Here is a 57,671-nt window from a genome sequence, read left to right on the forward strand (position 1 = left end):
GCCCCGGTCGCCGCTCCGGTCGCCGCTGCCCCGGCCGCCCCGGCGCCGGCTCCGGTCGCCGCCCCGGCCCCGGTCGCCGCCGCGCCGGCCGCCGACGCCACCCCGGTGCTGCTGCCCGCGCTGGGCGAGTCGGTCACCGAGGGCACCGTCACCCGCTGGCTGAAGGCCGAGGGTGACACCGTCGAGATCGACGAGCCGCTGCTCGAGGTCTCCACCGACAAGGTCGACACCGAGATCCCGTCGCCGGTCGCCGGCACCCTGGTGAAGATCCTGGTCGGCGAGGACGAGACCGCCGAGGTCGGCGCCCAGCTCGCGCTGATCGGCGCCGCCGGTGCCGTCGCCGCCGCCCCGGCCCCGGTCGCCGCCCCGGCTCCCGCTGCCCCGGCCGCCCCGGCTCCGGCCCCGGTTGCCGCTCCGGCCGCTCCGGTTGCCGCTCCGGCTCCGGTCGCTGCTCCGGCCCCCGCTGCCCCGGCTCCGGCCCCGGTCGCCGCCCCGGCGCCCGTTGCCGCTCCGGCCGCTCCGGTTGCCGCCCCGGCTCCGGTTGCCGCTCCGGCCGCTCCGGTGGCCGACAGCGGTGACGCCTACGTCACCCCGCTGGTGCGCAAGCTCGCCGCCGAGCACGGCGTCGCGCTGGCCTCCGTCGCCGGCACCGGCGTCGGCGGCCGCATCCGCAAGCAGGACGTCATCGCCGCCGCGGAGGCCGCCAAGGCCGCTCCGGCCCCGGTCGCCGCTGCCGCCCCGGCCGCTGCGCCGAAGGCCGCCGCCTCGCCGTCCGCCCTGCGCGGCCAGACGGTCAAGATGACCCGCATGCGCAAGGTCATCGGCGACAACATGCTGAAGGCTCTGCACGAGCAGGCCCAGCTGACCAGCGTGGTCGAGGTGGACGTCACCAAGATCATGTCGCTGCGCGCCAAGGCCAAGGAGGGCTTCCTGGCCCGCGAGGGCGTCAAGCTCTCCCCGATGCCGTTCTTCGTCAAGGCCGCCGCCCAGGCGCTGAAGGTCCACGCGGTCGTCAACGCCCGGATCAACGACGCCGAGGGCACGGTCACCTACTTCGACACCGAGAACATCGGTATCGCGGTGGACTCCGAGAAGGGTCTGATGACCCCGGTCATCAAGGGTGCGGGCGACCTCAACATCGCCGGCATCTCGAAGAAGACCGCCGAGCTGGCCACCAAGGTCCGCGACAGCAAGATCACCCCGGACGAGCTGTCCGGCGCCACCTTCACCATCAGCAACACCGGCTCCCGCGGTGCGCTGTTCGACACCGTGATCGTGCCGCCGAACCAGGTCGCCATCCTGGGCATCGGTGCCACCGTCAAGCGCCCGGTGGTCATCGAGGCCGACGGCGGCACCGCCATCGGCATCCGCGACATGACCTACCTGTCGCTCTCCTACGACCACCGCCTGGTGGACGGCGCCGACGCCGCCCGCTACCTGGTCGCGGTCAAGGAGATCCTGGAGGCCGGCGAGTTCGAGGTCGAGCTCGGCCTCTGACCCCACCAGGTCCCCGCGGAACCCCGCGTACGGAACCCCGCGTCGTCCCCGGACGGCGCGGGGTTCCGCCGTTCCCGGCCCCCGGACACGCCGAGTTCCGGAGTCGCACCGAGTCGCGGCATGCACGGACGCGGCGGAACGGGGATGCTGGAGCGGTGATGGACGAGACGGACTTCTGGCAGATCATCGACGAGACCCGGGACGACGCCGACGGCGACCCCGACGAGCAGGCAGACCTCCTGGTGGAACGGCTCCTCCAGCTGACCCCGGACGATGTGATCGACTTCGCCCGGCTGTTCCAGGCGCGGTTCCAGCGCGCCTACCGCCACGACCTGTGGGGCGCGGCCTACCTGATGCTCGACGGTGCCTCCGACGACACCTTCGACTACTTCCGGTCCTGGCTGATCGGCCAGGGCCGGGAGGTCTTCGAGGGCGGGCTCACCGATCCGGACGACCTGGCGGACCTGCTGCCCGAGTTCGACGAGGAGGAGGACGGCGAGGCCGAGGACCTCGGCTACGCCGCCGACGAGGCGTACGAGCGGCTGACCGGACTGCCGCTGCCCGAGGTGGGCGTGCGGCAGCCCGAGCGGCCGGCCGGGCCGGTGCTGGACTTCGACGATCCGGACGTCATGGCGAAGCGCTTCCCCAAGCTCTGGGAGCGGTACGGGGACTGAGGGCGGTCAGGTGCTGCTGCCGGAGGAGTTGTCCTGCTTGATGCCCTTGAGGATCTGGTCCAGCACCGCGAAGTCCGGCGCGGCCGGACTGTCGTCCACGCCGCCCTCCATGACCACGTAGCCGCCGCCCTTGGCCGGGAGGGCGGCCAGCAGGACGTAGCCCTGGGTGCCGTCCGTGGTGCGGATGTGCCAGCGGGTGGCGTAGCCGAGCACTCCGGCCACGCTGATGTACCCGGAGCCGGCGTCGGTGTGCGAGCTGACGCCGGAGAAGACCTGCCCGGCGTAGGACGGCATCTGGGCATCGGCGGCGGCCTTGGGCGTGGTGCCCTGGACGATGTCCTTCTCCACCGAGAACTGGCCGCGGATGCAGGAACTGCCGTCCGGGCAGGTGTAGCGGTCGGTGCCGAGGTAGACCGTCGAGTGCGGCGGGTTGTCGGACACCACCCAGCCGTCGAGGACCGGCACGGTGATCGCGTGCTCCGGGTCGGGGACGGTGCTCTTGACCGCCGGCAGGGGCTTGGGCGCCGCGGGGCTGCTGGTGGGCGCGGTGGGGCTGGGGCTCGGCGTGGGGCTGCTGCTCCGGGGCGCGGTGACCGTGGGGTCCGGGGTCGGGTCCGCCCGGTGGTCGCCGCCGCTGTTGAAGACGACCCCGGCGACGATCCCGGCCACCGCCAGCACGGCGACCGCGATGCCGATGATCAGACCGGTCTTCGGTCGGGCCGGGCCGGCCGGCGGCGGGTAGCCGGGGCCCGGGTAGCCGTAACCGGGGCCGTAGCCGGGGCCCTGGGGCGGGTAACCGCCCTGGGCCGGGCCCGGATAGTCGCCCTGGGCCGGGCCGGGGTAGCCGCCCTGCGCCTGGTAACCGCCCTGGGCCTGGGCCTGGTACGCGTCCTGGCCGGGGTAGCCGTAGGCGGGTGCCTGGTGGGCGTCCTGGCCCGGGTAGCCGTAGGTCGGGGCCGCCGGGCCGCCCGGGTACCCGTAGCCGGGCTTCCGGTCGGACGGCGACCCGGTCTGGGTGGGGGCGTCGGCGAGCCCGCCCGCGACGCCGCCCTGGAGCGGTCGGACCTCGGCCGTCCAGGCGTTGCCGTCCCACCAGCGCTCGTGACCGGGGGTGCCGTCCGCACCCGGGACCGGGTACCACCCGGGAGGCGTCGAGTTGCTCACGGGCGTACGGTACCCGGCACGGCGGCGCTCCAGACAGGTCGGGACCGTCACGACTCTGCACCGCCCGGCGAACGGCCAACCTCCCTTGGCGGCAAGCCTGTTCGAACGGCCGGCGCGCGGGCGGGGCGGGAAGGTGCGGGCAGCGCGGGCGCGGGTGCGGGCGGGGCGGGAAGGTGCGGGCAGCGCGGGCGCGGGTGCCCTGCCGCTCAGTCGGCCAGGCCGCGGGCCATCCAGATGTCGTCCACGTACCGGCCGTCGATCAGGAACTCCTCGGCCAGCGAGCCCTCGACGACGAAGCCGCAGCTCTCGTAGAGGCGGCGGGCCGGAGCGTTCCAGCCGAGCACCCGCAGGCTCATCTTGCGGGCGCCCTCGGCCCGGGCCGCGGCACAGGCCGCGTCGACCAGTCGGCGGCCGATGCCCCGGCCGCGGACGGTGCCGTCGACGGCCAGGCCCTGGATCTGCCGCACGTGCCGGTTGCTCGCCAGCCGGGTGGCCGGGACCTGCCGGATGTAACCGACGATCCGGCCGTCCAGCACGGCCAGCAGGTAGTGCTCGGGGGCGTGCCGCTCGTCGAAGAGCGGGTCCTCGACGGGTGGTTGCGGGGAGACGTCGGACAGGACGGACCAGGCCGCGTGGTTGAGGACGGCGAGTTCGCGCTCGTCCTCGCTCCGCGCCGTACGGATGATCAGATCGTCGTCAGGCATGCGCGTCATGCTAACGGCGCATGCGGAGATGACGGCCGGTCGGGAACACCGCGGGAGCGCGCGGGAGCTGCGAGGATGGGCACATGCGCATCGCTGTCACGGGTTCCACGGGTTTGATCGGTTCGGCGCTCGTCCGCTCCCTGCTGGCGGACGGCCACGAGGTGGTCCGGCTGGTCCGGCACCGCTCGAAGACCGGCCCGCGGCCGGACGGCAGCACCGCGATCGGCTGGAACCCGCTGCTCGGCGAGGTCGAACGGGACGGACTGACCGGGGTTCAGGCCGTGGTGCACCTGGCCGGCGCCGGGGTCGGCGACCGCCGCTGGACGGACTCCTACAAGCGGGAGATCCGGGAGAGCCGGGTGTACGGCACCGAGACGCTGGCCGTCGCCCTGGCCGGGCTCAAGGAGCCGCCGCAGGTCCTGGTGAGCGCCTCCGCGGTCGGCTGGTACGGGCAAACCGGCGACCGGGTGATCGACGAGGACTCCCCCGCCGGCGACGACTTCCTGGCCGAGGTCTGCCGGGAGTGGGAGGACGCCGCCCGGCCGGCCGAGCGGGCCGGGATCCGGGTCGTCCACCCGCGCACCGGCATGGTGCTGTCCGCCGCCGGCGGGGCGGGCGGGCGGCTGTTCCCGCTGTTCAAGCTGGGTCTCGGCGGGCGGCTCGGCGACGGGCGGCAGTACTGGAGCTTCATCTCGCTGCACGACGAGGTGGCCGCGCTGCGGTTCCTGATCGACCACGACGACCTCTCCGGCGCCTTCAACCTCACTGCGCCGAACCCGGCGACCAACGCCGAGCTGACCACCGCGCTGGGCCGGGCGCTGCGGCGGCCGACGCCGTTCCCGGTGCCGGAGGCGGTACTCAAGGCGGTGCTGGGCGAGCTGGCGATCGAGGTGGTCGGCAGCCACCGGGTGGTGCCGCGGCGGCTGCTGGACGCGGGCTTCCGCTTCACCCACCCGGACGTGTACTCGGCGGTGCTCGCCGCGATGTGACGGGTGCGCGCGGCGGCGTCAGGGGCACGCGCGGAGCGGGTGCCGGGCGACGGGACGGGTGCGGCCGGCGGGACGGGCGCGGCCGGCGGGACGGGCGCGGCCGGCGGGGCGGGCGCGCGGGTTGGTGCGGCTCCTGGGGCGGGTGCTGGGCGGCGGGCGCGCGGGATGGCTGCGCGCGCCGGGAGGGTAGGCGGGCGCGCGGGTCGCGCGAAGCCCGTACGTACTCCGACGACGGTATCCGCCCTGGCCAGCGGCATATGCCGAGCGGGGCCCGAGGGGGCCCGAGGAGGGGGCGCACGGGAGCACATGGTGGGCGCGTCGCACGCCCCCGGTGACCGTACGCGCCCACCGACCCCCGAACCCGGCCACCACGGCGCACTGTCCGTGACCACTCCCCCGCCCGGTGCCTCAGGACCCTCCCCGGCCTTCGGATCCGGCCCGATGCGCTTGTCTGATGCTCACACTGACTGGGCATCACCCTCCACGGACCGTGTCCCGGCACCCCGCTGCCTGCGTCGGCCGGAGCCCCGGGACCAGGGAGGGAGCACCCCAGTGCCCACGTACGACTTCACCCGCCGCGCCCGCCGGCCGTCCGACCCGGACGTCGTCGTGGTCGGCGCCGGACTCGCGGGCCTGGCCGCCGCCCGCGCGCTCACCGGCCACGGCCTCACCGTTCAGGTCCTGGAGACCACCGACCGGATCGGTGGCCGGATGGCCACCCGCGAACAGGACGGATTCCGGCTCGACGACGGCAGTCACCTGTTGAACACCGCCTTCCCCGAACTGCGCCGCACGCTCGACCTCGACCGCCTCGACCTGCGCCCGCTCGCGCCCGGCGTGCTGGTGCACAGCGCCGGCCGCCGGTACCGCGCCGGGGACCCCCAGCTCACCGTCGCCCGGCAGGCCGCCGCCCGGGCCCCGCTCGGCAGCCCGCTGGACAAGGCCCGGCTGGCGGGCCGGCTCGGCCGGCTCGCCGCCACCCCGGTCGGCCGGCTCCAGGCCCGTCCGGAGACCACCGCCGCCCGCGCACTGGCCGGCCACGGCCTGGCCCAGCGCACTGTGGACGGCTTCCTGCGACCGCTGCTCAGCGCCCTGCTCTCCGATCCGGCGCTCGGGACCAGCAGCCGGATCGCCGACCTGGTGCTGCGCTCGTACGCGCGCGGGCGGCTCTGTCTGCCCGCCGCCGGGATCGCGGCGGTGCCGGCCCAACTGGCCGCCGCCCTCCCCGCCGGCACCGTCCGCACCCGGGTGCGGGTCACCTCGATCGCCGCGGACGGCGTGGAGACCGCCGCGCACGGGCGGATCGGCGCCCAGGCCGTCATCGTCGCCACCGACGCCCGCTCCGCCGCCGAACTGCTGCCCGGACTGCGGCTACCGGACTTCCACCCCGTCACGACCTTCTACCACGCCGCCGACGCCGCCCCGCTGGGCGAGGCCGTCCTGCTGCTCGACGGCGACCGGCCGAACGGGCACCCGCCGCTGGTCTCGCACTCACTGGTGCTCAGCGAGCTGCACCCGTCCTACGCCCCGGCCGGCCAGTCGCTGATCGCCACCACCGTGCTCGGGCGGCGCGCCTTCGACGTCGGCGGCCCGGCCGGGCTGGAACCGGCCGTGCGGGCCCGGCTGGCCGAGCTGTACGGCGGCTCGACGGCGGGCTGGCAGTTCCTCGGCGTGCGGCACGTCCCGGACGCGCTGCCCGCGATGCCGCCGCCGCACAACCCCCGCCGCCCGGTGCGGCTGCTGGCCGGGCTGTACGTCGCCGGGGACCACCGGGACACCAGCACCGTGCAGGGCGCGCTGGTCTCCGGGCGGCGGGCGGCACAGGCGGTGCTGGGCGACCTCGGTGTCCCCGCCGACGCCCGGGAGGCGGAGGCGGCGGCCTGACGACCGGGCCCGCGCCCGGGCACAGGCGCGGGCACGGCGAGCGGCAGCGGCAGGCTCCTCGGCCTCGGCGGGCGTCGCGGCGCCCCGCCGGAACGACGGGCACCGCGTGGCCGGTGCCCGTGTTCCTGCCGCCGTTCCCGGCCGTTCCCGGCCGTCCGCGGGCCGCTCCGCGCCGGTGACGGCCGCCGCGGAACGGCCGGAGGTCCGGGCCGGGGCCGCTGGGCCCGGACCTCCGTGCGCCGGGTGCGTGGGGCGGGCCCCACCCGCCCTTCGGTCAGATCACCCCCGCCTGCCGGGCCGTCTCCTCGAAGGCGCGGGCCACCGGGCTGCCGCGGTAGGGGGTGAGGCGGCGGTGGAAGTCCCGGACGTACTCCAGCGAGCGGGCCGAGCGCATCTCCCCCGCCGCCCGCAGCGCGTCGGTGGCCATGGTGCAGGCCTCGTCGAGGTCCCCCATGCCGAGCCGGGCGGTGGCCAGCACCAGACGGCAGAAGATCCGGCTGCGGGCGTAGGCGGGCGAGCGCAGCCGCAGCGACTTCTCGGCGTGCTGCGCGGCCGTCCGCCACTGCTGGAGGTCGCGGTAGCAGTGGGCGAACTCGTCGGAGAGCTGGGCCTCGTCGAAGTACCGCGCCCAGGAGGGCAGTTCGTCGCCCGTCCGGGCCGCCGCCAGGGAGCGCTCGGCGCGCACCAGGGCAGTGGTGCAGGACCGGACGTCGCCCAGCAGCCCGTGCCCGCGCGCCTCGGCGGCGTGCATCAGCGACTGGACGACCGGCGGCACGGCGGTGCCCACGCCCTGCTGGGCGACCCGGGCGAGCTGGACCGCCTCCCGACCGTGGCCCAGGTGGACGGCCTGCTGGCTCATCGTCACCAGCACGTAGCCGCCGAGCGCGCGGTCCCCGGCGGCCTGGGAGAGGCGCAGCGCCTGGACGAAGTAGCGCTGGGCGAGGCCGTGCGCGGCGATGTCGAAGGACGTCCAGCCGGCCAGCCTGGTGAGGTCGGCGACCGCGCCGAACAGGGCCCGGCCGATCTGTTCCCCGTAGCGGCCGCGCAGCATCGGCTCGGCCTCGCTCTCCAGGTAGCGGACCAGCGCCTGGCGGGCGTGGCCGCCGCCGTAGGCGTGGTCGAGCGCGCGGAAGAGGTCGCCGACGGCGCGGATGGCGGCGATGTCGCCGCGGCCGACCCGCAGGGTGGGGCGGGACTCGCGGGCCGGGTCGGTGTACGGCGGTTCGACGGCGACCGGCGGCCGGCGGCTCTGGATCGGCACCCGGCCGATGGTGGGGGCGGTGCCGGTGGTCCCGGCCGTGCTGCGGGCGGTGGGGGCCCCGGGGACGCCGGGGGCGGGGCCGCGCGCCGGGCTCCCGGGGGACGCGCCCGGCGCCGGGGCGCCGGTGATGGCCGCGGAGGTGGCGCTGCCGGACGGCGGGCCGGCGGTGGCGTCCGAGCGGGTCAGGGTGGAACCGTCCCGGGCGACCCGCTCGTCGGTGCGGCCGATCAGCCAGTCCCGGCTGGGGACGACCAGGCCGGCCGGGGTGAAGGCGATCCGGCGCAGCTCGGACTGCGGGCCGTTGTCCTTGCGCCACATGCTCGCCACGATGTCCACCGCCTCCTGCGGCGTCTCGGCGAACTCCAGGCCGGCGTAGACCGGGGCGCAGGCGTCCAGGCCGAGGTCCTGGGCGGTGAGGCGGCGACCGAGGCGGCGGGTGAAGACCTCGGCGATCAGCGCCGGGGTGGCCCCGCGCGGCTGCTGGCCGCGCAGCCAGCGGGTGACCGAGGTCTTGTCGTAGCGCAGGTCCAGGCCGTGCTCCAGGCCGAGCTGGTCGACCCGGCGGGCGAGGCCCGCGTGCGAGAAGCCGGCCTCCTCGATCAGCGCCGCGAGCTGGCCGTTCTGCGGGGCCGGGCCGGAGTGGCCGGGGCCGCGGGGAGGGCCGGGCACGGGCGCGGCGGGGTTCTCGTGCCGGTCGGGTGTGGCCTGCACCGGCAGCCGCCGGTCCTCGGCGTCCGGGGCGTCGGCGGTCAGCGTGTCGGCGGTCAGGGCGTCGGGGGCGTCCGGAAGGGTCCGGCCGACCGTCCCTCGGTGCTGGCCGAGCGGGTCGAGCGGTCCGTACGCCGGGCTGTCGGTTGCAGGCCGTTGGGGCATGTCTGTCAACACCTCTCGGACGTCGCACCGGGCTTCACCAGCACTTCGGCGGCCCGGGGCGGCGCCCCCTGTCGGGAATCGGCGTGAATGTAGCGAGCATTCGGGCGCTATGGGTGGATCTGACCGAGCAATCCACCGAACGGGTGAAGCAACCGCGCCCATTGTGGGGAAGCGGGGCCATCTCGGGTTTGGTCGTCCGGGGTCGAACCACCGGCCGTTCCGGGGGCTTCCCCGAGGGCCTCTCCGAGGGTCGATCCGAGGGTCGATCCGAGGGTCGATCCGCCGTTCGGACCCCGCTCCGGCGTCATGGCGGACAGCACCACAGCTCAGCGGACTGCTGTGGCGTTCCGCCACATGGGAGCGGGGCCGCCGGATTCCTACCGTTCTCGGCCATGGACACCTCTACTGCCCGCCCGCTCGCCGGCCGCACGGCCATGGTCACCGGGGCCGCCTCGGGCATCGGCCGGGCCTGCGCCGAGGCCTTCGCCGAGGCCGGCGCCCGGGTCTACGTCGTCGACCTCGCGGCCGGCCCGGCCGAGGAACTCGCCGAGCGGATCGGCGGCCGCGCGATCGTCGCCGACCTCGCCGACCCCGGGGCCGTGGACGCCCTGCCGGACGACGCCGACATCGTCGTCAACAACGCCGGCCTCCAACACGTCGCGCCCGTGCACGAGTTCCCGCCCGACCGCTTCACGCTCATCCAGCGCGTCATGGTCGAGGCCCCGTTCCGCATCCTGCGCCGCACCCTGCCCCACATGTACGAGCAGGAGTGGGGCCGGGTCGTCAACGTCTCCTCCGTCCACGGCCTGCGCGCCAGCGCCTTCAAGTCCGCGTACGTCACCGCGAAGCACGCGCTGGAGGGCCTCAGCAAGACCGTCGCCCTGGAGGGCGCGCCGTACGGCGTCACCAGCAACTGCATCAACCCGGGCTACGTCCGGACTCCCCTGGTGGAGAAGCAGATCGCCGCCCAGGCGCTCGCCCACGGCATCCCCGAGGACGAGGTGGTCGAGCGGATCATGCTCGACCGCACCGCCGTGAAGCGCCTCATCGAACCCGACGAGGTCGCCCAACTCGCCCTCTGGCTCTGCTCCCCCACCGCCTCCTACATCACCGGCGCCAGCCTCCCCGTCGACGGCGGCTGGACCGCCCACTGAGCGGGGAGCGCCCGGCGGTCAGGCCTCCCCTCTCATAGGGCAGCAAGGCACATTCGACCCCGGGACTGTGTGGGCCGTCCACATAGTCCCGGGGTCGGGTGCTTCCTACCTTGTGGCGACATCGTCTCCCCCCTGGTTCTGGAAGTGGTGGCCATGAGCACCTCCGCACGAGGTACGGCGGCGAGCAGTTCACTCCCGAGAGTGGTGGCTGCGAGCCTGATCGGCACGACCATCGAGTGGTACGACTACTTCTTGTACGGAACGGCGGCGGCGCTGGTGTTCGGGAAGCTGTTCTTCCCGCACAGCGATCCGCTGACCGGGACGCTGCTGTCCTTCCTGACCTACGCGATCGGGTTCGCGGCACGGCCGCTCGGGGCGCTGGTGTTCGGTCACTTCGGGGACCGGGTGGGACGGAAGAAGCTGCTGGTGGTGAGCCTGCTGCTGATGGGCGGGTCGACCACGGCGATCGGGCTGCTGCCGACGTACGACTCGATCGGGGTCGCGGCGCCGGTGCTGCTGACGGTGCTGCGGCTGGTGCAGGGCTTCGCGCTCGGCGGCGAGTGGGGTGGCGCCGTGCTGCTGGTGTCGGAGCACGGGGACCAGCGGCGGCGGGGGTTCTGGGCGTCCTGGCCGCAGGGCGGGGCGCCGGCCGGGAACCTGCTGGCGGCCGGGGTGCTGTCGCTGATGACGGCGGTGCAGTCGGACGCGGCGTTCCTGGCGTGGGGCTGGCGGGTGCCGTTCCTGCTGTCGGCGGTGCTGGTCGTGGTCGGGATGTGGATCCGGCTCGCGGTGGACGAGTCGCCGCTGTTCAAGGAGGCGCTGGCGGCGCAGCACAAGCGCCAGGAGGAGCGGAGCACGGCCGAACGGCTGCCGCTGGTGGAGGTGTTGCGCGACCACTGGCGGGAGGTGCTGGTGGCCATGGGCGCGCGGATGGCGGAGAACATCTCCTACTACGTGATGACCACGTTCGTGCTCACCTACGCCGTCACCCACGCCCACTTCTCCAAGCAGACCGCGCTGAACGCCGTCCTGATCGCCTCGGCGATCCAGTTCGCGCTGATCCCGCTGTTCGGCGCGCTGTCCGACCGGGTCGGGCGCAGGCCGGTGTACCTGGTGGGCGCGGTCGGGGTGGGCGCCTGGGCCTTCGTGTTCTTCGGGATGGTCGACACGAAGTCCTTCGGCTCGCTGGTCACCGCCGTGACCGTCGGCCTGGTCTTCCACAGCGCCATGTACGCGCCCCAGGCGGCCTTCTTCTCCGAGCTGTTCGCGACCCGGATGCGGTACTCGGGCGCCTCGATCGGCGCCCAGTTCTCCTCGGTGGCGGCCGGCGCCCCGGCTCCGCTGATCGCCACCGCGCTGCTCAAGGACTACGGCAGCTCCACGCCCATCGCGGTGTACGTCGCCATCGCGGCGGCGATCACCGTGCTGGCGGTGCTGTGCGGCCGGGAGACCAGGGGCCAGGACCTCATGGACGTCGAGGGACGGGACAACCGGGACGGCCGGGACGGTCGGGAGCCGGACACCTCCTCGGCCGAAAAGCCCGCCGTCGCCTGAGGAGCGAGCCGATACGATCACGGTTTCTCGGAACCGACGGAACCGACGCCGATTGGCAGCACGCACCATGAACCACCCTCACGAAAGCGCCGCGCCCGCGCTGCGGCGGCTGCTCGACCTGCTCGCCTCCGGAGCCGCCACCGAGGACTTCGCCGACGTGCTGGCCGACGCCCGCCGCCGCGGGGCGCCGGCCGCCGTCCTCGCCGAGATCGACGACGCCACCTGGCAGGCCCTGCGCGTCCACCGCACCCTGCGTCAACACCGGCGGCGCGAAGCCGAGTTGACGGCCCTGTTCGACACCGCCGGGGACCTCGCCGCCTCCCGGGACCTGGACACCGTGCTCCAGGCGATCGTCCGCCGGGCCCGGATGCTGCTCGGCACCGACACCGCGTACCTGACCCTGCCGGACGAGGGCGCCGGCGACACCTACATGCGGGTCACTGACGGCTCGGTCTCCGTCCTGTTCCAGACCCTGCGGCTCAGCCTCGGCGACGGCCTGGGCGGGCTGGTCGCCCAGACCGCCCGCCCGTACGCCACCCCCGACTACCGCACCGACGAACGCTTCCACCACACCGGCACGATCGACGCCGGTGTGCTGGACGAGGGCCTGGTGGCGATCATCGGGGTGCCGCTGCTGCTCGGCGGTCAGGTCATCGGCGTCCTGTTCGCCGCCGACCGCACGCCGCGCGCCTTCTCCCCCGACGAGGTCGCGCTGCTCTGCTCGCTGGCCGCGCACGCCGCGATCGCCCTGGACACCGCCAAGTCACTGGCCGACACCCGGGCCGCGCTCGCCGAGCTGAACGCCGCCAACGAGCTGGTCCGGGCCCACTCCTCCGCCGTGCAGCGCGCCGAGCAGGCGCACGACCGGCTCACCGACCTGGTGCTGCGCGGCGCCGAGGTGCCGGACGTCGCCGCCGCCGTGGCCGCCCTGCTGGGCGGGGAGATAGCGGTCCTGGACGCCGAGGGCGAACCGCTGGCCGGACGCTCCGCACCCGCCGCCGAACTGGCCGAGGCGGTCGCCGCCTCCCGCGCCGAGGGCCGGTCCGTACGGCACGGCGAGCAGTGGGTCTGCGCGGTGCTGGCCGGACACGACGCGCTCGGCACCATGGTGCTGCGCGGCCGGCCCGACCTCGACGACGCCGACCGGCGGCTGTTCGAGCGGGCCAGCGTGGTCACCGCACTGCTCCTGCTGCTGCGCCGCTCGGTCGCCGAGACCGAGAACCGGGTCCGCGGCGAACTGCTCACCGACCTGCTGACCGCCCCCGAGCGGGACCCGGGCGGGCTCACCGCGCGCGGCCGCCGGCTCGGCGTCGACCTCGCCCGGCCGCACCTGGTGCTGGTCGCGGAGCCCGCCGACGGGAAGGCCGACGACCGGGCACGGCTGGCCGGTGCGGCCCGGCGCTACCTGTTCGGCTCCCGGGGCGTCAGCGCCGAGCACGCCGAGACGGTGGTGCTGCTGGCGCCCGTCGAGAGCGGCAGCACCGACGACCCCGAGGAGACCGCCCGGCAGGCCGCCGAACGACTGGCCCGGCTGGCCGGGTTCCCGGTCACCGTCGGCGCCGGCCGGCCGGCCGCCGGGCCGTCCGCGCTGGCCGCGTCCTACGGCGAGGGCGTGCGCTGCCTCCGGGCGCTGCGGGTGCTCGGCCGCGCCGGGGAGGGCGCCTCGGCCCGGGCGCTCGGCTTCCTCGGCGTACTGCTCGGCGACGGCCACGACGTGGACGGCTTCGTCGGCGCGACGCTCGGCCCGCTCCTGGCGTACGACGCCCGGCGCGGCACCGAGCTGGTCCGCACCCTGCGCGCCTACTTCGACTGCGGCGGCAGCCTGACCCGGGCCAAGGACGAGCTGCACGTCCACGTGAACACCGTGGTCCAGCGGCTGGACCGGGTCGAGGCGCTGCTCGGGCGGGACTGGAACCAGCCGGAGCGGTCGCTGGAGCTCCAGCTCGCGCTGCGGCTGCAGCTGCTCGCGGGCGGCTGAGCCCGAACAGGCCGACGGCTCGCCCGGGGAGGCTGCCGCTCCCGGGCCGGGCTGCCGCCCCCCGGGCCGGACCGCTGCCGACCGCTGCCCCGGGGCCGGGCGACCGACCCCGGCAGGACGGCCGGACCCGGCAGGTCCGCTGCTCATGGGCGGCCGAGGGGGTTCGACCGGGCTGGGCGTACAGTGGCGAGGTTGGTCTCGAACGCCCGGCAAGGAGCGGCAACGGTGAGCGAGAACGTGCGTTTTGTTCGCATGGGCATAGGTGAGCGCACCGTGCCCTACCAGGAGGCCTGGGAGGAGCAGCAGCGGCTGCACGCGCTGCGGGTCGCGGACGAGATCCCCGACACCGTGCTGCTCCTGGAGCACCAGTCGGTGTACACCATGGGCAAGCGCACCAACCCCGCCGACCTGCCGTTGGACGGCACCCCGGTGGTCGAGGTCAACCGGGGCGGCGAGATCACCTGGCACGGCCCCGGCCAGCTGGTCGGCTACCCGATCGTCAAGCTGCCCGACCCGATCGACGTCATCGCCTACGTCCGCCGGCTGGAGGAGGCGCTGATCCGCACCGCCGGCGAGTTCGGCATCGGGTCCACCCGGGTCGAGGGCCGCAGCGGCGTCTGGGTGCTGGGCGAGTCCATCCCGGACGCCGTGGTGGATCCGGCGCAGGTGGTGGACATCGGCAGGCTGACCCTGCGGATGGGCCTGCCGCTGGGCATCGACCCGCGCCTGGCCGGCCCCGAGTACGCACCCTCCAACGCCGGCCAGCGCGGTGACGACCGCAAGCTCGCCGCGATCGGCGTGCGGGTCGCCCGCGGGGTGACCATGCACGGTTTCGCGCTCAACTGCGACCCGGACATGACCTGGTTCGACAAGATCGTGCCGTGCGGCATCAGGGACGCGGGCGTCGCCTCGCTCACCGGCGAGCTGCGGCGCGGACTGTCCGCCGCCGAGGCCGCGCCGGTGGTCGAACGGCACCTGGCGGACGTCCTCGCCGAGCTGCCGGAACCGGTCCTCGGCCACTGACCCGCCGAGCAGCGCCGACACACCTTCCGCCGGCGGCCGCCGAAACTACCGGCAGCCGCTGGGAATCTACCGACCGGTAGCCATGTTGCCCTGCGATTGCAGGGCGGCAGGCCCGGCGAAGGCCGTACAACCACAGGCGTACCCTGGGGGTACCCCGTCTAGTTCTAGGAGTCGCACGTGTCCGCTGTCGCGCCCGACGGCAGGAAGCTGCTCCGCCTGGAGGTCCGCAACAGCGAGACCCCCATCGAGCGGAAGCCCGAGTGGATCAAGACCCGCGCGAAGATGGGCCCGGAGTACAACGCCCTCCAGTCGCTGGTGAAGAAGGAGGGGCTGCACACGGTCTGCCAGGAGGCCGGCTGCCCCAACATCTTCGAGTGCTGGGAGGACCGCGAGGCGACCTTCCTCATCGGCGGCGACCAGTGCACCCGCCGCTGCGACTTCTGCCAGATCGACACCGGCAAGCCCGCCGAGTTCGACCGCGACGAGCCGCGCCGGGTCGCCGAGTCCATCGTCACGATGGACCTCAACTACGCCACCATCACCGGCGTCGCCCGTGACGACCTGGAGGACGGCGGCGCCTGGCTGTACGCCGAGACCGTGCGCCAGGTGCACGCGATGACCGCCGCCCGCGAGGCCGGCCGCACCGGCGTCGAGCTGCTCATCCCCGACTTCAACGCGGTGCCCGAGCAGCTGGCCGAGGTCTTCTCCTCCCGCCCCGAGGTGCTCGCGCACAACGTCGAGACCGTGCCGCGGATCTTCAAGCGGATCCGCCCGGCGTTCCGCTACGAGCGCTCGCTGGACGTCATCACCCAGGCGCGTGCGGCCGGACTGGTGACCAAGTCCAACCTGATCCTGGGCATGGGCGAGACCCGCGAGGAGGTCAGCCAGGCGCTGGCCGACCTGGTCGGCGCCGGCTGCGAGCTGATCACCATCACCCAGTACCTGCGCCCCTCGCTGCGCCACCACCCGGTCGAGCGCTGGGTGAAGCCGCAGGAGTTCGTCGAGCTCCAGGAGGAGGCCGAGGAGCTGGGCTTCGCCGGCGTCATGTCGGGCCCGCTGGTGCGTTCCTCGTACCGGGCCGGCCGGCTGTACCGGCAGGCGCTGGAGCGGCGCGCGCAGGCCGCGGTCTGATCGCGGTCCGATCACGCGTGTGACGGCGGTCTGACGGCGGTCCGACGACGGCCTCCCGGTCCACCGATCGGTTCGAGCCACGGGAAGGGCGGAGCTTCGGCTCCGCCCTTCCGGTTTCACCACGCTTTGACGGGCTGGTCACGGGCTGGTAACACGGGGTGGGGACTCTGGACGCCTGGTGAGCGTTCGATTCTTCTCAGCCACGAGAGGAGCTGTTCGGCATGCGGGTTCAGATGCGGATCCGGTCGGTGGGGGTGGCGCTGCGGTTCGCCGAGAGCGTCCTGCTCGCCCCCGGCCAGCGGCACGCGCGCCGCAACGCGTGGGCGGCGGTGTGCGAGAACCGCCAGTACGCGGCGGACCGCCGGCACGACGACGCGGCGGCCCGGACGGCGCAGCCGCGGCCGGTCCGGCGGTAGTGCTCCGGCGATGACGCATCGGCGTCGGCGATGGTGCTCCGGCGGTAACGGATCGGCGTCGGCGGTAGTGCTCCGGCGGTAACGGATCGGCGTCGGCGGTAGTGCTCCGGCGGTAACGCATCGGCATCGCCATCGGCGATAACGCTTCGACGTCGCAGGGCCCCCCGGCGTCGCTCTGTGCGACGGCGTGCGGGCACACGGGTCACGGTTGGGGCGAACGGGTACCCGGGCTTGGATATCCCGTACCCGTGCCACGTACCATGAGCGTTATGGCGAGGGAAACATCCGAGAACCCCGGGCGACTGAAGCAGATCCGTCTGGCGTACACCATGACCAAGAAGGTCGACACCAAGATCGGCCTGATCATCGCCGGCGTCGGCCTGCTGACCTTCGGCGTGTTCCTCGCCATCGGCTTCGCGATCGAGCATCCCGTCTACCTGGGCATCCTGGGCTTCATCGTGGCCGTGCTGGCCATGGCGATCGTCTTCGGGCGCCGGGCCGAGCGCGCCGCGTTCGGCCAGATGGAGGGGCAGCCGGGGGCAGTCGCCGCGGTGCTGAACAACATCCGGCGCGGCTGGAGCTCCAACAGCACCCCGGTGGCGGTCACCCGTAACCAGGACGCGGTCTACCGCGCCGTGGGCCGGGCCGGCATCGCGCTGATCGGGGAGGGCAACCCGAACCGGGTCCGCCAGCTGCTGGCCTCCGAGAAGAAGAAGATGGCCCGTGTGGTCGGCGACGTGCCGGTGCACGACATCGTGGTGGGCAACGGCGAGGGCGAGGTCCCGCTGAAGAAGCTCCAGATCCACCTGATGCGCCTGCCCCGCGCCATCACCGCCGCCCAGGTCACCGAGACCAACGACCGCCTGCGCGCGCTGGGCGACCTGCTCTCCAAGGCGCCGATCCCCAAGGGTCCGATGCCGAAGGGCGCCCGGATGCCCAAGGGCGGCCAGGCCCGCTGACCCTCCCCCGCCCCTGACGACACGAGAACGGCCCCGCCGCGGAAGCTCCGCGGCGGGGCCGTTCCGACGTTCGTACGGCGTCGGGGGTGCATCCCGGCCTCGACCAGGGCCGGGGCCGGAGGCCGGATCTCGGCCGGATCCGGATCTCGACCGGAGGCTAGATCCGGACCTCGACGGTGCCGACCGCCTTGTCGTGCAGGCCGCGGGTGTCGCGGTCCCAGACCAGCGGCGGCACCACCAGGCAGAGCAGCAGGGTGCGCAGCAGGACCTGCGGGATGGTCGCGCGGCTGCCGTCCAGCCGGACCACCCGCAGGCCGAACAGCCGCTTGCCGACCGTCGTGCCGGTGGTGGCCAGCAGCAGGGACGCGACCAGGAAGAACAGCGGGCTGGTCCACAGGTTGGCCTCGGCCTGGTCGCCGCGGGCGATCAGCCCGTACGAGATCAGGGCGACCAGCCAGCCGTCCACGAACAGGGCGCCGATCCGGCGGCCGGGGCCGGCGATCGAGCCGGGGCCCTCCTTGGGCAGCCCGAGGCGCTCGCCGCGGTGGCCGAAGTCGGCACCCATCTTCTCGGCGGCCGCCCGGGGGCCGTCGATCCACGATCCCAACGCTTCTCTGGTGTCCACGAATCCACACTAACCGGGCTGACGGCGTACGCCGCCACCGGCTCCCCTCCGGTCGGGGCATCACCCCCGACCGGGTGAATCGTCGTTCCGGCGCTTTCCAAGTGGTCCAGACCACTTGTGGGAGGGCGCCCAGCCGGGCAGGGCGATTTGTACCGTCCCGTACGTCTTTGCCAGCCGCCCGGCAGCCGTGGTTAACATCTAGGAAACGAGCGGGTCACCGAATGGAAACGACCCATTCCTATGGTGAGCCCAATTCGCACGCCGAGGAGGATGGATGTTCAACAACGCCGCCGAAGTGAAGCAGTTCATCCAGGACAACGACGTGAAGTTCGTCGACGTCCGCTTCTGTGACCTGCCGGGCGTCCTGCAGCACTTCTCCGTACCTGCGGCGACCTTCGACCCGTCCGAGATCCTGATGTTCGACGGCTCGTCGATCCGCGGCTTCCAGGCCATCCACGAGTCCGACATGGCCCTGGTGCCGGACCTCGCCACGGCCCGCCTCGACCCCTTCCGGGCCGAGAAGCACCTCAACATCAACTTCTTCATCCAGGACCCGGTCACCGGCGAGGCGTACAGCCGCGACCCGCGCAACGTCGCCAGGAAGGCCGAGGCCTACCTCGCCTCCTCCGGCATCGCCGACACCGCGTTCTTCGGGCCCGAGGCCGAGTTCTACGTCTTCGACTCGGTCCGCTTCGACACCAGCGCCAACGCGTCCTTCTACCACATCGACTCGGAGGCCGGCGCCTGGAACAGTGGCGCCGCCGAGGGCGACGTACGCGGCTACAAGGTCAAGTACAAGGGCGGGTACTTCCCCGTCCCGCCGGTCGACCACTTCGCCGACCTGCGCGCCGAGATGTCGCTGGAGCTCGCCAAGGCCGGGCTGGAGGTCGAGCGCCAGCACCACGAGGTCGGCACGGCCGGCCAGGCCGAGATCAACTACAAGTTCAACACCCTGCTGCACGCCGCCGACGACCTGATGCTGTTCAAGTACATCATCAAGAACGTCGCCTGGCGGAACGGCAAGACCGCCACCTTCATGCCGAAGCCGATCTTCGGCGACAACGGCTCGGGCATGCACGTCCACCAGTCGCTGTGGAGCGAGGGCACCCCGCTCTTCTACGACGAGCAGGGCTACGCCGGGCTCTCCGACACCGCCCGCTACTACATCGGCGGGCTGCTGCGGCACGCCCCCTCGCTGCTGGCCTTCACCAACCCCTCGGTGAACTCCTACCACCGCCTGGTGCCGGGCTTCGAGGCGCCGGTCAACCTGGTCTACTCGCAGCGCAACCGCTCGGCCGCGATCCGCATCCCGATCACCGGCTCCAACGCCAAGGCCAAGCGCATCGAGTTCCGCGCGCCGGATCCGGCCTCCAACCCCTACCTGGCCTTCGCCGCCATGCTGATGGCCGGCCTCGACGGCATCCGCAACAAGATCGAGCCGCTGGAGCCGGTCGACAAGGACCTCTACGAGCTGGCCCCCGAGGAGCACGCCAACGTCCCCCAGGTGCCCTCCTCCCTCCCCGCCGTCCTGGAGGCCCTGGAAGCCGACCACGAGTACCTCCTCGCCGGCAACGTCTTCACCCCGGACCTCATCGAGACCTGGATCGACTACAAGCGCACCAACGAGATCGCCCCGATCGCCCTGCGCCCCCACCCGCACGAGTTCGAGCTCTACTACGACCTGTAGAGGGCCGCGGGGCTGACAGCGCGCGCCGGGCGGGCGGTCCGACGGAGGTCGGGCCGGCCGCCCGGTGCGTGCTGTTTCCGGGCGCGGGGGTGGGGCGAGGTCAGTAGGAGTCGGGGGTGTGCTGCTGCGGCGGGTGGGTGTCCCTGGGGGTGAAGGCGGTGGCCCAGGGTGTGGTGACGGTTTCCAGGGCGCCGGGGGTCCGGGCCGGGGCCGGCGCCGGGGCGGGCTGCGGGGGGAGGGGTTCGGCGGCGCGGAGCTCGTCGATGCTCCTGGTCATGCCGGTCTTGAGACGGGGCGTCAGGGGCTTCTCGATGAGGCGGTGGGCCAGCCAGGAGGCGACGAGCATGCCGGCGGTGACGATGGCGACCGCCGTCCAGGGCTTGACGTCGCGCTCGTGGAGGGCGCGCAGCGCCGTCCAGCCCATGGTCTCGTGGAGCAGGTAGAGGGGGTAGGTGAGGGCGCCGGCGAAGGTGAGCCAGCGCCACTGGATCCGGGAGCCCCAGCCCAGGGCGACCACGATCATGACGAGGTAGGAGAGGCTGGTCAGCAGGACGGCGGGCCAGGTCGGCAGGTCGACGCGACCGAGGTAGGGGTTCACGTCCTTCTGGTGCTGGATGGTGTAGAGCACCGAGAGGATCCAGCTGATCCCGACGATGCCGAAGAGCATGAGGTTGGGACCGTACCGGTGGACCAGGTAGAGCGCGAGGCCTGCGACGAAGAACGAGGAGACCTGCGACATCGCGAAGAAGTCGAGCACCGGCCACTTGGTGCTCGCCGCGACGATGCCGGCGACCGTCCAGATCGAGCAGAAGGCCACGATCCGCCGGTAGGTCACGCCCCGCCAGACCACGATGGCGAACAGCAGGTAGAAGCGCAGCTCGATCCAGAGCGTCCAGTAGACGGCGTCGACGTCCTTGATGCCCAGGCCCTCCTGGAACATCGTCAGGTTGGCGAGCACCTGCTCGGAGGGGAGCGGCTGGCGCACGAGCGGCCACACCGTCACGACGGCGGTGGTGAGCAGGACGGCGAACCAGTACGCGGGGTAGAGCCGGATGACCCGGGAGCGGACGAAGTCGCCCACCGGGCGGCCCCAGCTGCTCATGCAGATCACGAAGCCGCTGATCACGAAGAACAGGCAGATGCCGGTCCACAGATAGGCGCCGAGAAAGGAAGCGCGGTGGAACACCTGATCGACCGGCTTGCCCCAGGCACTGTCCTCGGGCTTGGTGCCGCCGCCGTAGCCGACGTAGTGGTGGAAGACCACCATCAGCGCGGCCAGGATGCGCAATCCGTCCAGGACCGCGAGACGGCCGCCCTTGGCGGACTTGCGGCGGCCCGAGGAACCTGGTCGTTGCCGGGGGAAAATGCTCACGGCAGAAGATAGCGCACACACGTTCAATTGCCCGGTGCAGGCCCGGAAGCCCGCTCACTCCGGGAGGCTCGGCGGCACGGTCCGGACGACGGCCAGGGACGCCACGGCGGCCGCGAAGCCGAGCAGGGCGCCCGCCGCGACATCCCCCGGGTAGTGCACGCCGGTGTGGACCCGGGAGTAGCCGACCGCGGTCGCCAGCGCGCCGAGCGGCAGCGCCAGCGGTGGCAGCAGCACGCCGACGGCGGTGGCGAAGGCCGTCGCCGAGGCCGTGTGCCCGGACGGGAAGGAGGCCGACTCCGGCATCGCCACCTGCCGGCCGACGGTCACCCTCGCCAGTTCCCGGTCGGGCCGGGGGCGGTGGACCAGCTGCTTGCCGACCAGGTTCGCCGCCACCGAGGCCAGCGCCACCGCGCCGACCCCGGCCACCGCCGCCTGCCGGGGGCGGCCGGGCCGCAGGGCGAGCAGGGCGGAGACGGCCAACGAGATCTTCGAGTGGTCGGCGGCCCTGGAGAGCCGGCGCAGCGCGGAGTCGAGCGTCGGGGTGGAGGTGGCGGCGACGGCCGCGTAGACGGCTCCGTCGAGCGCCCGCAGGTCGGTGAGTACGGACGGCGGGACGGACGGCGGGGCAGGAGGCGGGACGGGAGGGGTGGCGTCGTGGTCCGGGTGGTCAGTCACGGGTCGGCCCCTCCGCAGTCGGGTCGGAGCTGTGGTCGGAGCCGCGGCCGGCGCCGGAACCGGAGCTGTCGCCGGTGCCGGGGTCGGAGCGGCCGAACGCGAGGGCGGCCAGCCGGCGCCAGTTCACGGACGGCACGGGGGCGGGGACGCCGGGGCGGTCGCGCGGCACCAGGACCCGCAGGGCCCGCGGGCGCAGCGTGCACACGACCGGGACGGGCATCCGCAGCGTCTCGCCGTCGACCGCCACCGGGATCTCGTCCTCCTCCGCGGTCACCTCCACCCTCCGTGCGGTCAGCGCGGTCAGCCCGGTGGACTGCGTGCCGCGTACGGCCAGGTCGGCGGCCTGGGCCGCGCCCTCCACCCGGATGCCGAGGACACCGAGCAGGCCGCTGTCGAGCCGGGGTCGGCGGCCGCCGATGCCGAGGTCGTCCGTCGAGCCGTACGGGTTGTTGCTGACCAGCAGCGCCTGCTGGTCGGTGAGCACGGTGGCGTCGGCCCTCACGTCGACCCGCCGTACGCCCTCGCCGACCAGCAGGTCCGGCAGCAGGCTGAGCGCGGTGCCGGCCTTGGCGTCGCGGTACTCGGGGCGCTCCACGACGTCGGCGTACACCCCGAAGGAGACGGTGTTGACGAAGGCCCGGCCCGCGACCTCGCCGAGGTCGACCCGCAGTTCCTCGCCGTCGGTCAGCGCGTCCAGGCAGCGGGAGGGGTCGTCGCGGTCGAGGCCGAGGTCCATGGCGAAGTGGTTGCGGGTGCCGGCGGAGATCACCAGGAACGGCAGGCCGTGCTCGGCGGCGACGGCCGCGACCAGCGCCTGGGTGCCGTCGCCGCCCGCCACGCCGAGCAGGTCCGCGCCCTCGGCCACGGCTGTTCGGGCCAGCTCGGCGACGTCGGCGGGGGCGGCGGGGTCGAGCAGGACCACCCGGGCACCGAGTCCCTCCGCCCGCTCGACGAGCCCGAAGCGGCCGACCTTCCCGCCGCCGGACTTCGGGTTCATGATCAGGACCGGTCGCAGCGGCCGGGTCGCGGCACGCCCGCGCATCGGCGGCTCCGGACGGGCCCGGCGCAGCGCGGCACGGGCGAGGGCCAGCGCGATGCCCCAGACCAGGACGAGGAGCAGGGCCGTCAGCCACAGCCGGTGGTGGGCGAAGAACACCAGCACCGCGACCGGCGCCGCGATCGCGACGAGCAGCCCGAACACCCGGACCGCGCCCCGGTAGGCCAGGAACCACCAGACGCCGGCGGCCCAGACGACCAGTCCGAGCAGCCCGGCCACGAGCACCAGCAGCCCGCCCTCCCCCAGCGCGAACAGCAGCACCCCTACGGCCCCCGCGACCGTCAGCAGGGCGCAGCGGGCGAGCAGCGTCGCGCCCGCTCCCCCGGCGTGGTCCGCCGTCCGTGTCCTGTCGATCTCGTCCTCCCGTGCCGCGCACCCCAGGGGCCGTCCGCCCCGGGCCCGATCGGGCCCGGTCGTTGCCAGCAGCCTGCGCACTCCCGCGCCCCGGGGCATCCCGGCGGGCCCGTCCGGGTGACCGGGGCGCCGGGTGGCGGGACGAACGACGGGCGACGGGCGACAGGAAGGACGAGGGCGGGAAAAGCGGTTGCCGGGCCGAGTTGGATGGGGGCCATGGGACACAGGGAGAAGGTCACCCCGACGGTGTACGTGTCGGTGGACGTGGAGTCGGACGGGCCGATCCCGGGGCCGTACTCGATGCTGAGCTTCGGGGCCGTGGTGGCCGGCCGGCACGACGGGGAGGGGTTCCGGCGGCCGCCGGCGGGGGCGGCGGCGTTCTACCGGGAACTGCGGCCGATCAGCGCGGAGTACGTCCCGGAGGCGCTGGCGGTGTCGGGGCTGGACCGGGCGGCGCTGCAGGCGGACGGGGCCGATCCGGCGGCGGCGATGCGGGAGTTCGGCCGCTGGGTGGAGGGGGTGCGGCGCGGGCCGGGCGGGCAGCGGTACCGGCCGGTGATGGTGGGCTACCCGGCGGTGTACGACTGGCAGTTCCTCTACTGGTACCTGGTGCGGTTCACCGGCTCCAGCCCGTTCGGGCACTCCGGCTGCCTGGATCTGAAGACGCTGTACGCGGCGCGGGCCGGGGTGCCGTTCGCCGGGATCGGCAAGCGGTCGATGCCGCCGGAGCTGCTGCCGGACCTGCCGCACACGCACCACGCCCTGGACGACGCCCGGGAGCAGGCGGAGCTGTTCGCGAACCTCTGGGAGTGGTCCGGGCCTACGGGACGTCCGGAGTGAGGGCGAGGACGGCGAGGTCGTCGGCGAGCAGGCCGGCGTACCGGTGGACGTCCTGGGCCAGGAAGGCGACCACCCGGTCGGGGGCGGTGGTGCCGAGGGCGGCGAGGCGGGGGGCCAGCGGGTAGAAGGCGCCGGCGGTGTCGCGGGCCTCGCTGACGCCGTCGGTGTAGAGCAGGACGGTGTGGCCCGGGGGCAGCGCCACGGCGACCGCCTTGCTGCGCTCGTCGGCGGGGCCGAGGTGGCCGAGGCCGAGCGGGAGCTCGTCGGCGCAGGACACCGGGGTGATGCCGCCCCCGCCGAGGAGCAGCGGGGTGGTGTGACCGCGGTTGACGATCTCCACGCAGTCCGAGCCGGGCCGGTACTGGAGCAGGACGGCGGTGACGAACAGCTCGTCGTCGCCGCGGTCGGCGGCGTCGCGCAGCACCGCGCGGTCCAGCTGGTCGGCGAGTTCGACCAGCCCGGGGGTGTCGTACGCGGCCGCCCGGAACGCGCCGAGGACGTCGGCGACGGTGCGGACCGCGCCCAGGCCCTTGCCCCGGACGTCGCCGAGCAGCACCCGCACGCCGAAGCGGGTGTCGCAGACCTCGTACAGGTCGCCGCCGACCAGCACGTCGGCCTGGGCCGGGCGGTAGAGGCCGGCCACCCGCAGCCCGCCGGCCCGCTCGGGCACCGGACGCAGCACCGTGCGCTGCAGGGTCTCGGCGACCGTACGGGCCTGGAGCAGGTTGCGGTTCTGCCGGGTGCGCTGCCAGGACAGCGCGGTGCCCATGACGCCGGAGAGCAGGGTGGCGATGTAGACCCAGACGTGGTGCTGCTCGTTGACGTGGCCCGCGCGCAGCGCCAGGCCGAGCTGGAGCGCCAGGGAGCCGGCCGTCGTGACGGCCGTCAGCGCCGGGCCGTAGCTGAACGCGGCCACCACGGGCAGCGCGGTGAGCAGGAAGCCGGCGGCGACGGCGTCCGGGACGACGGCCTCGGCGACCAGGTCCAGCACCAGCAGGAGCACCGGCAGCCAGGGCACCCAGCGCGGAACCCTGGGCTCCAGCGCCGCGGGGCGCGGCGGGCGGGGTGCTGTGCGCACGGTGGGACCTCCTGGCAGGTGGCCGTTCCGGGTGATCGGTCCGGATTGGCCGCTTTCATCCCTCCATGCTCTCCCACGAACGGCCCAGCCACGAACGGCCGAACGTCCCGGTCCCCGGGGCCGGAGGAGCCGAATCCCCGGCCCCGGGGACCGCGCGTCACATGACGGTCACCGGACGGTCACCGGCAGGGTCTCGTAGCCGCGCAGCACCAGGCGGTCGCGCCGGGTCGGGACGCCGCCCGGGGCGAGCCGGGGGAAGCGGTCGAGCAGGGCGGGCACCGCGACCTCGGCCTCCAGCCGGGCCAGCTGGGAGCCCAGGCAGAAGTGGGTGCCGCCGCCGAAGCTGAGCGGCTGGCTGTCGGTGCGGGTCGGGTCGAACACCTCGGGGCGCTCGTACCGGGCCGGGTCGTGGTTGGCCGAGCCGATCAGCAGGGTCACCGCGTGGCCGGGCGGGATCTGCAGGCCCTCGACACTCAGGCCGTCCTCCAGCGCGACCCGGCCGGTGGCCTGCACCGGGGAGTCGAAGCGCAGCACCTCGTCGGTGAACCCGGCCGGGGTGATCGCGCCGCTGCGCAGCCCGGCGGCCGCCTCGGGGTGGCGGAACAGCAGGGCCAGGCCGTTGCCGAGCAGATTGGTGGTGGTCTCGAAGCCGGCCACCAGCAGCAGCACCAGGTTGGCCAGCAGCTCCTCGGCGGAGAGCCGCTCGTCGTCCGCGGCGGCGATCCGGGCCAGGTCGGTGACCAGATCGTCCTGCGGCCGGGCCAAGCGCTCGGCGGCCAGCTCGGTGAAGTAGCGGGCCAGCTCGTCGGCGGCCTCGTCGGCGGCGGCCAGCTCGTCCAGGTCCTGGATGATCTCCAGCGCGACGGTCAGGTCGGAGGCGAGGTCGCGGAAGCGGTAGCGGTCCTGCTCGGGGACACCGAGCAGCTCGCAGATCACCCCGACCGGCAGCCGGAAGGCGAAGGCGTCCATGAAGTCCACCGGCGAGCCGTCGGCGCCCTGCTCGGCCATGCCGTCCAGCAGCCGGTCGACCGCCGTCTCCACGGCCGGGCGCAGCGCGGCGACCCGGCGGGCGGTGAACACCGAGGCGATCAACGAGCGGACCCGGGGCTGGTCGGGGGCGTTGCGCTGGAGGATCGAGCGGCCGAACAGGGCCAGCGAGGAGTGCACGGCGTACTCGGGGGCCAGTCCGGCCATCATCTCGGCGGTCGCCACCCCGAAGGCGGGCGTGCGCAGCACCTTGTTGACCGCCGCGTAGCCGCTCACCACGAACATGCCGTCCCCGGCCGGGACCACCGGGCCCAGCTCGCGGGCCCTGGCGTACAGCGGGTACGGATCGGTCCTGACCTCCGTGGTCATCAGCTGTTCGATGATCGCCGCGCCGTCCATCCGGTGCTCCCCTCCCGAGATCACGCTTCCTGTCCGGTCAACCGCCGTCGGGCGCGGCGGAGTTCCCGTACCCACCGGAATCGCGCGGCGGGGCGGGGCGGGCCGATGCGCGCGGCGGGGCGGGGCGGGCGCGGACGGCTCGGTAGGGTGACCGGCATGGAGATCTGGATCAACCCGCGGTGCGGCAAGTGCCGGACCGCACTCGGCGAGCTGGACGGCGCCGGAGTCGAGTACACCGTGCGGCGCTACCTGGAGCAGCCGCCCACCGCGGCCGAGCTGGTACAGGTGCTGGAGCGTCTGGGCCTGGAGCCGTGGGACATCACCCGCACCGACGAGCAGGTCGCGAAGGACCTGGGGATGAAGGGCTGGCCCCGGGAGGTGGGTGAGCGCGACCGCTGGATCGCGGCGATGGCCGAGCACCCGATCCTGATCCAGCGCCCGATCATCACCGCGGACGACGGGCACGCCGTCGTGGCCCGCACCCCCGAGGCCCTCAAGTCCGTCCTGCCGTAGGGGCCTTGCGGCCGGATCGGCCGGTCAGTGGACCTGGATCCGCTCCACCGGCCGACCCGGGTGCCAGTTGTGCACGAGCAGGTGGTCGCCCTCCACGGAGGTGTGCACCACCTGGTCGAGCTCCAGCCGGAACGCGTGGAACGGGCCGGGCGGCGCCTCGGGCAGATCGGCGGCGAAGGCGGCGAGTTCGGTCTCGTCGGTGACCTCCACCGCCCTGCCGGAGACCTTGGAGTCCCCGCCGGCCATGGTCTCGTCCCCCGGGTGCGCGTGCAGTGCGAAGCGGGCGTCGCGCTGGAGGTCACGCGCCTTGACCGCGCCGTACATCGACCCGATCCACAGGTCGGCGCCGACGAATTCGACCTCCGTGCCGCTGACCCGGGGCGATCCGTCCTTGCGCAGCGTCGCCATGACGTGGTGCTTGTTCGCCTCGAACCGGGCCCGGACCAGGGGCGCCAGATCGGGGGCCTCGTGCTCGAAATCCTGCCAGGTAGCCATGGCGCCAGTCTGGCACCCGGCACCGACGGCCGCCGTGCGCGGACGACCGGACGGGCGGGGGCCGGGACGCGAAGGCGGGCGGCACGCGACAGCGGGCGGCCGGGCGGGGCGGTCCTGCGGACCAGGGGCGCCGGGCCGCTGTCGGTGGCCGGTGCCACACTGGCCGGGTGACCACCACGACCACGTACATCGCCTTCCTGCGGGCCGTCAACGTCGGCGGCCGGACGGTGCGGATGGAGCGGCTGCGGGCGCTGTTCACCGAGCTCGGCCTGGGGAACGTCCGCTCCTACATCCAGAGCGGCAACGTCTTCTTCACCACCGACGAGCCGGACCGCGCGGCGCTGACCGCGCGGATCGAGGAGCACCTGGAGCAGGCGCTCGGGTACCCGGTGCCGGCGCTGCTGCGGACGGTGGACGAGGTGGCCGGCCTGCTCGCCGCCGAGCCCTTCCGGGGCGTCGAGGTGACACCGGACGTCCGGCTGGTCGTCGCCTTCCTCTCCGAGCCGCTGCCGGGCGAATTCGCCTTCCCGTACCGCTCGCCGAAGGGCGACGTCGAGGTGCTCGGCGCCGACCCGGGGGCCGCGTACGTGGTGATCCACCTCCGGGACGGCAAGTGGGTCACCAAGGACATGTTCGGCAAGGCCTACCGGGGCACGGTCACCTCCCGGTTCCTGCACACCACGGAGAAGATCCTGGCCGCCGCCCGCAAGGCCTGACGGCCCGTACGGCGCCCCGGAACGGGCCGGGCGGCACGGCCGGAGCACCCCGCCCGGGCGGCCCGGAACAAGCGGAACCGCCCGGCCGGACAGGGCGTCTGGACTGCCGTGACGTACGAACCCCGCGCCCGTGCACGGCGTGATCTGGACAGCCTGAGTCGGCCGCGCCGACAATTTGGCCATGACGACTCCTGAGCTCCCCACCGGCGCGGCCGGTCCGACCGGCGCGGTCCGACCCTCCGACGCCGAGCGGGACCAGGCGCTCGGGGTGCTGCGGGACGGCGCGGGCAGCGGGCGGCTCTCGCACGACACCTTCCTCGGCCGGATGGACATCGTCCTGCAGGCCACCAGCCGCGGCGAGTTGGACGCGGCGGTGGCCGGACTGCCCACCGGCGGGCCGGTCGAGCGCTTCGTGCTGCGCACGGTCGGGCGGGCGTCCGCCTTCGGCGACCGGCTGGGCCGGGCCTGGCGCACCGAGCGGCTGCCGGGGCTGAGCCTGCCGCAGGCCGGGGCCGGGCAGTTGACGATCGGCCGGATCCCCGGTTCGGGACTGCGGCTGCACGACGCCTCGGTGTCCCGGCGCCACGCCGAACTGCGGCACGAGCAGGGCGGCTGGGTGCTGTACGACCTCGGCTCGACCAACGGCACCCATGTGAACGGGCGCCGGATAGCGGGCGGCGTACGAGTCGGCCCGGGCGACCAGGTGCGGTTCGGGAACCTGGAGTTCCGGCTCGCCGCGTTCTGACCGGCGTTCCGCGCCCGTGCCCGCGTTCTGACCGGCGTTCCGCGCCCGTGCCCGTGCTCCGGGTCAGTGCGGGAACTGCCGGGGCGGCCGCCGGCGGGGCAGCTCGTCCTGGAACTCGGCGATCACGGTGGCGATCTGGCGGGTCACCACGGTGTGCTCCAGCCGGTCCAGGTACCGGTTCTCGGCGGCCAGCGCCTCGACCGTGACGCCGAAGTAGAGCGTCATCAGTGGATTGACGAAGAGCTGCTCGTCCTTGGTCCGCTCGGTGAAGCGGACGTCGCCGAACTCGCCGCGCAGCGCCGCCGCCACCGAGCCGTTGACGATGCTGGGGTGGTCCGGGAAGGCGGCCCTGGCGTGCTCGACGGCGTCCAGGTAGAGCACGCCCTCCCGGCTGTCGCGCGGGATGGAGAAGGCGCCGAGGTAGCCGCCGGCCCGGTCGATCGCGGCGAGGTTCTCCAGCACCAGGGAGTGGTTGACGCCGTGGTAGGCGTCGATGCCGAAGCCGAGGCAGGCGACCAGCCGCTCGGGCACCTCGGACAGGCCGGCCACCGCGCCCAGGCTCGCCATGTCCTCCTCCGGGGTGCCGAGTCCGACCTCGTCGCCGCGCATCAGGATGTCGGTGCCGCCGTCGACCAGCAGGATCGCGTCCACGCCCAGGCGGGCGACCAGCGCGCGGTAGGCCTCGCGCAGCGGCTGCACGCCCACCGTCGGGAAGGCCCACACGGTGTCGGGCATGCCGTGCCGGTTCAGCCAGCGGGCCAGGGTGCGCTCCGGGAAGTAGCCCTCGGGGGCGGCGGTGTCCGGCCCGATCCGGGCCACGTCGGGCTCCGCCCAGACGTCGAGGGGCAGGCCGTAGAGGTGGGTGAAGGAGAGGTTGGCCAGGTGCACCTCCTTGCCCGCGGCCCGCAGGGCGAGGGCGATCGGCAGCCCCGCGTACACGTCGAAGCCGCCGCCGGCTCCGGCGATCAGGATGCGCTCGGCGGCCAGCAGCCGGGTGATCAGCGGTGGTTGCAGCAGAGAAGTCACCGGCGGACGGTAGCAGGGCGGTGTCGGGACGGCGGCGCCGGAGGCCCGGGAGGCGCACCGGAGGCCGGGCGCTGTCGGTGGCGGGTGCGAGGATGCGGGCATGACCGAGGAGACGGTTCCCACCCCCGACGTGCTGCGCGAAGCCCAGGACCGGGCCCGCGAGTTGATCCGGTGCGGCTTCCAGGAGCCGGACGAGATGGCCGAGTCCCTGGTCGAGCACCTCGACGACCAGGGGCTGACGCAGGAGGAGGCGGAGCGGATCCTCGCCCCGCTGTGGACCGAGCGGCTGGCCGAGCAGACGGCCTGGCCGGAGACCACCGACGTGGACCGGCTGGCGGACGCCTTCGACGCGCTGGAGGACCGGGGCATCGTCGCGGCGATGGACTTCACCTGCTGCGCCGGCTGCGGCTACGCGGAGATCGGCGGCGAGGCCGGGACGGACTCGGTCGGCTTCGTCTTCTTCCACCAGCAGGACACCGAGGCGGCGGCCGCCGGGCGGGGGCTGATGCTGCGCTACGGCGGGTTCCGCGCCGGGGAGGAGACGGCCGAGGTGTCGGAGCGCCGGACGGTGGAGGTCGGGCGGGCGGTGGTCGCCGCGCTGGAGGCGGTCGGGCTTCCGGCGGAGTGGGACGGCTCGCCGCACACGGCGATCCGGGTCGCCCCGATGGAGTGGCTCAACCGCCTGCCGGAGTAGGCGCCGGGGAGCGCTTCGTCGTGGCGGGGCGCTTCGTCGTGCCCGGGGAGCGCTTCGTCGTGCCCGGGGCGGTCAGTCCCGCTCGATGTGCACTTCGGCGTAGTGGTCGTCCTTGTTGGTCTTGCGCAGGGTGATCCTGACGCCGCCGACGGAGGTCTCGGCGTCCTTGGTGGCGGTCTTCCTGTCGTCGCCGACGGTCACCTCGGCCGAGTTGTCGCCGATGTGGCCGACGGTCATCCTCATCGGGTTGTCGCCGCCGAAGACCTTGACGGTCTTGGTGCCGTCGGCCTTGTCGGTCTTGATGCCGACGGTGCACTTGTGGTCGTCCAGGCAGAGGGCCACGCCGCCCTCGCAGGCGGTCAGTCCGGCGCCGAGCACCAGGACGGCGCCGGCGACGAGGAACGCGGGGCCGCGTCGGAGGCGGGTCCCGGGGCGGGTGCGGTGCGGGCCGGGTGTGCTGCGCGCTGTGGTCATGCGGTCGACGGTAGTGCGGCGGGCACGGCCCGCCATCAGCCGTCGGCGTGACGCCTTCCCTGGTGCGGCCCGGAGCGGCCGGGGCGGCCCGACCCCGAGAGCGGTGGGTCGAATCCCCTAGGGGGAGTGGGGAGTTGAGCTCTCCCCCGCACTGGGGACCGGTTCGGCATATGCCAAGGTCCCCTGCCTCCGGCTCATGCCACGCGCGTAGATCAAGGGCCCGCGAAGAGCCCCGGAGTCAGTCCGCGATGCGCCCCAGGCCGCCGAGGCCGGCGCCGGCGGCCGGAGCGTCCGGCGGGCCCCACAGCGGCGAGGTGCAGCGCTGGTAGGTCGCGTGCCAGTGCGGCCAGTTGCGGGCCACGTCGTCGTCGCACTCGGCCAGCAGCCGCTCGACCAGTTCGGGCTCCACGCCCTCCAGGAGCCAGGCCAGCGCGTCCGCCGTGCCGGGGCCGTCGGCCAGGCGCAGCAGGTCCAGCAGCTCGCCCAGCCCGCCGAGCCGGGAGCCGTCGGCGATCACCCGCTCCATCCGGGGCAGCAACTGCCGCTCCTCGATCCGCAGGTGGGTCTCCAGCCGGGCCGCGAGGTCCTCCATCGCGTACGCGACCGGCCAGGCGCTGCCGGTGTCCCGGCTGGCGATCCGCACCAGCGTGGTGACCCGGGTGAAGGAGTGGTCCAGGTTGTGGTGGTCGTCCTCCAGCCAGTTGAGCAGCAGCCGCAGCTCGGGCGCGAAGCGGCGCACGATCGGCCACAGCCGGGTGTCCTGCTGCTCGTGGTGGCAGGTGAGCATCGCGGTGATGAAGTTCCAGTGCCGCAGCAGGGCCTCGCCCTTGTCGTCCTCGTCGGGCTGGAGCAGCCGCAGTGCGTTGGGCAGCCGGGCGAGGTCCCGGCGCAGCGCGGCGTGCACCAGGCGGAGCCCGGAGAACCGCAGGACGGCCGGCTCGTCGGCCGCGACCCGTCCGTACGTGTCCGCGCCCAGCGAGGCGGCTCCGGACTCGCCCTGCGCGGGCACGGTGGGGACGGGCTGGGGCACCAGGTGGATCGGCATGGCACTCTCTTCACGGCTTGGGGCACGGCGGGTGGTGGCGGCCGGTGGAGGACCGCCCCAGCCAAGGTGCTCGCAGTCGATCAGAAGCGAATCAATGTCCGATTGACGCGCAGGTCACGGGCCTGCGGACGGGCGGCGCAACCCGCTCGGCGCCGCCGGAAAGCAGGACCGCCGGCGTCGGGAGCGCGAACGCGTCCCGGCACCGGCGGTACGGGTGAGAGCAGTGCGAGCAGTGCGGCAGTCCGAGCAGCACAGGCAGCGCGGGCAGCGCGGGCAGTGCGGGCAGCGCGGGCAGCGCGGGCAGTGCGGGCAGCGCGAGCAGCCGAAGGGCGGGCCCTCAGTCGGCCGCCGGCCCCGCCAGGTGGGCGGAGAGCCACACCAGGGTGTCCGGGATCATCTTCTTGAAGTCCGAGGTCAGGTGCTTGCCGCCGGGCTGCTCGTGGTACTGAAGGCTCACTGGCGGGACCGCCTTGTCCACCCAGGTCTTGACCACCTTGGTCTCGTACGGGTTGGCGCCACCCGCGGTCACCAGCATGCTCACGTCGGCCTTGCCCTGGGCGACCAGCACGTCCGGGTTGTTGGCGGCCCGCTCCGCGTCGTGGCCCTTCCACAGCCCCGAGTCCGGGATGAAGTAGCCGTCGATCGGCACCGCGGCCTTGTAGACCTGCGGGTACTGGAGGGCGAGCTTGGCACTGCAGAAGCCGCCGGTGGAGGCGCCCATCACGCCCCAGCCGTCGCGGCCCTTCACGGTGCGGAAGTTGGCGCGGACGAAGTCCGGGAGGTCCTCGGCCATCCAGGTGGCCATCTTGGGCTGGCCCGGGATGTCGGAGCAGTCCAGCGCGTTCTTCTCGTCGCTGTTGAAGTTCTGCACCGGCATGATCATGATGAACGGGTGGGACTTGCCCTCCTTGACCAGCCGCTCGTTCTCCTCCTGGATCGGCAGCTGGTTGTCGGTCCAGGTGTTGTAGCCGTTGCTCTGGCCGCCCGCGAACAGGGTCAGCACCGGGAAGCCGGTCTTGGCGAACTTGGGGTCGTTGTACTCGGGCGGCAGCCAGACCCAGACCTGGCCGGTGACGCCGGACTTGGCGCCGGTCACCTTGGTCATCATGATCGGGCCGGCGCCGGTGTCCCGGACCTTGTTGAGGGCGGCGGCGGGCCCGGTGGGCATCAGCACCTTGCCGGAGGAGGCCGCGGTGGCGGTGCCGGTCGCGGCCGGGCTGGTGCCGCCGGCGCTCGGGCTGCCCGCCGAGCTGCTGCCGCCGGCCGGGGTGGCGTTCTTGGCACTGTCCCCCTTCCCACCGCCGGAACTCCCGCAGGCCGCGAGCGAGGCGGCCAGGGCGAGCACGGCGGCGCCGGACAGGACGGCGCGGGAACGGGACGACTGCCTAAGCACGGTGAGGACTCTCCGACCGATGTCGCGCCCGGTCCGTCTGACCGGGCGGCGGCCCCCCGGTGGGGCCGGACAGACCGGGGGCACAGCACTGATGCGTCCCCCGGAGCGATGGCGCGCCGCCCCTCGCGGGGGTGCGCCTTCCTGCGATCTTATGACGTGGGCCCGGGTGGCCCGGTTGCGCGGTGGCCACCGGAAATCCAATGTTTGTTCGCGATCGGGTAAAGGCCTTCACCACTCCCCCCGGTCGGCGGGGGTCGGATGGCGGGGGTGGCCGCCGGGCTCCCGCCGAGCCGTCCGGATTTTGGTGGCTTTGACCAGTGACGGCGGGTCGCCGGTCCGCGACGATCTCCAGGGCACGCCCAGGGCCGACCGGGAACAGTCATCGAGGAGGGTGCCATGAACCAGCGGATCGCCGTCGTCACCGGAGCCGGGAGCGGTGTCGGCCGCGCCGTGGCGGTCGAACTGGCCGCGGACGGCTGGCGGACGGTGCTGGCCGGCCGGCGGCCCGGACCGCTGCGGGAGACCGCCCGGCTCTGCGCCGCCCCGGCCGACGTGGTGCCGGCCGACGTCACCGACCCGCAGGCGGTGGACGCGCTGTTCGCCGCGGCCGCCGGGCGTCACGGCCGGGTGGACCTGCTGTTCAACAACGCCGGCGCCTTCGGCCCGGCCGTCCCGCTGGAGGAGCTGTCGGTCGAGGACTGGCGGGCCGTCGTCGACCTCAACCTGACCGGCGCCTTCCTCTGCGCCCGGGCCGCGTTCCGGCAGATGAAGGCGCAGGACCCGCAGGGCGGCCGGATCATCAACAACGGTTCGGTCTCGGCGCACGTCCCGCGCCCGCACTCGATCGCCTACACCGCGACCAAGCACGCCGTCACCGGCCTGACCAGGTCGCTGTCGCTGGACGGCCGCCCGTACCGGATCGCCTGCGGGCAGATCGACATCGGCAACGCGGCGACCGACATGACGGCGGCGATGGGCGCGGGCGTGCGTCAGGCGGACGGCCGGATCGCCCCCGAGCCGACCATGGACGTGGCCGACGTGGCGCGCACCGTGCGGCACATGGCCGGGCTGCCGCTGGAGGCCAATGTGCAGTTCGCCACCGTGCTGGCGACGGCCATGCCGTACATCGGGCGGGGGTGACGGACGGCCGCGCCGCCCGCCTCCCGGCCGCCCTCGCGGGGGATCCCCGCCGGAGCGGGCCGACGGGGATCCGGGGCGGACCGGGGCCCGCGGCTCACGGCCGCCAGGTGTCGTTCAGCGCGACGGTCCCGCCCGAGGGCACCGTCGCCGTCCGGTTGGCGCCGGACTCCCAGGTGACCGCGCCGCTCGCGTCCTTGCGGACGTACTTGTACTGGAAGGACGTGCCGGCCGGCAGCGACAGCGACAGCGACCAGACCGGGTAGCCGGCCGAGGAGAGCGGCAGGGCCTTCGCCGGGTCCCAGGCGCCGAGCGCCGCGGCGTCGCCGACCACGTAGACGTTCTGCCCGACCGAGGTGGTCGCGTTGACGTTGAAGGAGGCGCCGGAGACGCTCGCGCCGGACTGGACGTACAGCGCGACCGCGTCGCCGGCGCCGACCGTCGCGGTGAACTGCCCGTTGGCGCCCACCTGGTACGTCGGGCCGGTGCAGCCGCCGCCGGGCTGCGGGTCGCCGTGCTGGACGTCGCAGTAGGTGCCGGCCGGCAGCCCGGTCTGGAAGGTCCGGGTGATCGCGCCGCCCTCGTGGTTGATCGCGACGTAGCCCTTGTTGCCGCGTCCGAAGGCGATCGCGTTGCCGCCGTTGGACCACCAGTCGGTCACTCCGGTGCCCGCCACCGCGTTGCGGAAGCCGACCATGTTGGCTATCTGCCGCCAGGCGTGGGTGCAGTTCCAGCCGTCCTGGTAACAGGCGTTGACGGTGCCGCCGTTCGGCGGGCCGTCGTCCTTGTTGGCGAAGGTGTAGCCGGAGTGGATGTTGGGGGCGCCGTACGGCGAGGCCAGCAGGAAGACGTTGGCCAGCGTGTAGGTGTTGCCGTAGGTGTAGTTGAGGGTGGATCCGTTGCGCTCGGTGTCCCAGTTGTCGACGAAGGCGCGCGCCTGCCCGCTCGGCAGGTAGCCCCAGGAGGCGCCCCAGCCGCTGAGGTTGGTGAGCTTGTCGGTGGTGAACATCCGCTTGAGGTCCGTGCCGACCCGGAACTCGTCCACGTCGCCGGTGCCGGTGTACTCGGTGGGCTGGACCGGCTCGCCGGCTCCGTAGATGACCTCCTGGACCCAGTAGGCCGCGGGGTTGGCCATCCTGGCCTTGATCGCCGCGAGGTCGGCGGCGGCGATGTGCTTGGCGGCGTCGATCCGGTAGCCGTCGACGCCGAGCGAGGCGAGGTCGTCCAGGTAGTGCGCGATGGTGGTCTGGACGTACGCGCTGCCGGTGTTCAGGTCGGAGAGGTTCTCCAGCTCGCAGTTCTGGACGTTGCCGCGGTCCTGGTAGTTGGTGATCGGCTGGCGGCAGGTGTGGAAGTCCTGGTCCTGGTACGTGCCGGGGTAGGTGTACTTGGTGTACGCGGTACCGCCGGTGCCGGTGCCGGAGCCCGCCGACATGTGGTTGACCACCGCGTCGGCGATCACCTTGACGCCGGCCGCGTGGCAGGCGGCGACCATGTTCTTGAAGGACGTGCGGTCGCCGAGCCGTCCGGCGATCTTGTAGCTGACCGGCTGGTAGGAGGTCCACCACTGCGCGCCCTGGATGTGCTCCTGCGGCGGGGAGACCTCGACGAAGCCGTAGCCCTTGGGGCCGAGGGTGGAGGTGCAGGCCTGGGCGACGGAGTCGAAGCGCCACTCGAAGAGGGTGGCGGTGACGTCCTTGCCGTTGTTGGCCGGCGGGGCGGCCTGGGCGGCGGGGGCGCCCAGGGAGGTGCCGAGCGAGAGCGCGAGCGCCGCCGAGGCGGCGAGCGCACCGGCCGCGCGGGCGGGCCTGGGGGTCCTCCCGGCCGAGGGCCGGGGCAGGGTGGGGGCGGTGGTGACCACGTCGTCTCCTGAGGGGGTGGCTGGGGTGGGGCAGCCGGAGGTGAAGCCTGCAGGAAGTTTCTGCAACTTGCCGGAAACTTGCAGCGCCGAACCTAGAGGCGCCCGCGAGGGCCGTCAAGACCTCGGTCGAAACCCCGGACGGCACGACAAGGGCCCGGCGGCCGTAGCCGCCGGGCCCCTCACCTGTCCTGGTTCACCGGCCCTTCAGGAGCCGGCCCGGGGTCAGCCGGTCTGGACGGAGGTGTCGTCGATCACGAAGCTGGTCTGGAGCGAGGCGTCCTCGGTCCCGGCGAACTTCACGGTGACCGTCTGGCCCGCGTAGGCCGACAGGTCGAAGGTGCGCTGCTGGTAGCCGGCCGCGGCGTCCACGTTGGAGTAGGTCTTCAGCGCGGTGCCGTTGACCGACACGGTCAGCTTGTCGTACGCGGTGCTGCCCGACTCGGCGGTGTCGATGTGCAGCCAGAAGCTCAGCGTCGCCTTGCAGCCCGACGGGATGCTCACCGTCTGCGACAGCGAGTCCGAGTGGGTCGAGCCGTAGCCGTTCATCCACGCCTTCCAGGAGCCGCCGTGGGCCGCCTGGGAGGAGCTGTTGTCCACCACGCCGCTGGACGCCGTCCACGGGGTGGCGGTGCCGGTCTCGAAGCCCGCGTTGCCCAGCAGCTGCGCCGGGGTGCAGCTGCCGCCACCGGTGGAGACGGTCCAGGTGAAGCTGGTGCTGCCGGTCTTGCCGGCCGAGTCCTTCGCCGTGACGGTCACGTTGTAGGTGCCCGCGGTGGAGGCGGTACCGGTGATCGCGCCGGAGGAGGAGATCGACAGGCCGGTGGGCAGGCCGGTCGCGGTGTAGGTCAGCGGGGCGGTGCCGCCGGTGGCGCTGACCTGGAGGTTCACCGCACCGCCGACGGCGGTGGACTGGTTGCCCGGGTTGGTGACGGTGACGCCGCCGCTGGGCGCGGTGCCGACGTTGACGCCCGCCCAGGCGGTGCTGACCGCGGTCAGCTCGGCGCTGCCGGCGCCGTACAGGTCCGTGGCCGCCTTCTCCGTCGCGACGCGCGCCGCGGCGTAGTTGGTGCTGGAGGTCATGTAGGTGGTCAGCGCGCGGTACCAGACGGCCGCGGCCTTGTCCCGGCCGATGCCGGTGACCGTGATGTTGCCCTGGGTCGGCGAGTCGTAGCTGACGCCGTTGATGACCTTCGCGCCGCTGCCCTCGGACAGCAGGTAGAAGAAGTGGTTGGCGACGCCGGAGGAGTAGTGGACGTCCTTGTTGCCGACGGTGGAGGACCAGTAGTCGGCCGAGGCGCCGTCCTTGGACGGCTTGTCCATGTAGCGCAGCGGGGTGCCGTCGCCGTTGATGTTGATCAACTCACCGATCAGGTAATCGGGGTTGTCGGTGGGGATGTTGGCGGAGAACTCGACCATGGTGCCGAAGATGTCCGAGGTGGCCTCGTTGAGGCCGCCGGACTCGCCGGAGTAGGTCAGGTTGGCGGTGGCCGCGGTGACGCCGTGGCTCATCTCGTGGCCCGCGACGTCCAGCTCGGTGAGCGGCGCGGTGTTGTTGCTGCCGTCGCCGTACGTCATGCAGAAGCAGGAGTCGTCCCAGAACGCGTTCACGTAGTTGTTGCCGTAGTGGACGCGGCTGTAGGCGCCGACACCGTCGTTGCGGATGCCGTTGCGGCCGAAGGTGTTCTTGTAGTAGTCCCAGGTGGCCGCGACGCCGAAGTGGGCGTCGACCGCGGCGGACTCGCCGTTGTTGACGGTGCCGTCGCCCCAGGTGTCGGTCGCCTTGCTGTACAGCGTGCCGGTGCCCGAGGACCCGTGGTTCAGGTTGGTGGTGTACATCCCACCGCGGGTGGTGTCCTTCATCTGGTACGTCGAGCCCGACTGGGTCGTGCCGATGGTGACGTTGCCGACGAAGACGCCCTTGCCGGAGCCGGTCTCGATGCCGTCCCACTGCTGGATGACCTGGCCGCTGGTGGCGTCGGTGACGACGTGCATCTTGCTCGGGGTGCCGTCCGACTTGGTGGAGGAGACGACGGTCTCCCAGGCCAGCCGGGGGCTGTTGTCCCCGGCCCAGACCACCAGGCGCGGCGCGGTGTCGACCGCGGTGCCCGACTCGGCGGCGAGCGCGGCGCTCTGCGCGGCCGGCGCGGCCAGCTTCGGCGTGGTGCTCACACCGCTCAGCGAGGCGGTGCTGGCCCGGTCAACGCTCTTGGTCGCACCGGTGGGCGCCTGGTGCACCACCAGGTCCCCACCCAGGACGGGCAGTCCGTCGAGGGTGCGCTCGTACCGCAGGTGGCGGGTGCCGTCCGCGTCCTGGATGACGTCCCTGGTGACCAGCTTCTCGGTGCCGCTCAGGCCCAGGGTCTGGGCGAGGGAGGCGGTCTGCTGGTTCGCGACGGAGATCAGCTGGGCGCGGCTCGCCTGCTGGGCCGCGACGGCGGCCGGCGCGTCCGGCGTGGCCGCCTGGGCGATCACCGGTATGCCGGTGACCAGCAGCGCGGTGGAGGCGGCCATGACAACCGCCGCCTTCCGGGCGTGAGCGTAACGGGACATGCGGACTCCTTTTCCGACCGGCGCTGGGTCGCGCACGGTGGAGAGAAACCTGGGCCGCGGTTGCGGCGCAGTGGGGGCCCCCGCCGGGTACGACGGGAGTGCGGATGCGTTGCTCACAACTCGTTTGCAGGGTCGGGACGCGCTGCACCTGAACTGGAACAGCTGCACCGGGGGGTGGGGCCCCCTCGTCTACAGCCGGGGGAATCGTGGCAGCTACCGAGCGGTTAATGACAGATGCATGCCACGGATTGGCCGATTCATTACCGAAACCGTATGCAGGACGGTTCGTCAGTTGTGTTACCCCGTGACGAACTCGTGAACACGGTTTTCATGCCCCGAACAAAGTTCGATCACTGCCGACGGTCGGTGACCAGCACTCAGGGCCGCTTCCCCCCGCGGAGAGCGGCCGCCAGCGTCGGGCAGACCCGGCACATCACAGTTCCGGCCGTGCCATCGACGGTTTCCGGCCATTGTGCGTCCGGAACGGAACCTTGCCGTCCCCGAACCGGAGCCGGGCCCCGCACCACCTGAACAGTGGTACGGAGCCCGGGAGTTGTCGCAGTGTACGAATCAGTGTTGGACGAACACCGCCACGGTGCGGCCCGGCACGGTGAAGGTGCCGGTCGCGGCGTCGAAGCCGGACCGCTGCACCACCCGGTCCGCCCCGCCCGCCTGGACGGGGTGCAGCGCCTGGCCGGTGCCCCGCAGGGCCGGCACGGTCTGCGCCTGTGCCGCGGGGGTGGCGTTGAAGACCACCGTGATGCCCTTCTCCGCCCCCGGCAGCCCGGTGCCGTCCAGGTGCAGGGTGATCACCCCGGGCGTCTCACCGGCGGTGCCGGAGAGCGGGTAGGAGAGCCGCTGCTGGACGGCGGCCAGGCTCGGCAGCGAGAACAGCGGCGAGGACCGCTTGATCCGCAGGAACTCCTGGTACTGCGCCGAGGCCGCCCGGATGTCGGCCGCGCCCACCGTCAGCCTCGGGTTCGCCAGCAGGGACCGCGCGGCCGTCCACTGCTCCTGGTTGTCCTTCGCCATCGGCAGGCCGCGGCCCCAGCCGTTGCCGTCCGCGGCGTCCCAGTGGATCGCGTTGAACCAGTCCCCCGAGTCGTAGGAGTTGGAGTCGAGCGACTTGGAGCGCAGCAGGTCGCTGCCGGCCTGGGCGAAGCCCGCACCCTGGGTGAGCGCGGTCAGCGAGAGCGCGAGCGCCTGCATCCGGGCCCGGTCGGCGGGCGCGGTGCCGGTCGGCAGCTTGTACGCGAGGGCGTCGAAGAGGTCGGTGTTGTCGTGGGCGTCCACGTACTCCACCGCCTCGCCGGGCTTCGCCGCGTACCCGGTCGGGGCGCCGTTGTAGTCGACCTGGGCGCCGGTGACGGGCTTTCCGGAGCTGTCGGTGAAGGAGTAGCCGGCCAGGTTGCCGGTCAGCCCGACCTTCAGCTGGTCCATCCCGTGCAGCAGCCGGGCCTTCTGCTCCTCCGGGGTGCCGTTCGCGGCCGAGCCGTTCGGGTCCGTGTACAGGCCCGAGGCGAAGCCCTGCTGCGGGGCGGAGTTCAGCATGAAGTTGCCGCCGCGGGCGGCGTCCCGGATCCGGTCGTCGAAGGTGGCGATGCCGGTGCCGGCCATGTTGGCCTGGGTGGCCTGCTCGAACCGGGCGTTGTCGGCGACCGCGCCGAAGTTCCAGCCCTCGCCGTACAGGAAGACGTTCTTCCCGTCCACGCCGTCCGAGTCCGGCGTCATCCTCCGCAGCGCGGACTGTACGTCCAGCATGGTGGACTTCGGGTCCAGGCCCATCAGGTCGAAGCGGAAGCCGTCCACCTTGTACTCGCGCGCCCACAGCGTCACCGAGTCGACCACCAGCCGGTTCATCATGGCGTGCTCGGGCGCGGTGTCGGCGCAGCAGCTGTCCGTCGTCACCTTCCCGTCGGCGTCGAGCCGCTGGTAGTAGCCGGGGACCACCTTGTCCAGCACCGAGTGCTCGGCCTGGCCCGCGGCCGCGGTGTGGTTGTAGACCACGTCGAGCACCACCCGCAGCCCGGCCGCGTGCATCGCCTGCACCATCTGCCGGAACTGCACAGTGCGCGCCGTCCCCCCGGGGTCGGTGGCGTAGGAGCCCTCCGGCACGTTGTAGTGCAGCGGGTCGTAGCCCCAGTTGTACGCGTCGTCGGCGGCGACGGCCGCCACGCACTCCTGCTGCTTCGGGCCGTCCGGGGGAAGGGACTTGAGGTCGCAGGCCGGCAGCTTCCGGTCGGCCCGGTTCTCCCGGACGGTGGCGATGTCGAAGGTCGGCAGCAGGTGGATCGTGGTCACCCCGGCATCGGCGAGCTCCCGCAGGTGCCGCATGCCGGCCGAGTTCGACTCGGTGAACGCCAGGTAGGTGCCGCGCTCGGCGGCCGGGACGGTGGGGTCCTCCACCGAGAAGTCCCGGACGTGCAGCTCCTGGATCTGCTGCTGCGCGGGCGGGACGGCCTGCGGTCGGGCGTGGTCGTCCCAGCCCGCGGGCTTGAGCTCCTTGGCGTCGAGGTCGGCGACCAGGCTGCGCCGGGAGTCGGTGGACAGCGCCACCGAGTACGGGTCGGTGACGGTGTTGACCACCAGCTGCTGGGTCGAGGGCGCCCAGACCTTCACCTGGTACAGGTAGTACTTGCCGTCCAACTCGCGCTTGGCACGGACGACTTCCCACACCCCGGTCTCGTCGTCGAGCTTCAGCGGCAGCGTCTTCGGGGTGCCCCCGGTGGCGCTGTCGAAGACCTGGACGGAGACCTCCTGCGCGGTCGGCGCCCACAGCGACAGCGCCACCTTGCCGTTGTAGTGGGCCGGTCCGAAGTCCACCTTGCCGGTCCGCCCGGCGTACAGGTCGTCCAGCACGCCCGGGATCTGCACCCCGGTGGCGGCCAGGACGGCGCCGTTGGGCAGGTGTTCGGTGAACAGCAGCTGGCCGCGCAGCGCGGCCGGGACGCGGGCGGCGTCCCGGGCGTCCACGGTGAAGGCCCGGTAGCCCGCCAGGTGCGGGTACTTCGTCTTCTGGGCGTCGGTCGGCCCGCCCTTGACCGGGGTGAGCCGCAGCCACTGGCCGGGCTTGGTCAGCACGCCCTTGTCGGCCTTGATGCCGCCGGCCGGGTCGTACACCAGCTGGGCGCTGGTGCCGCCGGCCAGGGCCTCGTCGCCCGCGCCGTAGTTCGCCGGGACGACGACGGTCCTCGCGTCGATCCACTGGGCCTTGGCCCCGGTGAGGTCGATCTGCGCGGAGGCGGCCGGGTTCTGCGGCAGCAGGTAGCCCTCGCGGCCGCCGAGGATCCAGACCTCCTTGCCGTTGACGGCGAGGTCCAGCGACTGGTCGGCGGCCAGGTCCTTGTCGTTGCCCTTGTGCAGGATGTAGCTGAGGCTGGTCGCCCCGGGGGCCAGCGGCACCTCGAAGACGGCGCCGAAGGCGTCGCGGCGCACCGGCGCCAGCGGCTTGCCCCAGTCGGTCGGGGTGGCCGCGCCGGTCCAGTCGTGCAGACCCCAGCCGTCGTAGTCGCCGTCGGCCCGGTTGTAGTGGATGACGGCGGTGTTCGCGGGCTGGGTGTTGCCCGGGCCGGGGTCGGCGGTGCGCACGGCCGGGTCGCCCTGCTTGAGCCACACCTCCCCGGTGCTGCCGACGTCGAGGTGCCGGTCGGCGTCGACGTCCTTGACGCCGTCCTTCTCCACGACGAAGCCGACGTCCGAGGCGCCGGGCTTCAGCCGCACGTAGGCGAAGGCGCCGTACGCGTCCCGCCCGGTGAAGGCGTGCCCGGCCGGCCACGGGGTGGCCTCGCCGTCGGCGAGGTCGCCCCAGGCGTAGAGGTTCCAGCCGTCGTAGTCGCCGTCCGGCCGGTTGTAGTGGACGACGGCGTACGGGCGGGAGCCCGCGGTGGGCGCCGGCTTCGGTGCGGGGGCGCCGGTGGTGAAGCTCGCGGTGGCGGAGCGCAGGTGGCCGCCGGAGTCCTGCACGACGGCCTTGTAGCGGACCACCGTGCCGGGGGCGACGGCGCCGAGGTCCTGGGTGACCTTGTACACGCCGTTGTCGGCCGTGCCGAGGGTCTGCCAGGGCCCGTTGCCGATCTGGGCGGCGAAGCTCACCCGGTCGAAGCCACCGCCGTCGACCTTCGCACCGACCGTGACGAGTCCGCTCGAACCGTCCGCCGGCGGCTGCACCGCGAGCTGCGGAGCCGGGCCGACGGCCGCGAGCCGGGCGCCCGCCTTGAACACGACGGAGGACAGCGCCGGCACGGTGACGGTCACCTTGCGGTCGGCGCCGCTGGTGATCCGGTCCCCCGCGGACGGGTAGATCCGGTCGAAGCCCGTTCCCGCCGAGAAGGTGTCCAGGGTGACGGTCTTCGCCTCGGCGGCGTTGTTGACCGCGACCAGGTACTCGACCTGCTGCCCGGCGTCGATCCGGGAGAAGGCGTACACGCCCGCGCCGTCGGCGGCGTACCGCTCGACCTGGGCGCCGTCGGCCAGTGCCGGGTTGTCCCGGCGCAGCCGGGCCAGTCCGGCGATGCCCTGGTAGAGCTCGCCGCCCTGCCCGTAGCGGTCGGCCGGGCCGGAGGGCCCGCCGAGCACCCGGTCGCCGTTGTAGGAGGCGGTCTTCGAGGCGAACAGGTCCTGCCGGGCGTCCTTGTCGCCGCCCGCGCCGGTGAAGCCCTGCTCGTCGCCGTAGTAGACGACGGGCTGGCCGCGGGTGAGGAACTGCAGCTCGTTGCCGAGCCGGTCCTTCTTCAGCAGCGTGGCGTCGTCGGCGCCCGGGTTGTCGGCGAGCAGGAAGGAGCCGAAGCGGCCCATGTCGTGGTTGCCGAGGAAGGTCGGCAGCTCGTACGCGTCGGTGTCGGCGCCGGTGTAGCGGTAGTCCTGGCCGTAGACGTCGGCGAGGCCGCGTGCCGAGCCGCCCTGGGAGACGTAGGAGCGGGCCGCGCCCTGGAACGGGAAGTCCAGGGTGGCCTGGAGCCTGCCCTTGGTGACGTACGGCGAGGTGACCGCCGGGTCCCCGGAGTAGACCTCGCCGAACATGAAGAACTTCTTGTTGCCCTGCTTGGCGGCGAAGTCCTTGAGCGCGGGCGCCCACTGCTGCCAGAAGGCCATGTTGACGTGCTTGACGGTGTCGATCCGGAAGCCGTCCACGCCGGCGTCCTTGACCCACTGCTGGTAGACCTTCTCGAAGCCCTTCACCACCTTGGGGTTCTGGGTGTCGAGGTCGTCCAGGCCGCTGAAGTCGCCCTCGGTGGCGGACTCGCCGACGAAGGTCGAGTCGCCCCGGTTGTGGTAGAGCGCCGGGTCGTTGAGCCAGGACGGGGTCTTGGCCCCGGCGTCGGCCGGGGTGCGGAAGACCGGGGTGTAGGGGAAGGAGTCCTTGGTGGTCCGCGGCCAGGGGGCTCCCGCGTCGGCGACGGCGGTCTCGTCCACCGGGTTCCCGTCCGCGTCGAGCGTCGGGTAGGCGCCGGCGGAGCGGTAGCCGTACTGCTTCTCGGCGTAGTCGACGACGTCGGCGGTGTGGTTGGTGATGACGTCGAAGAAGACCTTGATGCCGCGGGCGTGCGCCTCGGCTATCAGCTCCTTGAGCTGCTCGTTGGTGCCGAAGTGCGGGTCGACCTGGGTGAAGTCGGTGATCCAGTAGCCGTGGTACCCGGCCGAGGCGTCGGCCCCGCTGCCCTGCACGGGCTTGTTCTTGAAGATCGGGGCCATCCAGATCGCGGTGGTGCCGAGGTCCTGGATGTAGTCGAGCCGCTGGATCAGCCCGGCGAGGTCGCCGCCGTGGTAGAAGCCCTTGTCGGCGGGGTCGAAGCCGTTCTCCAGCCGCCCGCCGGTGATGCCTCCGCCGTCGTTGGCGGCGTCGCCGTTGGCGAAGCGGTCGGGCAGGACGAAGTAGAACTGTTCGCGGGTGAGGTCGTGCCGCCCGGCGGTGGCCGCCAGCGCGGCGTCCGAGGGCGGGGCCGGCGGGGCGGCGGCGAGGGCCGCGGGGGCGCCGCCGAGGGTGGCGGCGGTCAGTGCGGCGGCCAGCAGGACGGCGGTGCGGCCCGGCGGTCTGCGGCGGCCGGTGGTTCGTCGGGCGGTGCTCCGTCGGGGACGGAGCGGGGCATCGGCCACTGAGGGCTCCCTTAGGGGAAGGGGCGATCGATTTTCCCAGGAAGCTAGCGGCCTGCAATATGTTTCAGCAAGATGCTGAAACCGTTTCGTTCCGGGAAATTTCCAGGTGGGCGACCGTCTCCGGCCACCCCGATTACTCCCTCGGAGCGACGGGCGTGACAATGGGACGTATGTCCGTCCCACCGGTACGCACCGAACCCCAGAGCACCCCCTACCCCGGTGGGAGCCGGCCCCTAGCCCTCAAGGGGGACAGCCGGTGAAGAATCCACTTCCAGAGGATGAGCAGACGGCTACGAGCGGTCTGGCAGACTTGCCGTCCATGGGGGAACCGACCGAGATCCAGCGAGGCGACGCCGGGCGCGCCGACGCGGCCAGTGGTGGCGGTTCCGAAGCAGCGAAGGCCCTCCCCGGCCGCCTGCCCGATGGAGCCACCCGTGCCGCACAGTCCCGTACCGCCGTCCTGCGCGGCCGCATCGGCGCCCAGCGCCGGTCACCGGCCAGACCGCGGATCTGGTTCGAACTGGCGCTGATCGGGATCAGCTACTGGATCTACTCGATCGTGCGCAACGCGGTTCCCGAACAGGAAGCGATAGCCCAGAAGCACACGCGCTGGATCTGGGACCTGGAACAGCACCTCGGCATCGCCGTCGAGCGCTCGATCAACCACGCCGTGGACAGCGTCGGGTGGCTCATCACCGGGATGAACTACTACTACGCGACACTGCACTTCGTGATCACGATCGGCGTGCTGGTCTGGCTCTACCGCAGCCACCCCGGGCGCTACGTCGCGGCCCGCACCGTGCTGTTCGTGACCACCGGGATCGCCCTGGTCGGCTTCTACTTCTTCCCGCTGGCCCCGCCCCGGCTGATGACCGACGGCGGCTTCATCGACACCGTGAAGGTCCACGGCACCTGGGGCTCGATGGCCTCCGGGCCCGCCGCGCACGTCTCCAACCAGTACGCGGCCATGCCCTCGATGCACATCGGCTGGTCGATGTGGTGCGGCCTGGCGATCTTCTTCCTCGCCCGCCGGACGTGGGTCCGGGTGCTCGGCCTGCTGTACCCCGCCGCCACCCTGGTGGTCATCGTCTCCACCGCCAACCACTTCTGGATGGACGCCGTCGGCGGCGAGCTCTGCCTGGCGGTGGGCTTCCTCGCCGCCCGCTGGCTGTACCACGAGTGGGTCTACAAGCTGCCCAGGGTGCCCGCCCGGGAGACGGCGGCCGAGCAGCCGGTCACCGTGCCCGAGCAGTGGAGCGAGCCCGCGGTCAGCAGCGCACGCCGCTAGCCGCACCGCGCCGGCCCGCCACGCCGGCCGCCCGGAACGTCGAAGGGGCCCCGCACGGGGCCCCTTTCGCATGCCCGTCAGCCGGAGCCGTAGAACAGCCGGTCCACCACCACCCGGGCCCGCCGGGTGATCCTCCGGTAGTCGTCCAGCAGCTCGCCGCTGTGCCCGGAGCCGTACCCGAGGTAGCGGGCCACCCCGGCCAGCTCCCGGGCCTCCCCCGGGAAGCTGTCCCCGGGCCGGCCGCGCACCAGCATCACCGCCGCCCGCACCCGGGAGGCCAGCACCCAGGCCGCGTCCAGCACCTCGGCGTCCTCCGACCCGACCAGCCCGGCCTGCGCGGCGGCCGCCAGTGCCGCCCTGGTCCGGGTGGTGCGCAGGGCCGGCAGCTCGTGCCCGTGCCGGAGCTGCAGCAGCTGCACCGTCCACTCGACGTCCGCCAGCCCGCCCCGGCCGATCTTGGTGTGGGTGGTCGGGTCGGCCCCGCGCGGCAGCCGCTCGGCCTCGATCCGCGCCTTGATCCGGCGGATCTCCACCAGGTCCCGCTCCGGCACCCCGCCACCGGGGTAGCGCAGCGGGTCGATCAGCTGCCGGAACCGCGCGCCCAGCTCCTCGTCCCCGGCCACCGGCTCGGCCCGCAGCAGCGCCTGGCTCTCCCAGGCGTGCGACCAGCGCCGGTAGTAGGCCGCGTACGAGGCCAGGGTGCGCACCAGCGGGCCGCTGCGGCCCTCCGGCCGCAGGTCGGCGTCGACCAGCAGCGGCGGCTCGGTGGAGGGCGCGCCCAGCTGGGTGCGCAGCTCGTGGCAGACCGCCTGGGCGGCCCGGGCCGCCTCCTCCTCCAGCGAGCCGAGCAGCGGCTCGTGGACGAAGAGCACGTCCGCGTCCGAGCCGTAGCCCAGTTCGTGGCCGCCGAAGCGGCCCATCGCGATCACCGAGATCCGGGTCGGCAGGTCCCCGTGCTCGGCCTCCCACCCGGCGACGCAGGCGCGCAGCGCGCCGCCCAGGGTGGCGGCGTTGAGCGCGGTGAGCGCCTCTCCCGCGGTGTCCAGCGCCTCGGCGGGGTCCTCCCCGAGCCGCCCGAGCACGTCCGCCGCGGCGGTGCGGAACAGCTCCCGGCGGCGCACCGAACGGGCGGCGGCCACCGCGGCGTGGGTGGACCCGGCCCGGCCGACGGCGGCCAGCACCTCCGACTGCAGCGCCGCCCGGCCGCGCGGCTCCAGACCGCGCGGATCGCCCAGCATGGCCACCGCCTCGGGGGCGCGCAGCAGCAGGTCGGGGGCGAGCCGGCCGGCCGACAGCACCCGGGCCAGCTGCTCGGCGGCGGCGCTCTCGTCCCGCAGCAGCCGCAGGTACCAGGGCGTGCGGCCGAGCGCGTCGGAGACCTGGCGGAAGTTGAGCAGCCCGGCGTCCGGGTCGGCGGACTCGGCGAACCAGCCGAGCAGCACCGGCAGCAGGGTCCGCTGGATCGCGGCCTTGCGGCTCACCCCGGAGGCGAGCGCGCTGAGGTGCCGCAGCGCGGCCGCCGGGTCCGCGTAGCCCAGCGCCTCCAGCCGGGCCCGGGCCGCGTCCGGGCTCAGCCCGGTGGCGCCCTGCGGCAGTTCGGCGACGGCGTCCAGCAGCGGCCGGTAGAACAGCTTCTCGTGCAGCCGCCGGACCTCCATCGCGTGCCGCTTCCACTCGCGCTGCAGCGCGGCCACCGGGTCGGCGCGGGTGTCGTCGTTGATCAGCGCCGCCAGCGAGCGGGCCAGCCGGCGCAGGTCCTCGTCGGCGGTGGGCATCAGGTGGGTGCGGCGCAGCCGGTACAGCTGGATGCGGTGCTCCAGCGAGCGCAGGAAGCGGTACGCGGCGTCCAGCGAGGCGGCGTCCGCCCGGCCCACGTACCCGCCCCGGGAGAGGGCGGCCAGCGCCTCCAGGGTGTTGCCGCTGCGCAGCGCCGGGTCGGTGCGGCCGTGCACCAGCTGGAGCAGCTGGACGGAGAACTCGACGTCGCGCAGCCCGCCCGGGCCGAGCTTGAGCTGGCGGTCCAGCTCGGTGGCCGGGATGGAGTCGATCACCCGGCGGCGCATCTGCTGCACGTCGGCGACGAAGTTCTCCCGGGCGGCGGCCTGCCAGACCATCGGGGCAAGCGCCTCGACGTACGCGGCGCCGAGTTCCGCGTCCCCGGCGACCGGGCGGGCCTTGAGCAGCGCCTGGAACTCCCAGGTCTTGGCCCAGCGCTGGTAGTAGGCGAGGTGGCTGGCGAGGGTGCGCACCAGCGGGCCGTTGCGCCCCTCGGGGCGCAGGTTGGCGTCCACCGGCCAGATCGTGCCCTCGCCGGTGGTGTCCGCGCACAGCCGGGTGAGGGCGGCGGCCAGCCGGGTCGCGGCCCTGATCGCCTCCGGCTCGTCCACGCCCTCGCGCGGCTCGGCGACGAAGACCACGTCCACGTCCGAGACGTAGTTGAGCTCGCGGCCGCCGCACTTGCCCATGCCGATCACGGCGAGCCGGCAGGCCGCGGCGGCCTCCGGGTCCTGCTCGGCGGCGAGGTCCAGGGCGGTCTGGAGGGTGGCACCGGCCAGGTCGGCGAGTTCGGCGGCGGTCTGCGCGAGGTCGGTGGTGCCGGTGAGGTCGCGGGCGGCGATGGCGAGCAGACAGCGGCGGTAGGCGACGCGCAGCGCGTTGGCGGGGCCGAGGGCGTCGTCCCGGACGCCTTCGGCGAGGGCGCGGCGGAAGTCCTCCGGGCCGGGGTGCATGTCGCGCAGTTCGAAGGTGACCAGCACGTGCCAGTCGTGCGGGTGCCGGGCCAGGTGGTCGCCGAGCGCGGTGGAGACGCCGAGCACGCCGAGCAGCCGGTCGCGCAGCGGCTTGGAGGTGGTGAGGGTGTCGCGCAGGGTGTGCCGGTCGGCCTCGTCGGCGGCCTCCAGCAGCCGGGCCAGGCCGAGCAGCGCGAGGTCGGGGTCGGCGGTGGCGCCGAGCGCGTCCAGCAGCAGCGGGTCGTCGGCCAGGCCCTCCAGCCCGGGGCCCTCCAGCAGCCGCACCGCCCTCGCCGGGTCGGTGAACCCGCGCCGGACCAGCCGGTTCTCCGGCCGGCTGACCCGGCTCCCGGCCCGCTGCTCCTCGACCGCCATCGACCCCTCCGTCCGTCCGAGGACCGTCCTCGCACCCGCGTCCTCAGGACCCGCCCCCGGATTCCCTGCCGGGTCCGAGCCGCGGGCCCTAGCAGGCTACGCGCCCCCGGTGCCCGCCGCCGGACGCGCCCGCCGGGTGGACACGGCCGGCCCCTCGACCGCCGTAGGCGTGACCTCGTCCCGGCCGCGCTCGTTCAGCCGGGCGCCGCAGCACTGCCCGCGGCCCCGCCCCCTCCTCCGGAGCGCCGATGCCCACGACCGGCCCCGCCCGCCTGCCCTCGCTCACCGGGCTGCGCTTCTGGGCGGCCCTGCTGGTGGTGCTCTACCACCTCTCCCACAAGGTGGGCACGCTTCCGGTGCTCGGCCCGCTCGCCTGGTACGGCCGTTCGGGTGTGACGTTCTTCTTCGTGCTCTCCGGCTTCGTGCTGGCCTGGACGTACGGGGCCTCGCCCGCCCCGGCCGGGGCCCTGACCTTCGCCCGCCGCCGCTTCGCCCGGATCTGGCCGCTGCACCTGCTGGCCACCGTGCTGTCCCTGGGCGCGGACGCGGCGATCGGCGCGGTGCTTCCGGTGGTGGCCGCGCTCTGGTCGCTGGCGCTGGTGCACCCGTGGGCGCTGCCCACCGTGTACGGCGGCAACCCGGCCTCCTGGTCGCTGGGCGCCGAGGCCTGGTTCTATCTGCTGTTCCCGCCGCTGCTGCGCCTGCTGGCCCCGCGCCGGCGCGCCTGGCTGCCGCTCGCGGCCCTGTGCACCGCGCTCGGCCCGGTGCTCTGGGCGGCCGGCGCCCTGCTGCCCGCCGACCCGACGGTGCGCGGCTGGCTGCTGGACTACCTGCCGCTGTCCCGGACCCCGCAGTTCGTCCTCGGCGTGGTCACCGGCCTGGCCGTGCGGCACGGCGCGCTCCCCCGGGTGCGGTCGGCGCGGTCGGGGCTCCTGCCGGCGGCCGCCGCCGTGGCGCTCTGGCACCTGCTGCTGGTCCCCTGGCACGCCGCCGTCCCGGACGCCTTCTGGTACGGCCCGTACAGCGCCTCCCAGTTGCTCCCCGCGCCGCTGTTCGCGGCCCTGCTGGCGGCCGCCGCCCGGCGCGACGCCGCCGGGTGCCCGCCCCGGCCGCTGGCGGGCCGCGCGGCCGTCCGGCTCGGCGAGTGGTCGTTCGCCTGGTACCTGGTGCACGAGATCGGCATCCGCTGCTGGCTGTCCGTCCAGGGCCGCCCGGCGCCGGGGGCCGCGACGCTCGGTGTCTGGCTGCTGCTGGCCGGCGGTTCGCTGGCCGCCGCGGGCGTGCTGTACCGCTGGGTGGAGCGCCCCTGCGAGCGGCTGCTGCGCGGCGCCGACCGGGGCCGGGACGCGGCGGCGCCGCTGCCGACCCGCGCGGTGCGGGTGGGGCGGCAGCGGCGCCGTGGTGCGACGGGGGATCAGCCCTCGGTGGAGCCGTCCAGGTTGACGTAGGCGTAGAAGACGCCGAGGTCGTAGCCGTCCTTGTCGGTGTCGAACAGCACCTTGATGTCGGTGTCCCCGTTGCGCAGGAACGGCGAGATGTCCCAGCGGTTGGAGTCGTAGCCGAAGTTGTTGCGGTTGTACGGGGTGCGGACGAACTGGTCGGCCGGGGACAGCTCCTCGATGGTGGAGTTGAACGCGTCGTTGGAGGCGTGGTTGAGGTCCGAGAAGAGTGCCAGGGGGCCGTTGGTGGACTTGATGGCGAGGGTGTCGCCGGTCCACTTGAGGTCGCCGTCGTAGACCACGAAGCCGAGCTTGCCCGCCACCGGGCCGGCGGCCGGGGTCTGCAGCCCGGTGAGGTCGAACTCGCGCGGCGGGCTGTCGGGCAGCTCGACCCGGAAGCCGTCCCACAGGTGGACGTGCCGGTACGGCTTGCACTCGTTCTCGTAGGCGACCACGATCGTCCAGCCGCCCCAGCTGTGCGGCTTCACCACCGAGTCCATGTTGGCGACGGTGTAGGTGCCGTTGCCGGCCTGCCTGACCAGGTCGGTGATGTCGGCGGAGGCCTGGTAGCTGCTCTCCACGTCGGTGGTGATGTAGCCGATGGAGGGCTGGTCGTTGGCGATGTTGCGGTACTCGGGCTCGCCCGGGACCTTCAGGTACACCTCGTCGATCTGGTTCTCCGGCAGCACGACGTCGTCGATGCCGCGGGTGCCGCCCCAGTACAGCCGGGCGTACTTGACCTGGGAGCCGTCGATCAGGCCGAGGTCGGCGGAGCTGGCGGAGTAGATCGCGTCACCGAGCGGGCCGACCGAGCCCGGGTCGATGTTGATGTACTTCATCTCGTACTTGTTGTTGATCGGCCTGGGGCCGAGGCCCTTGCGGGCGTCCAGGCAGGGCGGCTGCTCCGGGTCGAGCGGCGCCTTGGTCTCGTCGCAGGTCATCAGCGAGTTGCTGATCCGGGTGATGGAGCCGTGGAAGTCGCCCGCGAACCGGGTGGTGAAGGGCAGTTGGTTCTCGGCGATCGTGGTGGCCCGCTGCGCGCGCTGTGCGGGCTGGGCTTGCTGTGCGTGCTGGACACCCGCCTCCGGCCCGGAGGGCGTGCCCGAACCACGGGCGTCGGCGATGGTCGGGGCGGCCAGCAGCTGGCCGGCGACGGCGGCGACGGCGGCGCCCGCGACGCAGGTCCGGCGGAGGAGCAGACGGGTGGCGGAGGCACGACTGACGGAGGAGATCATGTGATCCTCTTTCAGGATGGACGGACGAGCAGGCCGGTCGGACCACAACCCTCCGTCACATAAGCATCACATTCCGCCACCGGTGCGGCGATTCCGCCGCAGGTCCACTCCATAGGACGGCCCGCTGCCGCCCTCCTGGGCGACAGCGGGCCGACGGGGGTTTGAGCGGCCGTCACCCGCTCACAGCACCTGGAGGTTCTTCCGCAGCTCGAACGGGGTGACCTCGGAGCGGTACTCCTCCCACTCCTGGCGCTTGTTGCGCAGGAACTGGTGACGGCCCAGGACCGAATCGATCAACCAGACCTGCCGTGGAGCGGTCGTTAGTCGGTGTTGCTGGTCACCGTTGGCTGACCCCGGACGGCCCACAGGCGGCCCAGGAGCGGATGACCGCTTTACAAGGACAGACGTTCGATACCCGGCGTGACCTGAGGCTCCCCTGCCCTGCCTATTCCCCGGCCACCGCACCGCCGGCGGCCACAATTCACCGGCACATACCACCCGTTCTGGCACGCCTGTGGCACGGGAAACACTGAGATGCCGGACAGAGCTACAAGATCACTGAACTGGCTATGGCTGACTAGTAACCACCACCTGGACCGGGATGTCTGTAGATGATCCACCTCGAGGGCCCCACAGCATCACTAGTCCGATGATCACACACTTCCGTACGGCAACGAGTTGGCGACATTCGGTAGCCAAGGCGCAAGTATGCGGCCATACTACTGACCGATGCGTAGCGCGAGGATCTAGCGCACATTGCCAGGGGGTGCCTTATGGCTAGTTCGGAACGCAAGAAGACCGTCGCCTTCTACGAGATTGTTCGCCCCAAAGAGGCCGGCGATATGCGCATGTCCCAAGTGGATTGGCAGGCCGTACTTTCAAATATCGGCGACATTTCGCCACAGCAGCGCCTCTACCGAGACACCAATGATGTCTACTTTGGCGAACCAGTTTCGGCAGGCGGAGAGTATCACCTTGGCCTAGCTCGACTGCGGGACGGTGACATCCAGCAGGTCGACTGGGAGCATGGGCATATCGACCATCTACAGCTTGAAGAGAACCGCAGCATCGTTGACACAACCGTGGCATGCTTTCTCCCCTTTGGAAACGTCATCGGCGTACTTCAGGGCACCATGTCAGCCCCTCGCATCAGCGCTATTCAGAGATGGCTGAACTCTATGGACTCCGGGCTGAATCGCGACATTGCCATCATTCCCCTGATCGGCAAGAGCGCCTGGGAGAAATTGAAGAATGCGGAAGAGGTAAATTTCTTCGAGATGCGGATGCGTCCCGGCCCTGACCTTCTTGCCTCCGAAATCGGCGGCCTCGGAGATATGTCGCGACGCGTTCACAGGCACAACCCAGACGCGCTCATCACCCTAAGCATGAAGATTCCCAAGCAAGGATTCTTTAGCCGCGGCACCCCGCGGGCTCGCGGTGAAAGGCAACTGCGCGAGGATGTGCAGACCTTTATCTCCCAGTATGCCGGACTTGTCGGCCAAAATGGCGCCGTCGATCGCGCCATCGCCCACGTCACGCTTACAAACGCCGACGGCGAACTCGTGGAGGAGAAGATCAATTTCGTCTCCGACCACATCACTTCGCAGAAGCAGGTCGTCATGCGCCGGAGCGAAGGTGGCGCCCCTTGGCACGAGGCCGCCGTACGAGCGATCTTGCAGGTCGCCAACGAGCATGAGCGAGAGCTTCGGGACGCTGTCAGTACCGTGCCCTAGGCTCACAGGAGCCGAAGGGGGAAAGCAATGGCCCGCTGGACATGGATCACCCGATCCACCCATAACGCCTGGAGCGAACACCCAATAAGTGACTGGCTCGCTGCACTTGCCATCACAGCGCTCCATGCCGCGCTCTCACGGAGACATGTTCTTTCTGAACATCCAGCAGATCAACGCATGAGCATCTATGCGACAGTAGCATCAGTTGCCGCAATCATCGGCGGATTTGGCACTGCCGCCATTAGCCAGTACGCCTCCAGCTCCGGTCGCCGCATGACGTTCCTGCGCGCAAGATTCGGCGATAGCCTGCGCCGGAACTGGGTTAGCATCTTGACATCCATGGCGGCGGTAGCAATTGGCTGCCTAGCAGTGATGATTTATGACACACGTGAGTCGATTGGCTGGGCTGGCTGGCTAGTTGAAGCGCTGCTAGCCGTGGGCACTGTCAGGACAGTGCGCCTGATCTGGCTCTTCAGGCTATTGATTGACGTATCGGATCACGATGGAACGAACAGTCAAAACTACGAAGAGGTGCAAGTCGCCAATAGGCGCTCACTAGGAACTCGAAACGGCGAATGAGCTCAGATATCCACAGGGCGGTGGGGCGGATTTGGCCGGTGTCCTGCCTGGTTTGAGGTCGAGCATGATCGGGGGACCGTAAGGCTGTTGCGACTCGGTCAGGCTCTTTGTGCCTGACCGCAATTTAGCCGAGTGGCCCCCCGTTCTTGCTCGACTCGGGTCCCGAGCCTGGGAGGTGGGTAAAACCATGGAGCCGCCCGACCCCAGCCACGGCGGGCTCTAGCCCCGGTTACCCTCCCGGCCACACGTACGACGTGCGCGGCCGGCCGCCGCCGAAGCGGGGCGCAAGACAGGAGCGACGGCGAGCGGCTGGCCACGCGCTGACGCGCTGTATGCGCCCTTGACTCCCTCGCCGCGAAGGGCCTTGTCGAATCGCGCCCCGGAGCCGGATGGGTCGTCGTAGACGCCAAGCTGAGGCCTCCGGTACTCGATCAGCTCACCGCGCTGATCCGCCAGCTCGAAATCGGGGCGGACTTCCCCTCGGAGAAGGAGCTCACCGAGACAACTGGCGCCGCAAGAGGCACCGTACGGCGAGCCCTCGCACAGCTGGAGGGCGCTGGCGTTCTCGAAGTGTGCCCTGGAAGGGGTCGACGCGTCCGCACCCTTCCCGCCGATCACTGAATGCGGAGGATCTGAACAACCAGTACGGCCCGGCCGGAAGCAGCACTTCGTGCTGGGCCGCGTCGTGGTGGCCCGGCAACGCGATGGTGGCTGGGGAGCCCGGCGATCGCCCTGCTCTAGCGCTCGACGGCCCACAGACGGCCCCGGGCGAGTGAGAAGCCTCCTGGGTCGGCGACACGACGTCGCCGACCCAGGGCTCTCGCTCGCCCGGAGAAGCGCTCTGCCCTGCCGCTCACAGCACCTGGAGGTTCTTCCGCAGCTCGAACGGGGTGACCTCGGAGCGGTACTCCTCCCACTCCTGGCGCTTGTTGCGCAGGAAGAAGTCGAAGACGTGCTCGCCGAGGGTCTCGGCGACGAGTTCGCTGCGCTGCATCAGGTCGATGGCCTCGCCGAGGTTCTGCGGCATCGGCTGGATGCCGAGGGCGCGGCGCTCGGAGTCGGACAGCGCCCACACGTCGTCGTCGGCGCCGGGCGGGAGCTCGTAGCCCTCCTCGATGCCCTTCAGGCCGGCCGCGAGGGTGACGGCGTAGGCGAGGTACGGGTTGCAGCCGGTGTCCAGGGAGCGGACCTCGATCCGGGTGGAGCCCTGCTTGCCCGGCTTGTACATCGGCACCCGGATCAGCGCCGAGCGGTTGTTGTGGCCCCAGCAGATGTAGGACGGCGCCTCGCCGCCGGCCCCGGCGGTGCGCTGGGAACCGCCCCAGATCCGCTTGTAGGAGTTCACCCACTGGTTGGTGACGGCGGCGGTCTCGGCGGCGTGCTTCAGCAGGCCCGCGATGAAGGACCGGCCGACCTTGGACAGCTGGTACTCGGCGCCGGACTCGTGGAACGCGTTGCGGTCGCCCTCGAACAGCGAGACGTGGGTGTGCATGCCGCTGCCGGGGTGCTCGGAGAACGGCTTGGGCATGAAGCTCGCGTGCACGCCCTGCTCCAGCGCGACCTCCTTCATGACCAGCCGGAAGGTCATGATGTTGTCGGCGGTGGACAGCGCGTCGGCGTAGCGCAGGTCGATCTCCTGCTGGCCGGGGGCGCCCTCGTGGTGCGAGAACTCGACCGAGATGCCCATCGACTCCAGCATGGTGATCGCCTGTCGGCGGAAGTCGTGGCCCACCCCGCGCGGGGTGTGGTCGAAGTAGCCGGAGTGGTCGGCGGGGATCGGCGGGGTGCCGTCGCCGGGCAGGTTCTTCAGCAGGAAGAACTCGATCTCCGGGTGGGTGTAGAAGGTGAAGCCCTGCGCGGAGGCCTTCTCCAGGGTGCGCTTGAGCACGAACCGGGGGTCGGCGTAGGACGGCGATCCGTCCGGCATCAGGATGTCGCAGAACATCCGGGCGGTGCCCGGGGTCTCCGAGCGCCACGGCAGGATCTGGAAGGTGGTCGGGTCCGGCTTGGCGATCATGTCGGACTCGTACACCCGGGCGAAGCCCTCGATCGCCGAGCCGTCGAACCCGATGCCCTCCTCGAAGGCCTGCTCCAGTTCGGCCGGCGCCACCGCGACCGACTTCAGGAACCCGAGCACGTCGGTGAACCACAGCCGGACGAACCGGATGTCACGCTCTTCGAGCGTCCGAAGCACGAACTGCTGCTGCTTGCCCATGGGGACAGTCTCACCTCTGCTCTTTACGCTCGTGTTACGCCCCGGAGGCCGTGGAAAGACCTCGTAAAGCGGTTGCCCCCATCATGGCCGATCCCCGCCCGGCCCGGCAGCGCCGACCCCCGCCGCAGGCTCCCGCCCAGGACATCGCGTCAGTTGGACGATTACACTCGGGGCATGCCCAATCTCCGTCTCGCCCTGAGCCAGATCGACCCCTGGGTCGGTGACCTCGCCCGCAACGGCGACGAGGTGGTGCGCTGGACCAAGCGGGCCGCGGAGGCCGGCGCGCAGCTGGTCGCCTTCCCCGAGATGGCCCTCACCGGGTACCCGGTGGAGGACCTCGCCCTGCGCCACTCCTTCATCGAGGCCTCCCGCGCCGCGCTGGTCGAGCTGGCCGGCCGCCTGGCCGCGGAGGGGCTGGGCGAGGTCCCGGTGGTGGTCGGCTACCTCGGGCGCTCCGAGCACGCCTCGCCGCGCTTCAACCGTCCGGCCGGCTCCCCGCAGAACTGCGCCGCGGTGCTGCACCGGGGCGAGGTGGTGACCCGGTTCGCCAAGCACCACCTGCCCAACTACGGCGTGTTCGACGAGTTCCGCTGGTTCGTCCCCGGCGACCAGCTGCCGGTGCTGCGGCTGCACGGGGTGGACGTCGCGCTGGCCGTCTGCGAGGACATCTGGCAGGACGGCGGCCGGGTCACCGCCGCCCGCGAGGCCGGCGCCGGGCTGCTGCTGGTGATCAACGGCTCCCCGTACGAGCGGAACAAGGACGACCAGCGGCTGGAGCTGGTGCGCCGCCGGGCGGCCGAGGCGGGCTGCACCCTGGCGTACGTCAACATGGTCGGCGGCCAGGACGAGCTGGTCTTCGACGGCGACTCGATCGTGGTCGGCGCGGGCGGCGAAGTCCTGGCCCGCTCCCCGCAGTTCGAGGAGCACCTGCTGGTGCTGGACCTCGACCTGCCGCCCGCCGCGGGGGACGACACCGACGGACTGCTGCTGAGCGACGGGCT

General features: G+C 72.8%; 44 protein-coding genes and 1 pseudogene (1 of these 45 running past the window's edge). 24 read left to right on the top strand and 21 right to left on the bottom strand.

Annotated features, from left to right (window positions below):
- Both sucB and ACFWJ4_RS07360 read left to right on the top strand, forming a co-directional pair.
- On the top strand, positions 1-1,497 hold a 1,497-nt coding region (sucB, locus tag ACFWJ4_RS07355), incomplete at its 5' end, for a 2-oxoglutarate dehydrogenase, E2 component, dihydrolipoamide succinyltransferase (RefSeq protein WP_380540252.1).
- Positions 1,498-1,655: 158 nt separating this feature from the next.
- The gene (locus tag ACFWJ4_RS07360; RefSeq protein ID WP_380540255.1) at positions 1,656-2,171 is read left to right on the top strand and encodes a DUF4240 domain-containing protein; all 516 of its coding nucleotides are present in this window, start codon (positions 1,656-1,658) and stop codon (positions 2,169-2,171) included.
- Positions 2,172-2,177: 6 nt separating this feature from the next.
- Here ACFWJ4_RS07360 and ACFWJ4_RS07365 read toward each other — a convergent pair whose 3' ends face one another.
- Both ACFWJ4_RS07365 and ACFWJ4_RS07370 read right to left on the bottom strand, forming a co-directional pair.
- Positions 2,178-3,335, bottom strand: coding sequence for a DUF2510 domain-containing protein (locus tag ACFWJ4_RS07365; protein WP_380540258.1), 1,158 nt, complete (start codon positions 3,333-3,335; stop codon positions 2,178-2,180).
- A gap of 206 nt (positions 3,336-3,541) precedes the next feature.
- On the bottom strand, positions 3,542-4,039 hold the full coding sequence (locus ACFWJ4_RS07370) for a GNAT family N-acetyltransferase (RefSeq protein WP_359897009.1): 498 nt from the start codon (positions 4,037-4,039) through the stop codon (positions 3,542-3,544).
- Positions 4,040-4,122: 83 nt separating this feature from the next.
- Between ACFWJ4_RS07370 and ACFWJ4_RS07375 the strand changes: the two genes are divergently transcribed.
- Positions 4,123-5,028, top strand: a complete 906-nt coding sequence (locus tag ACFWJ4_RS07375) for a TIGR01777 family oxidoreductase (RefSeq protein ID WP_359897007.1) — start codon at positions 4,123-4,125, stop codon at positions 5,026-5,028.
- A 552-nt stretch (positions 5,029-5,580) separates the two neighbouring features.
- Entirely contained in the window at positions 5,581-6,912 is a 1,332-nt protein-coding gene (locus ACFWJ4_RS07380) for an FAD-dependent oxidoreductase (RefSeq protein WP_380540261.1), read from the top strand.
- Between the two features lie 274 nt (positions 6,913-7,186).
- On the opposite strand, the gene ACFWJ4_RS07385 is transcribed toward ACFWJ4_RS07380, so the two are convergent.
- Entirely contained in the window at positions 7,187-9,046 is a 1,860-nt protein-coding gene (locus ACFWJ4_RS07385) for a regulator (protein ID WP_380540264.1), read from the bottom strand.
- 392 nt (positions 9,047-9,438) lie between these two features.
- Between ACFWJ4_RS07385 and ACFWJ4_RS07390 the strand changes: the two genes are divergently transcribed.
- The 7 genes from ACFWJ4_RS07390 (at position 9,439) to ACFWJ4_RS07420 (ending at position 17,261) form a co-directional block, all read left to right on the top strand.
- On the top strand, positions 9,439-10,200 hold the full coding sequence (locus ACFWJ4_RS07390) for a 3-hydroxybutyrate dehydrogenase (protein WP_380540267.1): 762 nt from the start codon (positions 9,439-9,441) through the stop codon (positions 10,198-10,200).
- 153 nt (positions 10,201-10,353) lie between these two features.
- Positions 10,354-11,754 carry an MFS transporter gene (locus tag ACFWJ4_RS07395; RefSeq protein ID WP_380540270.1) on the top strand — a complete coding sequence of 467 codons (1,401 nt, stop codon included), beginning with the start codon at positions 10,354-10,356 and terminating at the stop codon, positions 11,752-11,754.
- 67 nt (positions 11,755-11,821) lie between these two features.
- Positions 11,822-13,732 (top strand): helix-turn-helix domain-containing protein, encoded by a 1,911-nt coding sequence (locus ACFWJ4_RS07400; RefSeq protein WP_380540273.1) that lies wholly within the window; start codon positions 11,822-11,824, stop codon positions 13,730-13,732.
- 252 nt (positions 13,733-13,984) lie between these two features.
- On the top strand, positions 13,985-14,755 hold the full coding sequence (gene lipB / locus ACFWJ4_RS07405; protein ID WP_380352416.1) for a lipoyl(octanoyl) transferase LipB: 771 nt from the start codon (positions 13,985-13,987) through the stop codon (positions 14,753-14,755).
- 177 nt (positions 14,756-14,932) lie between these two features.
- Positions 14,933-15,886 carry a lipoyl synthase gene (gene lipA / locus ACFWJ4_RS07410; protein WP_359896996.1) on the top strand — a complete coding sequence of 318 codons (954 nt, stop codon included), beginning with the start codon at positions 14,933-14,935 and terminating at the stop codon, positions 15,884-15,886.
- A gap of 221 nt (positions 15,887-16,107) precedes the next feature.
- On the top strand, positions 16,108-16,302 hold the full coding sequence (locus ACFWJ4_RS07415) for a hypothetical protein (protein WP_380540276.1): 195 nt from the start codon (positions 16,108-16,110) through the stop codon (positions 16,300-16,302).
- Between the two features lie 260 nt (positions 16,303-16,562).
- Positions 16,563-17,261: a DUF4191 domain-containing protein gene (locus ACFWJ4_RS07420; protein ID WP_380540462.1), complete on the top strand. Its 699-nt coding sequence runs from the start codon at positions 16,563-16,565 to the stop codon at positions 17,259-17,261.
- Between the two features lie 157 nt (positions 17,262-17,418).
- Here the strand turns inward: ACFWJ4_RS07420 and ACFWJ4_RS07425 are convergent, their stop codons facing one another.
- The gene (locus tag ACFWJ4_RS07425) at positions 17,419-17,886 is read right to left on the bottom strand and encodes an RDD family protein (protein ID WP_380540279.1); all 468 of its coding nucleotides are present in this window, start codon (positions 17,884-17,886) and stop codon (positions 17,419-17,421) included.
- Positions 17,887-18,160: 274 nt separating this feature from the next.
- On the opposite strand from ACFWJ4_RS07425, the gene glnA (ACFWJ4_RS07430) reads away from it, so the two are divergent.
- Positions 18,161-19,573: a type I glutamate--ammonia ligase gene (gene glnA / locus ACFWJ4_RS07430; protein ID WP_359896989.1), complete on the top strand. Its 1,413-nt coding sequence runs from the start codon at positions 18,161-18,163 to the stop codon at positions 19,571-19,573.
- A 100-nt stretch (positions 19,574-19,673) separates the two neighbouring features.
- Here glnA (ACFWJ4_RS07430) and ACFWJ4_RS07435 read toward each other — a convergent pair whose 3' ends face one another.
- The 3 genes from ACFWJ4_RS07435 to ACFWJ4_RS07445 are packed head-to-tail and all read right to left on the bottom strand — an operon-like array spanning position 19,674 to position 23,031.
- Positions 19,674-20,945, bottom strand: coding sequence for an acyltransferase family protein (locus ACFWJ4_RS07435; protein ID WP_380540282.1), 1,272 nt, complete (start codon positions 20,943-20,945; stop codon positions 19,674-19,676).
- Positions 20,946-20,999: 54 nt separating this feature from the next.
- Positions 21,000-21,620, bottom strand: a complete 621-nt coding sequence (locus tag ACFWJ4_RS07440; RefSeq protein WP_380540285.1) for a phosphatase PAP2 family protein — start codon at positions 21,618-21,620, stop codon at positions 21,000-21,002.
- Entirely contained in the window at positions 21,613-23,031 is a 1,419-nt protein-coding gene (locus tag ACFWJ4_RS07445) for a diacylglycerol/lipid kinase family protein (protein ID WP_380540465.1), read from the bottom strand. Before ACFWJ4_RS07445 ends, ACFWJ4_RS07440 begins: the two co-directional genes overlap by 8 nt.
- A 216-nt stretch (positions 23,032-23,247) precedes the next feature.
- On the opposite strand from ACFWJ4_RS07445, the gene ACFWJ4_RS07450 reads away from it, so the two are divergent.
- Positions 23,248-23,871 carry an exonuclease gene (locus ACFWJ4_RS07450; RefSeq protein WP_380540287.1) on the top strand — a complete coding sequence of 208 codons (624 nt, stop codon included), beginning with the start codon at positions 23,248-23,250 and terminating at the stop codon, positions 23,869-23,871.
- Here ACFWJ4_RS07450 and ACFWJ4_RS07455 read toward each other — a convergent pair.
- Both ACFWJ4_RS07455 and ACFWJ4_RS07460 read right to left on the bottom strand, forming a co-directional pair.
- Positions 23,852-24,949, bottom strand: a complete 1,098-nt coding sequence (locus tag ACFWJ4_RS07455; RefSeq protein WP_380540290.1) for a PP2C family protein-serine/threonine phosphatase — start codon at positions 24,947-24,949, stop codon at positions 23,852-23,854. The two genes, ACFWJ4_RS07450 and ACFWJ4_RS07455, sit on opposite strands and share 20 nt — an antisense overlap.
- A gap of 168 nt (positions 24,950-25,117) precedes the next feature.
- The gene (locus tag ACFWJ4_RS07460) at positions 25,118-26,359 is read right to left on the bottom strand and encodes a cytochrome P450 (RefSeq protein ID WP_380540293.1); all 1,242 of its coding nucleotides are present in this window, start codon (positions 26,357-26,359) and stop codon (positions 25,118-25,120) included.
- A gap of 132 nt (positions 26,360-26,491) precedes the next feature.
- Here ACFWJ4_RS07460 and ACFWJ4_RS07465 point away from each other — a divergent pair, with 132 nt between their 5' ends.
- A complete protein-coding gene (locus ACFWJ4_RS07465; protein WP_380540296.1) occupies positions 26,492-26,848 on the top strand; it encodes an arsenate reductase family protein in 357 nt (118 codons plus the stop codon).
- 24 nt (positions 26,849-26,872) lie between these two features.
- On the opposite strand, the gene ACFWJ4_RS07470 is transcribed toward ACFWJ4_RS07465, so the two are convergent.
- A complete protein-coding gene (locus ACFWJ4_RS07470; RefSeq protein WP_359896970.1) occupies positions 26,873-27,343 on the bottom strand; it encodes a pyridoxamine 5'-phosphate oxidase family protein in 471 nt (156 codons plus the stop codon).
- 167 nt (positions 27,344-27,510) lie between these two features.
- Between ACFWJ4_RS07470 and ACFWJ4_RS07475 the strand changes: the two genes are divergently transcribed.
- Positions 27,511-28,059 (top strand): DUF1697 domain-containing protein, encoded by a 549-nt coding sequence (locus tag ACFWJ4_RS07475; protein ID WP_380540299.1) that lies wholly within the window; start codon positions 27,511-27,513, stop codon positions 28,057-28,059.
- A 181-nt stretch (positions 28,060-28,240) separates the two neighbouring features.
- On the top strand, positions 28,241-28,804 hold the full coding sequence (locus ACFWJ4_RS07480) for an FHA domain-containing protein (protein ID WP_380540302.1): 564 nt from the start codon (positions 28,241-28,243) through the stop codon (positions 28,802-28,804).
- A 63-nt stretch (positions 28,805-28,867) separates the two neighbouring features.
- On the opposite strand, the gene ACFWJ4_RS07485 is transcribed toward ACFWJ4_RS07480, so the two are convergent.
- Positions 28,868-29,830, bottom strand: a complete 963-nt coding sequence (locus tag ACFWJ4_RS07485) for a DUF1152 domain-containing protein (RefSeq protein ID WP_380540304.1) — start codon at positions 29,828-29,830, stop codon at positions 28,868-28,870.
- Between the two features lie 100 nt (positions 29,831-29,930).
- Here ACFWJ4_RS07485 and ACFWJ4_RS07490 point away from each other — a divergent pair, with 100 nt between their 5' ends.
- Complete coding sequence (locus ACFWJ4_RS07490) at positions 29,931-30,524, top strand: DUF6891 domain-containing protein (RefSeq protein WP_380540307.1); 594 nt, start codon at positions 29,931-29,933, stop codon at positions 30,522-30,524.
- A 72-nt stretch (positions 30,525-30,596) separates the two neighbouring features.
- On the opposite strand, the gene ACFWJ4_RS07495 is transcribed toward ACFWJ4_RS07490, so the two are convergent.
- From ACFWJ4_RS07495 to ACFWJ4_RS07505, 3 genes are all read right to left on the bottom strand, one after another.
- Positions 30,597-30,998, bottom strand: a complete 402-nt coding sequence (locus tag ACFWJ4_RS07495; protein WP_380540310.1) for a hypothetical protein — start codon at positions 30,996-30,998, stop codon at positions 30,597-30,599.
- Between the two features lie 238 nt (positions 30,999-31,236).
- Complete coding sequence (locus ACFWJ4_RS07500) at positions 31,237-32,043, bottom strand: hemerythrin domain-containing protein (protein ID WP_380540313.1); 807 nt, start codon at positions 32,041-32,043, stop codon at positions 31,237-31,239.
- 337 nt (positions 32,044-32,380) lie between these two features.
- Positions 32,381-33,436, bottom strand: coding sequence for an alpha/beta hydrolase (locus tag ACFWJ4_RS07505; protein ID WP_380540316.1), 1,056 nt, complete (start codon positions 33,434-33,436; stop codon positions 32,381-32,383).
- A 396-nt stretch (positions 33,437-33,832) separates the two neighbouring features.
- On the opposite strand from ACFWJ4_RS07505, the gene ACFWJ4_RS07510 reads away from it, so the two are divergent.
- Positions 33,833-34,576: an SDR family oxidoreductase gene (locus ACFWJ4_RS07510; RefSeq protein WP_380540319.1), complete on the top strand. Its 744-nt coding sequence runs from the start codon at positions 33,833-33,835 to the stop codon at positions 34,574-34,576.
- 94 nt (positions 34,577-34,670) lie between these two features.
- On the opposite strand, the gene ACFWJ4_RS07515 is transcribed toward ACFWJ4_RS07510, so the two are convergent.
- The 3 genes from ACFWJ4_RS07515 to pulA form a co-directional block, all read right to left on the bottom strand.
- Complete coding sequence (locus tag ACFWJ4_RS07515; protein ID WP_380540322.1) at positions 34,671-36,434, bottom strand: carbohydrate-binding module family 20 domain-containing protein; 1,764 nt, start codon at positions 36,432-36,434, stop codon at positions 34,671-34,673.
- A 222-nt stretch (positions 36,435-36,656) separates the two neighbouring features.
- The gene (locus ACFWJ4_RS07520; protein ID WP_380540325.1) at positions 36,657-38,984 is read right to left on the bottom strand and encodes a M4 family metallopeptidase; all 2,328 of its coding nucleotides are present in this window, start codon (positions 38,982-38,984) and stop codon (positions 36,657-36,659) included.
- A gap of 570 nt (positions 38,985-39,554) precedes the next feature.
- A complete protein-coding gene (gene pulA / locus ACFWJ4_RS07525) occupies positions 39,555-45,077 on the bottom strand; it encodes a pullulanase-type alpha-1,6-glucosidase (protein WP_380540328.1) in 5,523 nt (1,840 codons plus the stop codon).
- Positions 45,078-45,396: 319 nt separating this feature from the next.
- Between pulA and ACFWJ4_RS07530 the strand changes: the two genes are divergently transcribed.
- A complete protein-coding gene (locus ACFWJ4_RS07530; protein ID WP_359896951.1) occupies positions 45,397-46,365 on the top strand; it encodes a phosphatase PAP2 family protein in 969 nt (322 codons plus the stop codon).
- A 77-nt stretch (positions 46,366-46,442) separates the two neighbouring features.
- Here the strand turns inward: ACFWJ4_RS07530 and ACFWJ4_RS07535 are convergent, their stop codons facing one another.
- Positions 46,443-49,469, bottom strand: coding sequence for a bifunctional [glutamine synthetase] adenylyltransferase/[glutamine synthetase]-adenylyl-L-tyrosine phosphorylase (locus ACFWJ4_RS07535; protein ID WP_380540331.1), 3,027 nt, complete (start codon positions 49,467-49,469; stop codon positions 46,443-46,445).
- Positions 49,470-49,717: 248 nt separating this feature from the next.
- Here ACFWJ4_RS07535 and ACFWJ4_RS07540 point away from each other — a divergent pair, with 248 nt between their 5' ends.
- Positions 49,718-50,917, top strand: coding sequence for an acyltransferase family protein (locus ACFWJ4_RS07540; protein WP_380540334.1), 1,200 nt, complete (start codon positions 49,718-49,720; stop codon positions 50,915-50,917).
- Here the strand turns inward: ACFWJ4_RS07540 and ACFWJ4_RS07545 are convergent.
- The gene (locus tag ACFWJ4_RS07545) at positions 50,884-52,143 is read right to left on the bottom strand and encodes a hypothetical protein (protein WP_380540337.1); all 1,260 of its coding nucleotides are present in this window, start codon (positions 52,141-52,143) and stop codon (positions 50,884-50,886) included. The two genes, ACFWJ4_RS07540 and ACFWJ4_RS07545, sit on opposite strands and share 34 nt — an antisense overlap.
- 180 nt (positions 52,144-52,323) lie before the next feature.
- A pseudogene (locus tag ACFWJ4_RS07550) lies at positions 52,324-52,413 on the bottom strand (glutamine synthetase); the annotation flags it as partial.
- A 503-nt stretch (positions 52,414-52,916) separates the two neighbouring features.
- Between ACFWJ4_RS07550 and ACFWJ4_RS07555 the strand changes: the two are divergent.
- The 3 genes from ACFWJ4_RS07555 (at position 52,917) to ACFWJ4_RS07565 (ending at position 55,076) form a co-directional block, all read left to right on the top strand.
- Positions 52,917-53,876, top strand: a complete 960-nt coding sequence (locus tag ACFWJ4_RS07555) for a hypothetical protein (RefSeq protein ID WP_380540340.1) — start codon at positions 52,917-52,919, stop codon at positions 53,874-53,876.
- Between the two features lie 27 nt (positions 53,877-53,903).
- The gene (locus ACFWJ4_RS07560) at positions 53,904-54,455 is read left to right on the top strand and encodes a hypothetical protein (RefSeq protein ID WP_380540343.1); all 552 of its coding nucleotides are present in this window, start codon (positions 53,904-53,906) and stop codon (positions 54,453-54,455) included.
- Positions 54,456-54,866: 411 nt separating this feature from the next.
- Positions 54,867-55,076, top strand: coding sequence for a GntR family transcriptional regulator (locus tag ACFWJ4_RS07565; protein WP_380540468.1), 210 nt, complete (start codon positions 54,867-54,869; stop codon positions 55,074-55,076).
- Between the two features lie 232 nt (positions 55,077-55,308).
- Here ACFWJ4_RS07565 and glnA (ACFWJ4_RS07570) read toward each other — a convergent pair whose 3' ends face one another.
- On the bottom strand, positions 55,309-56,670 hold the full coding sequence (glnA, locus tag ACFWJ4_RS07570) for a type I glutamate--ammonia ligase (RefSeq protein ID WP_380540346.1): 1,362 nt from the start codon (positions 56,668-56,670) through the stop codon (positions 55,309-55,311).
- Between the two features lie 174 nt (positions 56,671-56,844).
- Here glnA (ACFWJ4_RS07570) and ACFWJ4_RS07575 point away from each other — a divergent pair, with 174 nt between their 5' ends.
- Positions 56,845-57,671, top strand: partial view of an NAD+ synthase gene (locus ACFWJ4_RS07575; protein ID WP_359896942.1) — the 5' portion only. 928 nt of this gene lie beyond the right edge of the window; the window shows 827 of its 1,755 coding nt (coding positions 1-827); its start codon is at positions 56,845-56,847; its stop codon lies beyond the right edge, outside the window.

This window comes from Kitasatospora sp. NPDC127067, assembly GCF_042724755.1.
In the GTDB taxonomy this organism is placed as follows: domain Bacteria; phylum Actinomycetota; class Actinomycetes; order Streptomycetales; family Streptomycetaceae; genus Kitasatospora; species Kitasatospora lactacystinica.

Excerpts from the sequence above, each read along its gene's own strand:
- ACFWJ4_RS07470 (WP_359896970.1), bottom strand. The coding sequence starts at position 27,343 with ATGGCTACCTGGCAGGATTTCGAGCACGAGGCCCCCGATCTGGCGCCC.
- ACFWJ4_RS07490 (WP_380540307.1), top strand. The coding sequence starts at position 29,931 with ATGACCGAGGAGACGGTTCCCACCCCCGACGTGCTGCGCGAAGCCCAG.
- glnA (WP_359896989.1), top strand. The coding sequence starts at position 18,161 with ATGTTCAACAACGCCGCCGAAGTGAAGCAGTTCATCCAGGACAACGAC.
- ACFWJ4_RS07420 (WP_380540462.1), top strand. The coding sequence starts at position 16,563 with ATGAGCGTTATGGCGAGGGAAACATCCGAGAACCCCGGGCGACTGAAG.
- ACFWJ4_RS07530 (WP_359896951.1), top strand. The coding sequence starts at position 45,397 with ATGGGGGAACCGACCGAGATCCAGCGAGGCGACGCCGGGCGCGCCGAC.
- ACFWJ4_RS07390 (WP_380540267.1), top strand. The coding sequence starts at position 9,439 with ATGGACACCTCTACTGCCCGCCCGCTCGCCGGCCGCACGGCCATGGTC.
- ACFWJ4_RS07480 (WP_380540302.1), top strand. The coding sequence starts at position 28,241 with ATGACGACTCCTGAGCTCCCCACCGGCGCGGCCGGTCCGACCGGCGCG.
- ACFWJ4_RS07370 (WP_359897009.1), bottom strand. The coding sequence starts at position 4,039 with ATGCCTGACGACGATCTGATCATCCGTACGGCGCGGAGCGAGGACGAG.
- ACFWJ4_RS07500 (WP_380540313.1), bottom strand. The coding sequence starts at position 32,043 with ATGCCGATCCACCTGGTGCCCCAGCCCGTCCCCACCGTGCCCGCGCAG.
- ACFWJ4_RS07545 (WP_380540337.1), bottom strand. The coding sequence starts at position 52,143 with ATGATCTCCTCCGTCAGTCGTGCCTCCGCCACCCGTCTGCTCCTCCGC.
- ACFWJ4_RS07540 (WP_380540334.1), top strand. The coding sequence starts at position 49,718 with ATGCCCACGACCGGCCCCGCCCGCCTGCCCTCGCTCACCGGGCTGCGC.
- ACFWJ4_RS07520 (WP_380540325.1), bottom strand. The coding sequence starts at position 38,984 with ATGTCCCGTTACGCTCACGCCCGGAAGGCGGCGGTTGTCATGGCCGCC.
- ACFWJ4_RS07395 (WP_380540270.1), top strand. The coding sequence starts at position 10,354 with ATGAGCACCTCCGCACGAGGTACGGCGGCGAGCAGTTCACTCCCGAGA.
- ACFWJ4_RS07360 (WP_380540255.1), top strand. The coding sequence starts at position 1,656 with ATGGACGAGACGGACTTCTGGCAGATCATCGACGAGACCCGGGACGAC.
- ACFWJ4_RS07450 (WP_380540287.1), top strand. The coding sequence starts at position 23,248 with ATGGGACACAGGGAGAAGGTCACCCCGACGGTGTACGTGTCGGTGGAC.
- ACFWJ4_RS07375 (WP_359897007.1), top strand. The coding sequence starts at position 4,123 with ATGCGCATCGCTGTCACGGGTTCCACGGGTTTGATCGGTTCGGCGCTC.
- ACFWJ4_RS07415 (WP_380540276.1), top strand. The coding sequence starts at position 16,108 with ATGCGGGTTCAGATGCGGATCCGGTCGGTGGGGGTGGCGCTGCGGTTC.
- ACFWJ4_RS07535 (WP_380540331.1), bottom strand. The coding sequence starts at position 49,469 with ATGGCGGTCGAGGAGCAGCGGGCCGGGAGCCGGGTCAGCCGGCCGGAG.
- ACFWJ4_RS07465 (WP_380540296.1), top strand. The coding sequence starts at position 26,492 with ATGGAGATCTGGATCAACCCGCGGTGCGGCAAGTGCCGGACCGCACTC.
- ACFWJ4_RS07555 (WP_380540340.1), top strand. The coding sequence starts at position 52,917 with ATGGCTAGTTCGGAACGCAAGAAGACCGTCGCCTTCTACGAGATTGTT.
- ACFWJ4_RS07385 (WP_380540264.1), bottom strand. The coding sequence starts at position 9,046 with ATGCCCCAACGGCCTGCAACCGACAGCCCGGCGTACGGACCGCTCGAC.
- lipB (WP_380352416.1), top strand. The coding sequence starts at position 13,985 with ATGGGCATAGGTGAGCGCACCGTGCCCTACCAGGAGGCCTGGGAGGAG.
- ACFWJ4_RS07560 (WP_380540343.1), top strand. The coding sequence starts at position 53,904 with ATGGCCCGCTGGACATGGATCACCCGATCCACCCATAACGCCTGGAGC.
- ACFWJ4_RS07510 (WP_380540319.1), top strand. The coding sequence starts at position 33,833 with ATGAACCAGCGGATCGCCGTCGTCACCGGAGCCGGGAGCGGTGTCGGC.
- ACFWJ4_RS07400 (WP_380540273.1), top strand. The coding sequence starts at position 11,822 with ATGAACCACCCTCACGAAAGCGCCGCGCCCGCGCTGCGGCGGCTGCTC.
- glnA (WP_380540346.1), bottom strand. The coding sequence starts at position 56,670 with ATGGGCAAGCAGCAGCAGTTCGTGCTTCGGACGCTCGAAGAGCGTGAC.
- ACFWJ4_RS07495 (WP_380540310.1), bottom strand. The coding sequence starts at position 30,998 with ATGACCACAGCGCGCAGCACACCCGGCCCGCACCGCACCCGCCCCGGG.